Consider the following 50,628-nt stretch of genomic DNA (forward strand, 5'->3'; position numbering starts at 1 on the left):
GTTTCAGTTTGTCTTTATGTTTATTGATCTGGCGTGTCAGCTTGTCAATCAAACCGTCAATCGCCGCGTACATATCTTTTTCTTCCGAGGTCGCGTGGATCTCCCCACCATTTACATGCAACGTCGCATCCGCAATCTGCGTCACCTTTTCCACTTTCAAAACAATATAGACCTGGTTAATGCGATCAAAATACTGCTCTAACTTGGCGAATTTTGTGGTCACAAATTCGCGCAGTGGTTCGGTTATCTCAACGTTCTGTCCAGTGATATTCAGTTGCATGTGGTCTTCCTTCTCAGTTCATTCACACCAGCTGTTTGCGCTGATTTGAGGGTGGGATGGATAAAGACTCTCGGTATTTTGCCACAGTACGGCGCGCGACCATAATTCCCTGATCGGAGAGCAGGGTGGTCAGCTTGCTGTCGCTGAGCGGTTTGGCGGGGTTTTCCGCCGCAATCAACTTCTTAACCAGCGCACGGATGGCGGTGGATGAGGCTTCTCCACCGCCTTCGGTATTCACATGGCTGGAGAAGAAGTACTTCAGCTCAAAGATGCCACGCGGGCTGTGCAGATATTTCTGCGTGGTGACGCGTGAGATCGTTGATTCGTGCATCTCAACGGCGCTGGCGATATCGGCCAGCACCATCGGACGCATAAACTCTTCGCCCTGTTCAAAGAACGCCTGCTGTTGATCGACGATGCAGCGGGTCACCTTCAGCAGGGTGTCATTGCGGCTCTCCAGACTTTTAATCAGCCACTTCGCTTCCTGCAGGTTGCTGCGGATATACTGGGAATCGCTGTCGTTGCGCGAGGCGGTTCCCAGCGCGGCATACTGCTGGTTGATCTTCAGGCGCGGGATGCTGTCTCCATTCAGCTCGACCGTCCAGCGGTTGCTCACCTGGCGCACCAGCACGTCAGGGATTACGTACTCCGGCTCCTGGGTATTGATCGACTGTCCGGGGCGCGGATCGAGCGACTGAATCAGCTGCATCGCCTCTTTCAGCACCTCTTCCTTCAGGCGGGTGACGCGCATCAGCGAGCGGAAATCGTGGTTAGCCAGCAGATCCAGGTGTTCACTGACGATCAGCCGCGCCTCTTTCAGCAGCGGCAGATCGGCGGCAAACTGCGACAGCTGCACCAGCAGACAGTCACGTAAATCCCGCGCGCAGACGCCGATCGGATCGAAGCGCTGCACACGTTTCAGCACCGCTTCCACTTCGTCCAGACTCAGCTCGTCGTTGCCGATGCTCTCCAGAATATCTTCCAGCGCCACGGTCAGATAGCCGGTGTCATCCACCGCATCGACAATCGAGGTGGCGATCGCCCGATCTGTGTCGGTAAACGGGGTCAGCCCCACCTGCCACATCAGATAATCCTGCAGAGACTGGGTGGTTTCGCCCTGATAAACCGGCAGCTCATCGTCGTGATAATCGGTGCCGGTGCCGGACGGGGTGCCGGCGGTGTAAATCTCATCCCAGGTGGCGTCCAGCGGCAGCTCTTCCGGCATATCTTTCTGTTCGAGCGCTTCACGGGTATCCAGCGAATCGGTTTCCTGATATTCGCGGGAGTCCACCTCTTCATGGATATCGGTCTGTTCAAGCAAAGGATTACTTTCCAGCGCCAGCTGAATTTCCTGCTGAAGTTCAAGCGTAGAGAGCTGCAACAGGCGGATAGCCTGCTGCAGTTGTGGCGTCATGGCAAGCTGTTGGCTCAGCCTGAGTTGTAAACCTTGCTTCATAATCAGGACCACAATTCCATTAAAAACTTACCCCGGATGAACACCTTATCAGAGTCTGAACTCTTCGCCTAAGTAGACACGCTTAACTTGTTCATCAGCGAGGATTTCGGCGGGGGTTCCGTGGGCGATCAGATGCCCCTGGCTGACGATATAGGCCCGTTCACACACCGACAGCGTTTCACGCACGTTGTGATCGGTAATCAGCACGCCAAGACCGCTGTCGCGCAGATGTTCGATGATCTTTTTAATGTCGATCACCGAAATCGGATCGACGCCGGCAAAGGGCTCATCCAGCAGAATAAACTTCGGATTGGCGGCCAGCGCGCGGGCAATCTCCACGCGGCGGCGTTCGCCACCGGAGAGCGCCTGGCCAAGGCTGTCGCGCAGGTGTTCAATATGGAATTCCGCCATCAGCTCGTTGGCGCGATCCGAGCGCTGCTCGCTGCTCAGATCGTCACGGATCTGCAGTACCGCCATCAGATTGTCATACACGCTCAGGCGGCGGAAGATCGACGCTTCCTGTGGCAGGTAGCCGATGCCGCGACGGGCGCGGGCGTGCAGCGGCAGAATACTGATGTCTTCATCATCAATGACGATGCGCCCGGCATCGCGCGGTACGATGCCGACAACCATGTAAAAGGTGGTGGTCTTGCCCGCGCCGTTGGGACCCAGCAGGCCAACAATTTCACCGGATTTCACCCGCAGGCTCACATCCTCAACCACGCGACGGCCTTTATAGGCCTTCGCCAGGTTTTCCGCTATTAAGGTTGCCATAGTTATTAGTTACTCTTTTTCTGACCGTTAGACGGCGTGCCTTTGTCCTGCAGCTGCGACGGTACCAGCACGGTGGTGACCCGTTTGCCGGTGTTGCCATAGGCCTGCATTTTCTGCTCTTTCACCAGATAGGTGATGCGATCGCCTTTCACGTTGCTGTCCAGCTGCTCAAGGTAAGCGTTACCCGTCAGCTCAACGAAGTCCTTCGCCAGCTCATAGTGCATCTTCTGCGCGTGGCCTTTGACCGGCTTGCCGTTGTCCTGCATCTGGTAGAAGGTCGCCGGGCTGCCGTAAGCATCCACGATGGTCTTATTGCTGTCGCCGCCGGGACGGGTCACCACCACTTTATCGGCGGTGATTTTGATCGAACCCTGGGTGACGATCACCTTACCGGTAAAGGTGGCGACGTTCCCCTGCATATCAAGGGCCTGGTTTTCAGAATCGACGTTAACCGGCTTGTCGGAGTCGCCCGTCAGCGCCAGGGCCGGCACGCTGGCCGCCAGCAGCAGCGCGGCTGTCAGTAACTTAAGGTTGTTTTGCATTTTGAATTTCATAAGAGGTTTTGACCTTTTCAATCAGCTCGGCGGTTTTCTTCCGTAAGTTTCCACGCATCTTCATACCGGTAGAGTTAAAGTTGCTGCCATAAAGCGTTACCCGATCGTCCGAGGTGATATCCTGGGTGACCAGATTCACCAGCGCATTATCGGTGGTGATGCGCTTAAGCTGCGCCTCCGGCGTCAGGCTGTTCACTTCGACGTTACCATACAGATACAGCAGGCGATCTTTGGTCAGTTTGGCTTTGTCAGCCCGTACCGACCAGGTCGCCACTTTGTTTTCGTCATAGGTAGTCATCACCGGCTTATCGAACCAGCTGACGGATTCTGCCGCAAAATAGGTGACTTTTTCTGAGTCGAGCCGGTAACTCAGGCTGCCCTCGGGGTTATACACCACCGTATGGGAATTATCGCTCAGATAGGTCGGTTCACCGTTATCCGCCGTGGCGTTGCGATCGGCATCGTCAGAATCGGTCAGATTCCAGCCGATCAGCACGATTGCCACCAGGGCCAGAAATAGCGTAATCCAGCGTCTTGTTTTACTCATACCGACTGCCCTTTGGCCTCATCAAACTTACCCTGCGCGATTAAGATCAGATCGCAGATTTCCCTCACGGCACCGCGCCCACCCGCAATCCGGGTGACATAGTCGGCACGCGGCAGCAGCACCGGATGCGCATCGGCGACGGTGACGCTCAGGCCCACCCGGGCCATGACCGGCCAGTCAATCAGGTCATCACCAATGTAAGCCACCTGGTCTGCCGTTAGGGCTAGTGTATCCAGAAGTTCGTGGAAGGCCACCAGCTTATCAGATTGCCCCTGGTAAAGATGAGTAATCCCCAGAGTCGCACAGCGATCTTCCAGCAGTTTTGCCTTGCGGCCGGTGATGATCGCTACCTCGACCTCAGAGGTCAGCAGGCAGCGGATACCGTAACCGTCACGCACGTTAAACGCCTTCAGCTCTTCACCCTGGTTGCCCTGGTAAATGATGCCGTCGGACATTACGCCATCTACGTCGCAAATCAATAACTTAATTTCCGCGGCCCGTGCCATCACTGACTGGCTGACCGGGCCGTAACAGGTCTCAACGGTTGCTGCCGGATTGCTCATGTTCAAAAATTCCTTGTTAGACCACGCCGGCGCGCAGCATGTCATGCATATGGACCACGCCCAGCAGCAGATCGCCATCCGCGACCAGCACCGAGGTAATGTTTCTGTTTTGCATCAGGTTAAGCGCGTCCACCGCCAGGGTGTTCGCCCGCACGCGGATGCCGCCCGGCGTCATCACGCTGGCGATGCTGGCCTGCTGAATATCAATGCCCATATCGAACACCCGGCGCAGGTCACCGTCGGTAAAGATGCCTTCGATTTTCATCAGGTCGTTGCAGATGACCGTCATACCCATGTTTTTACGCGTGATCTCCAGCAACGCATCGCGCAGCGAGGCATCGCGACTGACGTGCGGCATCTCGCTGCCGCTGTGCATAATATCATCAACGCGTAACAGCAGCTTGCGCCCCAGCGCGCCGCCGGGGTGCGACAGCGCGAAATCCTCTGCGGTAAAGCCGCGGGCTTTCAGCAGCGCCACGGCCAGCGCATCGCCCATCACCAGCGTCGCGGTGGTGCTGGTTGTCGGGGCCAGGCCCAGCGGGCAGGCTTCCTGAGGCACTTTAACACACAGATGAATCTCTGCAGCGCGGCCCATTGCGCTCTCGGGGCGGCTGGTCATGCAGATCAGCCGCACCCGCAGGCGTTTCAGTACCGGGATCAGCGCCAGAATTTCAGACGATTCACCGGAATTTGAGATCGCAATCACCACATCATTCGGGCTGACCATGCCGAGATCGCCGTGGCTGGCCTCGCCGGGATGGACGAAAAAGGCCGGCGTACCGGTGCTGGCGAAGGTGGCTGCCATCTTCTTGCCGATGTGGCCGGATTTGCCCATCCCCATCACCACCACTTTACCGAGGCAGGCGGCGATCAGCTCGCAGGCACGGGTAAAGTCTTCATTAATATACTGATCAAGCTGTTCCAGCCCTTCACGTTCGATCCGCAAAACGTCCTTACCGGCCTGCTGAAAATCAAAGTCGGGATTCAGGGTGATATGCGCCATCGTTCTCAGTCCTTTTACCAGAGTGTCACTGAAGGTGAGGTGTAGAGCACCCCGACCCAGAGGATAAAGCCACACAGCAGCAGGCCGCCGGCCAGCCGGCCAATGCGCCGGCCGCGCAGCAGGCACAGCAGTGCAAACAGGGCGCTGACCGCCAGCATAACCCAGTAGTCACGGGCAAAAGCGTTGGCGTCGAACCCACCCGGGTACAGCAGTGCCGGAATGCCCAGCACAATCACCAGATTATAAATGTTAGACCCGATCAGGTTGCCTATGGCAATGTCATCTTCACCTTTCAGCGCGCCGGCTACCAGCGTGGCCAGTTCCGGCAGGCTGGTGCCGACGGAAATCAGGGTCAGACCAATCACCAGCTCGCTAACGCCAAAATAGTCGGCAATCACCGTGGCATTATCAATCACCATGCGGGTGGAGACCGGCAACAGAATCAGCGCCACCGCCAGCCACAGAAAGGCCACGGTGTTGCCAACGTCGTCCCGTGGCAGCTCCGCCACCTGTTCACGCGTCAGGGAGTCACTGTTATCCCGTTCGGCGCGGCGGGCAATTTTAATGGTAAAGGTCAGCCACAGTGCGGCGATGGCCACCAGCGCCAGGCCGTCATTGCGGCTAAGCTGATGGTCAAAAAGCATCACGCCGCACACCAGGGTAACCAGCAGCATCAGCGGCAGCTCGCGGCGGAGCAGGTTGGATTGCAGGGTCAGCGGATGCAGCAGCGCCGCGCCGCCGAGGATCAACAGAATATTGGTGATGTTCGATCCCAGCGCAGTGCCGATGGCGATATCCATCTGACCGTGGCTGGCGGCGGAAAACGCGACGATCAGCTCGGGCAGTGAGGTGCCCATGCCGACCACCGTCATGCCGATGATCAGCGGCGGCATTCCCAGCGCGCGGCACAGGATCGCTGCACTAAACACCAGACGATCGGCTCCATAAACCAGTAAGACTAAACCGATAATCAATAGTGCTGTAGCTACGAGCATGAAGAGTCCTTTAAATCGGGTATAATCGTCGGTTGCCGTCTGCAGTGACGCTGGGTGGTATGAAATTTTTGTGGCAGTGATTTTGACGGTCTCAGGCCGAAAAGTAAAACGTATGCCTGCTTTCGCTAAGTGATTGCGGTAAGTTTCTGTAAAAGTGTCCCGTCCCGGAGGTAATACGTTACTATCGGGAATAAATTTATCGTCTGAATAACAAGGATTGAGGTAACTATGGGCCAGACGGCGACAAATCTGGTGGAGGTGCGGGGCGTCAGTTTTACCCGCGGCAGCCGGCCGATTTTCGATAACATCTCGCTTACGGTGCCGAAAGGCAAAGTCACCGCGATCATGGGCCCCTCCGGGATTGGTAAAACCACGCTGCTGCGCCTGATCGGCGGCCAGATTGCACCGGACAACGGTGAAATCTGGTTCAACGGCGATAATATTCCCACGCTATCCCGTTCCCGTCTGTACGCCGCCCGCAAAAAGATGAGCATGCTGTTTCAGTCCGGTGCGCTGTTCACCGACCTGAACGTGTTCGACAACGTGGCGTGGCCGCTGCGTGAGCACACTTCGCTGCCGCCGGCTCTGCTGCACAGCACGGTGATGATGAAGCTGGAAGCGGTGGGGCTGCGCGGTGCGGCAAAGCTGATGCCATCTGAGCTCTCCGGCGGCATGGCCCGGCGGGCCGCGCTGGCGCGCGCGATTGCGCTGGAGCCGGAGCTGATCATGTTTGATGAGCCTTTCGTCGGCCAGGACCCGATCACCATGGGGGTGCTGGTGAAGCTGATCGATGAACTCAATCACTCGCTGGGCGTCACCTGTATCGTGGTTTCACACGACGTGCCTGAGGTGCTGAGTATTGCGGACTATGCGTATATCATTGCTGACCAGCAGGTGATCGCCCACGGGGCGGCGGCCGAGCTGCAGGCGAATCAGGATGCGCGGGTACGGCAGTTTATCGACGGTAACGCTGACGGCCCGGTGCCGTTCCGCTTCCCCGCCGGGGATTACCTTCACGATTTAGTCGGCTCAGGGAGTTAACTAACTGATGTTGTTACGAGCACTGGCGTCACTGGGGCGACGGGGGATTGCAACCTGTTCCTCCTTCGGGCGCGCCGGATTGATGTTGTTTCATGCCCTGGTGGGTATTCCTCGTTTTCGCCGACATGCTCCGCTGCTGATCAAACAGCTGTACAGCGTCGGTGTTCTGTCGCTGTTGATCATCGTGGTGTCCGGGCTGTTTATCGGCATGGTGCTGGGGCTGCAGGGCTACCTGATCCTGAAAACCTACAGTGCAGAGACCAGCCTTGGCATGATGGTGGCGCTGTCGCTGCTGCGCGAGCTGGGGCCGGTGGTCACCGCACTGCTGTTTGCCGGCCGGGCAGGCTCGGCGCTGACCGCCGAGATCGGCCTGATGAAGGCCACTGAACAGCTTTCCAGTATGGAAATGATGGCGGTTGACCCGCTGCGGCGCATTATCTCACCGCGCTTCTGGGCCGGGTTTATCAGTATGCCGCTGCTGTCGCTGATCTTCGTGGCGGTGGGCATTCTCGGCGGTGCGCTGGTGGGGGTGAGCTGGAAAGGTATCGATGCGGGCTTCTTCTGGTCGGCGATGCAGAGCGCGGTCGATCTGCGGCAGGATATTCTCAACTGCGTAATTAAAAGTGCCGTGTTTGCCATTACCGTCACCTGGATTGCGCTGTTCAACGGTTATGACGCCATTCCGACCTCCGAAGGGATTAGTCGGGCGACCACGCGTACCGTGGTACATGCCTCGCTGGCAGTGCTCGGTCTGGATTTTGTGCTTACGGCACTGATGTTTGGGAACTGATTCAATGCAAACGAAAAAAAGCGAAATTTGGGTAGGCGCCTTCTTACTGCTGGCGCTGGTGGCGGCGATCTTCCTCTGTCTGCGGGTGGCCGATCTGCGATCGCTCGGCAACGAGCCGACCTGGAGGCTGTACGCGACCTTCGATAACATCGGCGGCCTGAAAAACGGATCGCCGGTGCGCATCGGCGGGGTGGCGGTCGGCCGGGTGAGCGATATCACCCTCGATCCAAAAACCTATTCGCCGCGGGTCACGATGGATATTAATGAAAAATATAATAATATTCCGGATACCAGCTCGCTTGCGGTGCGCACCTCCGGCCTGCTGGGCGAGCAGTATCTTGCGCTGAACGTCGGTTTTGACGATCCGGAAATGGGGACGTCTATACTCAAAGACGGCAGTACCCTGCAGGACACCAAGTCTGCGATGGTACTGGAAGACCTGATTGGCCAGTTCCTCTACAAGAGCGGCAACGGCGAAGACAAGAAGACAACGTCGTCAGATGAGCCAGGTGCGGCAGCACCGGCTGCTCCGGCGGCGGCAACTACACCAGAAGAGGGCAAGTGATGTTTAAACGTTTACTGATGGTCGCGATGCTGATCGTTGCACCGGTGGCCGCGAATGCCGCCGTCGACCAGACCAACCCGTACAAGCTGATGAACGAAGCGGCGGAAAAAACCTTCACCCGGCTGAAGAACGAGCAGCCGAAGATCAGGAAGGATCCCAACTACCTGCGCCAGGTGGTCCGCCAGGAGCTGCTGCCTTACGTGCAGGTCAAATATGCCGGTGCTTTAGTGCTGGGCCGCTACTACAAAGAAGCTACCCCGGCGCAGCGTGAAGCCTACTTCGCCGCCTTTAGTGACTACCTGACCCAGGCCTATGGACAGGCGCTGGCGATGTACAACGGCCAGACCTATCAGATTGCTCCGGAGCAGCCGCTGGGTGATTCCACCATTATCGCCATCCGCGTGACCATTATCGATCCGAACGGTCGCCCACCGGTGCGCCTTGATTTCCAGTGGCGTAAGAACAGCCGCACGGGCGACTGGCAGGCGTTTGACATGATTGCTGAAGGGGTGAGCATGATCACCACCAAGCAGAATGAGTGGAGCGATATTCTGCGTACCCAGGGCGTTGACGGCCTGACCCAGCGCCTGAAATCCTACGCCAGCGAGCCGATCACTCTGGAACAGAAAAAGTAATGGCTGCTTCATTACGCTGGCAGGTCGAGGCGGGGGTGTTACGCCTTGCCGGTGAGTTAGATCGCGATACGCTGCTGCCGCTGTGGCAGCAGCGTGCCACGCTGATGCAGCAGGCTGAGTCAATCGACGTCTCCGGGCTGGATCGTGTGGATTCACCCGGCCTTGCGCTGCTGGTGCACCTGCACGAAACCGCGCGCCAGCAGGGGCGTGCGCCGCGCTTTACCGGCATCACCGATAAACTGGCTTCACTGATTACGCTCTACAATCTCCAGAAAATTATTGTGGAGAACGTCTGATCCCCGGCACGGCGGCTGCGTCCGCCGTGCCACATCGGAACCTGCTGAGTTCGTTGCCCTTTTTCCTCCTCTCACTGCCCGCGACTTTACCTCTCCGCCCGCTGACGACGGCGTAATCTACCGGTATTGCTGTTTTTCCGCCGCGCGCGGCATTTATTGCTTGTTTAAGAGTCGGGCGGATTCCACTAATATGTGTGCCTGTTTATTATCTGGTGAGTTTGAAGGCATCATGGAAAATAGTGAAATTCAGTCCGTCCTGATGAGCGCGCTGCCGCTGCAGGAAGTCCACGTTACCGGTGATGGTAGCCATTTTCAGGTGATTGCCGTGGGCGAGCTGTTTGCTGAGTTAAGCCGCGTTAAAAAGCAACAGACGGTCTACGCTCCCCTGATGGCCTATATTGCGGATAACCGCATGCATGCGGTGTCCATCAAGACCTACACCCCTGAAGAGTGGGCACGTGACCGTAAGCTGAACGGTTTCTAAGCTGAACGGCACCGGCCTTGCCCGATGTGGCAAGGCTCTCGTCTTTTTCGTATGACAACAGAGAGCAGTTGCAATGGATAAATTTCGTGTACAGGGTCCGACCCGCCTGAGCGGTGAAGTCACCATTTCCGGGGCTAAAAATGCCGCGCTGCCGATCCTGTTCGCTGCTTTACTGGCCGAAGAGCCGGTAGAGATCCAGAATGTCCCGAAACTGAAGGACATCGATACCACCCTCAAGCTGCTTGGCCAGCTGGGCGTGAAGGCCGAGCGCAATGGCTCGGTGCATCTGGACGCCAGTCAGGTCAGCGTTTACTGCGCGCCTTACGATCTGGTCAAAACCATGCGTGCCTCGATCTGGGCGCTGGGCCCGCTGGTGGCACGTTTCGGCCAGGGGCAGGTTTCCCTGCCCGGCGGCTGTGCCATCGGCGCGCGTCCGGTTGACCTGCACATTACCGGCCTGGAACAGCTGGGTGCCGAGATCAGGCTGGAAGAAGGCTACGTTAAGGCATCGGTTGATGGCCGCCTGAAAGGCGCGCACATCGTGATGGATAAGGTCAGCGTTGGCGCAACCGTGACCATCATGAGCGCGGCGACGCTGGCCACCGGCACCACCATCATCGAGAATGCGGCACGCGAGCCGGAAATCGTCGATACCGCCAACTTCCTCAATACGCTGGGCGCAAAAATCAGCGGCGCGGGCAGCGATCGCATCACCATTGAGGGCGTTGAGCGCCTGGGCGGCGGCGTCTATCGCGTACTGCCTGACCGTATCGAAACCGGCACCTTCCTGGTCGCGGCGGCGATCTCCGGCGGAAAAGTGGTTTGTCGTGCGGCTCAGCCCGACACGCTGGATGCGGTGCTGGCGAAACTGCGTGAAGCCGGTGCTCAGATCGAACAGGGCGAAGACTGGATCAGTCTGGACATGCACGGCAAGCGTCCAAAGGCCGTTAACCTGCGTACCGCGCCGCACCCGGGCTTCCCGACCGATATGCAGGCGCAGTTCAGCCTGCTGAACCTGGTGGCTGAAGGCACCGGTGTGATCACCGAAACCATCTTTGAAAACCGCTTTATGCACGTGCCTGAACTGGTGCGCATGGGCGCACACGGTGAAATCGAGAGCAATACGCTGATTTGTCACGGTGTGGAAACGCTGTCCGGTGCTCAGGTGATGGCGACCGACCTGCGTGCATCCGCGAGCCTGGTGCTGGCCGGCTGTATTGCCGAAGGGACCACCATCGTCGATCGTATCTATCATATCGATCGTGGCTACGAACATATTGAAGACAAGCTGATTGCGTTGGGTGCCAACATCCAGCGTGTGAAAGGCGAAGAGTAAGCGCTCACGCGTAATAAAAATCAGGGTCGGTAAGCATTACCGGCCCTTTTTTTTACCGGCGGATCAGCTTTTTACGGTCAATCAGCTGATGCGTCTCCGGGTCATAGTAGCGGCTGGGCCAGATTTGCGCCGGGTGAACGGCTAACGCATCGGCGATCAGCCACTCGCCTTTCGGCCACGGGCGGCACAGCGCGTTCGCCAGGGTCGACGAACTCAGACCGGCCTGACGTGACTGGGCGGCCAGCGTAGTCCCCTTTTTACGTAATCCGGCAATAATATCGGCAGGATGCCAGTCCTGTTGCGAATGTTTCACGTGCATGTCCTCCTTGCGCACAGCAGAAATTAAGGTGTGAAGCACACGGCTTAGGGCATCAGCTTCGCTGGAAATGCGCGATCCTATGCGCCCCGAACCAGGGGATAACCGTCTGCTTCGGGTGATTTATAGCAAACTAATTCCAGTAAGTTCCAGCGTTATTCGATAAAATAATACGTTTTGAGCATTGCAACGCAAAAGCTCCGGTAACCATTGAGGATGTTGCAGTAATGCGTGGCTGAAGTCAGGGGAAAGGGTAGGGGAATTCTTATTAAAGTCAGTAATGGCGCGGCTTGCCACGCCATCGGTCAATCAGAAATCACGCTGTACTGACATATGCGCCAGCGCTTCCAGCGCGCTGCGCCATGGCGTTGCTGGCAGCACCTGCAGGGCGGTAATCGCCTTATCGGCTTCCTGTTCGGCGGCCTGGCGGGTCCACTCCAGTGAACCGTGCTGACGCATCGCTTCCAGAACGGGTTCCAGTAAGTGACGTCCGTTACCTTCTTCAATAGCAGAGCGGATCATACTGGCCTGTTCAGGCGTGCCGTTGCGCATGGCATGCAGCAGCGGCAGGGTTGGTTTGCCTTCGCTCAGGTCGTCACCGACGTTCTTACCGAGGGTTTTGCCATCGGCGCTGTAATCCAGCAGATCGTCGATCAGCTGGAAGGCGGTACCGATATAGCGGCCGTAATCCTGCAGCGCCTGCTCCTGTTCCGGCGTCGCACCGGCGAGGATGGCAGAAGACTGTGCGGCGGCTTCAAACAGGCGTGCGGTTTTGCTGTAAATCACCCGCATATAGCTCTCTTCGGTAATGTCCGGGTCGTTGCAGTTCATTAACTGCAGCACTTCCCCTTCGGCGATCACGTTCACCGCTTCTGACATCAGCGCCAGCACCCGCAGCGAGCCGAGGCTGGTCATCATCTGGAAGGCGCGCGTATAGATAAAGTCGCCTACCAGCACGCTGGCCGCATTGCCAAAGGCGGCGTTGGCGGTGGCTTTACCCCGGCGCATATCCGACTCGTCGACCACGTCGTCGTGTAACAGAGTGGCGGTATGAATAAATTCGATCAGCGCGGCCACGGTAATGTGCTGTTTACCGTCATAGTCGTTGATGGCGCGCGCGGCCAGAACGGCGATCATTGGGCGGATACGTTTCCCACCGCCGCTGATAATGTAATAGCCCAGCTGATTAATGAGGGATACGTCCGAGTTCAGCTGGTCGAGTATTGTCGCATTGACGTCCGCCATATCCGGCGCGGTGAGTTCGTTTATCTGTTCTAAGTTCATCAGTCTTTCAGCTATCGCTCGCTCAGATCGCTCATGAAAGGCGCTTTAACTCGTGCCCGTGGCGTGAAATGGTGGACAGATTGTACTTGAAAAACGCGGCGGTGAAACGCCCCCATTCGTATTGCCTTTTTTTTCTGCAATACAGCGTAACAGACACTTGTCTTTAGCCGGGAAGTTGCGTAGAATTCGCGCCCTATTGTGAATATTTATAGCGCTACCTGATAATCAAAAAAAGGTCAGTGCGAGAGCGGAGTTTATATGTACGCGGTTTTCCAAAGTGGTGGTAAACAACACCGAGTAAGCGAAGGTCAGACCGTTCGCCTGGAAAAGCTGGACATCGCAACCGGTGAAACTGTTGAGTTCGACCAGGTTCTGATGATTGCCAATGGCGAAGACGTTAAGATCGGCGCACCTTTAGTTTCAGGTGGCGTGATCAAGGCAGAAATCGTAGCTCACGGTCGTGGCGACAAGATCAAGATTGTTAAGTTCCGTCGTCGTAAGCATTACCGTAAGCAGCAGGGTCACCGTCAGTGGTTTACTGACGTGAAGATCACTGGCATCAGCGCTTAAGAGGAGATCTGACAAATGGCACACAAGAAAGCTGGTGGTTCGACCCGTAACGGTCGTGACTCCAATGCAAAACGTCTGGGCGTAAAACGTTTCGGCGGCGAATCAGTACTGGCTGGTAGCATCATCGTTCGTCAGCGTGGAACTAAGTTCCATGCCGGCACCAACGTTGGCTGCGGTCGTGACCACACCCTGTTTGCAACTGCAGACGGCAAGGTCAAATTCGAAGTGAAAGGCCCGAACAACCGTAAGTACATCAGCATCGTTGCTGAGTAAGGTTTTCGTGCCGCAGGGTGGTGCATAACCCCCTTAGCGACGAAAAGAGAAGCCCCGCACTAGACTGCGGGGCTTTTTACATTCTGCGAGGGACCCGGCAGATGTCAGGCATTAAACAGCAGGCCGGCATGGGCATTGCCTTAGCGCTGGTGACGGCCATGTGCTGGGGATCGTTACCCATCGCAATGAAGCAGGTGCTGACGGTGATGGATCCGTTCACCATCGTCTTCTTCCGCTTTTCTCTGGCAGCGGCAGGGCTGGGCATCATCCTGGCGCTGAAACGGCAGCTGCCCCCGGCAGATTTCTTTCGTCACCCGCGCTGGCTGGTTTACGTACTGATCGCCACCGGCGGGCTGCTGGGCAACTTTGTGTTGTTTGGCTCGTCGCTGCAGTATCTCAGCCCGACGGCGTCGCAGGTGATTGCCCAGCTGGCACCGCCGTGCATGATGGCCGCCAGCGTGCTGATCCTCAAAGAGAAAATGCGCGGCAGTCAGCTGATCGGTGCTGCCCTGTTGTTGTGCGGCATGCTGATGTTTTTTAACACCAGCCTGGTTGAGATTTTCACCCGCCTGACGACTTACACCTGGGGCGTGATCCTCGGGGTAAGCGCCGCGCTGGTGTGGGTCGTTTACGGCGTCACGCAAAAAATACTTTTGCGTCGGCTGGCCTCGCAGCAGATCCTGTTTTTGCTGTACACTTTATGTGCGGTGGCGCTGTTGCCTATGGCACGCGTCACGCTGCTCTGGCAGCTGAACGGCTGGCAGCTCTGTTGCCTGCTATTTTGTGCGCTGAATACCCTGGTAGGTTACGGTGCGCTGGCGGAAGCTTTTTCCCGCACGCAGGCGTCGCAGGTCAGCGCGATCGTTACGCTGACGCCGCTGTTTACCCTGCTGTTTTCAGAATTGTTATCGCTTGGCTGGCCCGACTTTTTTGCTGTACCGGTGCTGAATACCCTCGGGTTTATCGGGGCAATCGTCGTGGTGTCAGGCGCCATGTTTTCCGCAATTGGTCATCGCTTATGGCCACGGCGGAGCAATCCCGTTCCGGTGCCACCTGCATCGCGGCCGGGCGAATGAGTGACGGAGAAGTAAAATGAAGTTTGTAGATGAAGCGACGATCCTGGCAGTGGCGGGCGACGGCGGCAATGGCTGCGTCAGCTTCCGTCGTGAGAAATATATCCCGCGCGGCGGCCCTGACGGCGGCGACGGCGGCGACGGCGGCGACGTGTATATGCTGGCCGATGAGAACCTTAACACCCTGATCGACTACCGTTTTGAGAAGTCTTTCCGCGCAGAACGCGGCCAGAACGGCCAGAGCCGTGACTGTACCGGCAAGCGTGGCCAGGACATCATCATTAAGGTGCCGGTCGGTACGCGTATTATCGATCAGGGCACCGGTGAAACGCTGGGCGATATGACCCACCACACCCAGAAGCTGATGGTCGCTAAAGGCGGCTGGCACGGCCTCGGTAACAGCCGCTTCAAGTCCTCCGTAAACCGTGCGCCGCGTCAGAAGACCATGGGCACGCCGGGTGAAGCGCGTGATCTGCAGCTGGAGCTGATGCTGCTGGCCGACGTCGGCATGCTCGGCCTGCCGAACGCCGGTAAGTCGACCTTTATCCGCGCGGTCTCCGCCGCCAAGCCAAAAGTGGCCGATTACCCGTTCACCACTCTGGTGCCAAGCCTTGGCGTGGTGCGTATGGACCACGAGCAGAGCTTTGTGGTGGCGGATATTCCTGGCCTGATCGAGGGCGCTTCCGAAGGTGCTGGCCTGGGGATCCGTTTCCTTAAGCACCTGGAACGCTGCCGCGTGCTGCTGCACACCATCGACCTCGCGCCGATCGACGAGAGCGATCCGGTGGAGAATGCGAAAATCATCCTCGGCGAACTGGAAAAATACAGCGGCAAGCTGTTCCAGAAGCCACGCTGGCTGGTGTTCAACAAGGTTGACCTGCTTGATAAGGAAGAGGCGGAATCCCGTGCCAAAGCGATTGCCGACGCGCTGGGCTGGACCGAGAAATACTATCTGATTTCGGCGGCGAACCGCGAAGGCGTCACCGCGCTGTGCTGGGACGTGATGTCGTTTATCAACGCCAACCCGAAAGAAGAAGAGCTGAAAACCGCGCAGCCGGAGAAAGTCGAATTCATGTGGGACGACTATCACCGTGAGCAGCTGGAAGCCGCGCAGCCGGTGGTGGAAGAAGATGATGACTGGGATGACGACTGGGATGAAGAAGACGACGAAGGCGTCGAGATCATCTATCAGCGTTAATTCAGGCTGAAATCAAAAACGGGACGCGATAAGCGTCCCGTTTTTTTTGCCGCAGGCTCAGATTCAGCATCCTGCACTCCGCTTCAGGGCAGGAGCCTTCCGGCCTGTTGCGCATTACAGATCCAGCGCACCGGCCCGGTGCTGAACGGATGGCGCGATGGTGATGCAGCCTGTATCAGGCCCCCAGCGTCGCGCCGCCGTCCACCACGATATCCTGCATCACGATATGGCTGGCGTTATCCGAGGCGAGGAACAGGATCGCGCTGGCGATCTCCTCAGGCTGCGCGATTTTACCCAGCGGGATCCCCAGCTTGTACTGGTCCGGGTAGCCGGCGATCATCTGCTGTTCATCTTCCGGGCGGTGCCACAGGCTGCGCTGCATGGCGGTATCCGTCGAGCCCGGCGAAACGATATTGCAGCGCACGCCGAACGGTGCCATCTCCAGCGCCACCGTCATGCACAGGCTGCGCAGCGCGGCTTTGGAGGCACCATAGGCCGACATGCCGATACGTGGCGCATGCGCAGCGTTGGAGGCCACGGTGACAATCGCTCCGCCGCGCTGCTGGCGAAACAGCGGCAGCGTCTGCTGGAACAGGTTAAACGCGCCGCCGGCGTTAACCGCCATACAGGCCTGCCAGTCTTCCACCGCCAGCGTCTCGGTGCTGCCGGTGCGCAGGATGCCTGCCGCGTTGACCAGCACGTCAAGACGGGGGATATCGGCCAGCAGCCTCTCACAGACGTTTTTCACCTGCCCGGCATCGGCTATGTCGACGATGACCCGCTGGAACGGATAGTCGCTCTGTGAAAACTGACGGTCAAAACCGACCACCGAGGCGCCCGCCGCCACAAACGCCAGCGCCGTATGGTAGCCAATCCCCTGGCCTGCTCCGGTGACCCACACCTGTTTATCGCTAAAATCAAACTGGCAGGACATTATGCCGGCTCCCTCGACAGCAGCTGCCACCAGCCGTCAATGCTCGGGTCTTTCGCCAGCGCAACGAAATCGATATCGCTGTGCACCTGACGCCAGCGGGCGGCCAGCGACATAATGCGTACCGAATCGAGGCCGTAATCCACCAGGTTCTCATCATCTTCCAGATCCCCTGCATCGTCATCCAGCAGCGGCAGCACCACGGCGCGCAGCTGCGCTTTCGAGCGCGGTACCGGCAGCAGCTCATCGGTCATCACTACTTTGCCGCTGCGGCCGGCGGTGTAGGTCAGCGCCATCAGATGCTCGTCGCGGCTGAAGTCGGCCAGCGCATCGGCGACCATAAACGGCTTGATGTTACGCATAAAGGCGTCGGTGGCGGTGGTCAGACAGCCGATATGGGCGTAGACGCCACAGATAATCAGCTGATCGCGGCCGGTTTCGTTAAGGATCGACTCCAGCGGCGAACGGTGGAAAGCGCTGTAACGCCACTTCACCAGCACCTGGTCCTGCTCGTCCGGCGCCAGCGCGCTGACCACCCGCTGCTGATCGGGGTGCTTATTGAGGCCCGGCCCCCACATGTCGTTGAGCAGGGCGCGATCTTCTGCGCTCTGCTGGTTCGGCTGGGCGGTATAAAACACCGGAATGCCCTGCGCCTTGCAGTACTGGCGCAGCGCGGCGATATTCGCCACCACCTGCTCAACCAGCGGGCTGTTGTCACCCCAGAAGTTGAGGAAGTACTCCTGCATGTCGTGGATCAACAGCGCGGCGCGCGCGGGTTCAAACGGCCAGCTGACCTTGTTGGTCGGCAGTTCAGCTGCGGTTGGCAGCGCATAGGACTCGAGTTTTGGAATAGCCATGCTTTCTCCTGAAAAATTAATTGCCCTGCTGAGCAGCCAGCTGCTGGCGCAGCAGTTTCTTATCCACTTTGCCGACGGGGGTCAGCGGCAGCGAGTCGGTAAACTCGAAGCGGTCCGGCAGCTTGAATTCGGCGATGCCCAACTCACGCAGATAGCGGCGCAGTACCACCGGCTTCAGCGCGCTTTTCGCCACAATAATCGCGCAGCTCTTCTCGCCCATCAGCGCGTCCTCTACCGACACCAGCGCGGCATGGATCACCTCCGGATGGCGCAGCAGCAGGTTTTCGATCTCCTCGGCGGCGATCTTCTCACCGCCGCGGTTGATCTGATCCTTTTCACGCCCCTGCACGGTGATATAGCCATCTTCGGCAATCGAAATCAGGTCGCCGGAGCAGTAAAAGCCATCGGCATCAAAGCTGGCGGCATTGTGCTCCGGGCTGTTGTAGTAGCCGCGGAAGGTGTAGGGGCCGCGGGTCATCAGGCGGCCGGTGGTGCCGGCCGGCAGCGGGTTACCCTGCTCATCGGCCACCCACACCTCATCGTCCGGTGAAATCGGCCGGCCCTGGGTGGTCAGAATATGCTGCTCACTGTCATCCAGCCGGGTGTAGTTAACCAGCCCTTCCGCCATGCCAAACACCTGCTGCAGCTGACAGCCGATCTCGCTCTGAATACGCGAGGCCAGCGACTCACTGAGTCTGGCACCGCCGACCTGCAACAGCGTCAGTGAGGCCAGCGCGCGGTTGCTGCCAGACTCGGCAATCGCCTGCAGCCACAGGCTGACCGCGGGCGGCACCAGCGCGGCGACGTTGACCTGATGTTTCTCGATCAGGCCAAAACAGGCGCCCGGGCTGGGATCGCTGGCCAGCACCACGCAGCCACCGGCGTGGAATACGCCGAGCGAGCCGGGTGAGCTCATCGCGTAGTTGTGGGCGGAGGGCAGGGCACACAGGTAGCGGGTATTATCGGTAAAGCGGCAAATCTGCACGCTGCCGCGCACGCTGTAGTCATAATCATTGTGGGTACGCGGGATCAGCTTTGGCGTGCCGGTACTGCCGCCGGAGAGCTGGAAGAACGCAACTTCATCCCCCGCCGACGGCGTGGCCACAAAGTCAGCGGCATCTTCATCCAGCATGCCGGCCAGCGACAGCGCGGCGTGGTTCTCATTATGCAGCGCCACCACCCGCAGCGACGGCAGCGACTGCCGCAGCTGCTGCATAAAAACATCATCACGGAACAGCGCGTGCTGACGATCGGCAATCAGCAGGGCAGGCTGCAGCAGCGTGGCGTAGGAGGTCAGCTCGGTACGCTGATGGCTGAACAGCGCGTTAACCGGGGCGACGCCCAGCTTATACAGCGCGAACAGCACCACGTAGAATTCGGCAATATTGCCCAGCTGCACCAGCGCGGTATCGCCGGTTTTCAGGCCTCGCCGCTGCAGCGCCGCCGCCAGCCGGTCCGATCGCTGCGCCAGATCGCGGTAGCTGAGCTGGCGTTCGCCGTCGATCACCGCAACGGCCGTGCTGTCGGCGCGGCGGTTCAGGATCTCGCTCAACGGCAGATCCAGCCAGTAGCCCTTCGCGCGGTAGCGCGCCGCCAGCGCGTCCGGCCAGCGTGAGTATGCAATGGTCATCGTTATCCTTAATTGAGGCCAAACGCCTGCAGCATGGTATTAAGTTTGACGCCGGTTTCGCGCCATTCGGATTCCGGGCTGGAGGCCGGCACGATGCCTGCGCCGGCGAACAACCGCACGCGGTTGCCGTTGACCTTGCCGCAGCGGATGGTCACCACCCACTCGCCGTTGCCCTGGTCATCACACCAGCCGACGATGCCGCCGAACAGGCCGCGGTTGAACGGCTCCAGCTCGGCGATCAGATCCCGCGCTTTATCGTGCGGGAAGCCGCTCAGCGCCGGGGTCGGGTGCAGCAGGCAGGCCAGCGACAGCGCGGTATCGGCCGCATCGCTCGGTTCCCCCTCAATCGGCGTGCCGAGGTGCCACAGCGTGGGCGTGGTCAGCAGCTGCGGCGTCGCCGGTAGCCCAAGGTAGGCGCTGCGCGGGTGCAGCACGTTACGCATGGCGTCTGTGACCAGCTGATGCTCATAGCGATCTTTACGGGAGTTCATCAGCGACTGCCCGGCCTGGCGATCCTTCTCGGGGCAGCTCTCACGCCGCGCCGAACCGGCCAGCGGATGGGTAAAGTAGCGGTTGCCCTCTTTTCGCAGCAGCAGCTCCGGGCTGGCCCCCAGCAGCGAGCCGCCTTCTGCCAGCGGCGCGTGGAAGTTGTAGCTGGCCGGGTTCTGGCGCAGCACCCTGGACATCAGCTGGCCAACGTTAATCGGCTCACGGGTGGCGATCTCCATCAACCGTGACAGCACCACTTTGTCCAGCCGCGGCGAGCTGGTCGCCGCAACGGCCTCGCTGACCATCTGCATAAACACGGCCTGCTCAGGTAGCGCGGTACGACGGGTGACTTCCGGCAACGCCGCCTGCGCCGCTGGCAGCCGTTGCTGGAACGCCTGGCGGTCGAAGAACTGTACGGATTCAGGAATAAACAGCGCAGAGGGCTGGCGGGTATCGAAGGGAATGGCGCCGACCAGCACCGGCCTGGCGATTCCCTGGCGTTTTGCCTGCAGGAACTGGTGTGACACGGTCTGCTGGAACTCACCGTCGAGCGCGTCTCCCCCGGCAGCCGGGGCGTCGAGGGTGGTGAAACAGCCCTGGGTTGCCAGACTCTTCCAGGGGGAGGTAAAGAAGAAGCCGCTGGCGGCCGCTTCTGTGGCGAAACGAAGCGTACTTTCTGAGGTTAACGATTCCATTCTGCATCCTTAATAAATGATAAACGAAGTAAGAACTATTATCATTTGCTTTCAGGTCGAGTAAATTACGTTGAACATCAGAGCATGTCAATGAAGCTAAATTAATTTAATCTGCTCCAAATCATTTTGGTTGAAAGGGGTTTAAGCAACTTTATTATGATTTATAGGGGCTTATTGCAGGGAAGGTAAAATAATCCGAAAGTTGATGCGTAAGGGGAGTTGATGTATTGGCTTAAGCTTGTTGGGGGAATCGGACCGCCGGTTACCGCCTCATGAGAGGGCAGTAACCGGCGTGGATGCAGGATTAGTTGTTACGGTAAACGTCCTTGTACAGACGGCTTTCGAAACGCACCAGCGGGATACGACGCTGGCGCTGATCCTCCGGTGGCACCGCATAGCCGGACAGGAACTGCACAAAGGCTACCCGCTGGCCGCTGGCGGTGGTCATAAAGCCGGCCAGGTTGTAGACGCCCTGCAGCGAGCCGGTTTTGGCCGACACCTTGCCATCGACGCCCGCCTCATGCAGGCCACCGCGGTAGCGCAGGGTGCCGTCATAGCCGGCCAGCGGCAGCATGGCGATGATATTCAGCTGCTGATCGTTCTGCGCGATGTACTGCAGCACCTGCATCATGGTCGCCGGTGAGATCAGATCGTGGCGCGACAGCCCCGAGCCATCCACCTGGATACTGTTGCCCATATCGATCCCGGCCTTCTGCCGCAGGATCTGGCGCACCGCGTCCGATCCCGCCCGCCAGGTGCCCGGCACGCCGAAACGTTCATGGCCGATGGTGCGGAATACGGTATCGGCGATCATGTTGTCTGACTTTTTCAGCATGATCTTCAGCAGCGCGCTGAGCGGCGCGGACTGAGTCTCCGCCAGCACCGTGGCCGGTGGTGTCACCTGCGTCTGGCGCAGCAGGCTGCCGCTGTAGTCTATTCCCGCGCTTTTCAGCTCGGCTTTCAGGATTGCCCCGGCGTAGCTGGCCCCGTCCTGGATGGCAAAGGCCAGCGGTAGCGGTTCCGCACGCTGGGTCAGGCAGCCGGTCAGCGTAAAGCGGCTCAGCTCGCCCGGCACCACGTCCAGCTCGCAGTACTGGGCGTCCGGTGACCCCTTCGCCAGCGTGCGCACTTCGCTGAACATGGTCACCGGGTACCAGGACGCTACGCGGATAAAGGCTTTGTCACCGGCTTTAGGCGCGCTGTAGAGCGAGACGGAGAAACAGTTACGGTCAACGATCGCCGCACCCGGCGGGGCGCTGAAGCACTGGGTCATGTCATTCCATGGCCAGCCGGGGGCCTTATCATGGCTGGCAAACACCGAGGTATCGATGACCAGGTTGCCGGCAATATGTTCCACGCCCTGTTTTCTCAGGCTGGCCACCATATTGCGCAGATCCTGGCGCGTTAGCGTCGGATCGCCGCCAAATCGCGCCACCAGGTCGCCGTTCAGCGTGTTGCCGCTGACGCTGCCTTTGCTCTCCAGCTGGGTATGGAAACGGTAATCCGGCCCCAGCTGTAGCATCGCGGCCAGGGCGGTAATCACCTTCATGGTACTGGCCGGCAGCGCCATCTGCTGGCTGTGATACTCAACGGAGGGGGCAGAGGCACCGATCTTCTGTACCATCAGCGCCAGATTCGCGCCGTCAGGTAAATACTGGGTGTAATCTTCGACGGGGGCCGCCTGCGCCTGCAGCGCCATTGCGCAGGCCAGGCTGGTAACAATTCGTGGAAATCGCATAATCTCGCGGTAACAGACGGATGATGGTGTCATACTACGGTGCATCGTGGTGGAAAGTAAACGATGACCCCCAGGGAACTCTGGGGTAAAATACGTATCAAATTGCAAAATCAATCCTGCCCTGGGGCGACCCCGGGCCGGGTTTCTTTTCGTTTTTAAAACAGTAGCAAGCGCCGCAGAACGCCATTTCTGCATACCATCCGTCAGGACGACGACATTTGCACAGGACAGATTTTACGAGGTATTGAGATGAATCAGATTCCGATGACGTTAAAGGGCGCGGAAAAACTGCGCGAAGAGCTGGACGAGCTGAAAACGGTTAAGCGACCGCGCATTATTGCCTCGATTGCGGAAGCACGCGAGCACGGCGACCTGAAAGAGAACGCGGAATACCACGCTGCCCGCGAAGAGCAGGGCTTTTGTGAAGGCCGTATCCAGGAGATTGAAGCCAAGCTCTCCAACTCACAGGTGATCGACGTCACCAAAATGGCCAGCAACGCCAACGGTCGGGTAATCTTCGGTGCTACCGTTACCGTCTTCAACGTGGATACGGATGAAGAGTCTACCTACCGCATCGTGGGTGATGATGAAGCGGACTTTAAGCAGAATCTGATCTCGGTAAACTCGCCAATGGCGCGCGGACTGATCGGCAAGGTGGTTGATGACGTGGCGGTGATCAAAACCCCCGGCGGCGACAAAGAATTCGAGATCCTCAAGGTCGAGTACCTCTGATTTTCTGCTACCTTCATTGAAGGTGTGGGTTTTGTAAAGATAAGAAAAAGGCCGCACCGCGGCCTTTAATCAGACTCAGGAGCGTGGCACTTTCTCCAGACCTGAACGCTGAGTTGCGTGAGGCAGCGATGAGCTGCCTCTGGTCCTCAGCGAGGAATGGTGATTTTGCGTTCCTTCGTTGGACGGTACAGCACCAGCGTCTTGCCGATCACCTGCACGTTAACTGCACGGGTTTCACGCACGATCGCATCAACGACCAGGGCTTTGGTCTCACGGTCTTCCGTGGCGATCTTCACCTTGATCAGTTCATGGTGTTCAAGTGCATGTTCGATTTCGGCCAACACGCCTTCGGTCAAACCATTGTTGCCCAGCATGACAACGGGCTTCAGGGGATGGGCCAGACCTTTCAGGTGCTGTTTTTGTTTGGTACTCAGATTCATCGTATTTTTTACTTACATTGGGATTGAAAACGGGTCATTCTACCGCCATATCCGGTGTATCACCAAATCGGTAGCGTCGATTTGCGCGGTTTATTTATCGCGAACAATGAATCATAGTTGGAAATTGTATGACTGGTAAAAAGCGTTCGGCCAGTTCCAGCCGCTGGCTGCAGGAACACTTTAGCGATAAATACGTGCTTCAGGCACAGAAAAAAGGGCTGCGTTCGCGCGCCTGGTTTAAACTCGATGAAATACAGCAGGGCGATAAGCTGTTCAGACCTGGGATGACCGTGGTTGACCTTGGTGCTGCCCCTGGCGGCTGGTCACAGTACGTGGTGACCCAGATCGGCGCCAAAGGTCGGGTCATCGCCTGCGATATTCTGCCGATGGACCCTATCGTTGGTGTTGACTTCCTGCAGGGCGATTTTCGCGATGAGCAGGTGCTGAAAACGCTGTTGGATCGGGTGGGTGAAACCCAGGTTCAGGTAGTCATGTCCGACATGGCCCCGAACATGACCGGTACGCCGGCTGTGGATATCCCTCGATCGATGTATTTATGTGAGCTGGCTCTGGAGATGTGCCGTGATGTTCTGGCACCCGGCGGTAGTTTTTTAGTGAAGGTGTTTCAGGGAGATGGTTTTGAAGAATACCTTAAGCAAATTCGCTCCCTGTTTACGAAAGTAAAAATTCGTAAACCGGACGCTTCGCGTTCTCGTTCGCGTGAAGTGTACATTGTAGCGACAGGGCGCAAACTGTAACTACCATAACTGGGGTCATATCGATGCCAGCTGTGCAGGAACTTTAGTCCCCTACGCTGTCTGTTAACACAGTTGTAATAAGAGGTTAATCCCTTGAGTGACATGGCGAAAAACCTGATTCTCTGGTTAGTCATCGCAGTCGTGCTGATGTCTGTATTCCAGAGCTTTGGGCCCAGCGAGTCGAGTGGCCGAAAGGTTGATTACTCAACCTTCCTGTCGGAAGTGAACCAGGATCAGGTCCGCGAGGCACGTATTAACGGGCGTGAGATTAACGTAACCAAAAAAGACAGTAACCGATACACCACTTACATTCCGGTCAACGATCCCAAGTTACTCGATAACCTGTTGACCAAAAATGTGAAAGTTGTGGGTGAACCACCGGAAGAGCCGAGCCTGCTGGCCACTATCTTCATCTCCTGGTTCCCGATGCTGTTGTTAATCGGCGTATGGATCTTCTTTATGCGTCAGATGCAGGGCGGTGGCGGTAAGGGCGCGATGTCCTTCGGCAAGAGCAAGGCCCGTATGCTGACGGAAGACCAGATTAAAACCACTTTTGCTGACGTGGCCGGTTGTGACGAAGCAAAAGAGGAAGTGGGCGAGCTGGTGGAATACCTGCGTGAGCCAAGCCGCTTCCAGAAGCTGGGCGGTAAGATTCCAAAAGGCGTGCTGATGGTCGGTCCTCCGGGTACCGGTAAAACCTTGCTGGCAAAAGCGATTGCCGGTGAAGCCAAAGTGCCGTTCTTTACCATCTCCGGTTCTGACTTTGTTGAAATGTTTGTCGGTGTGGGTGCTTCCCGCGTCCGCGACATGTTTGAACAGGCGAAGAAAGCCGCGCCGTGCATCATCTTCATCGATGAAATCGATGCGGTGGGCCGTCAGCGTGGTGCCGGTTTAGGCGGTGGTCACGACGAACGTGAGCAGACCCTGAACCAGATGCTGGTTGAGATGGATGGCTTCGAAGGCAATGAAGGCATCATCGTGATTGCGGCAACTAACCGTCCTGACGTACTCGATCCTGCGCTGCTGCGTCCGGGCCGTTTTGACCGTCAGGTGGTGGTTGGCCTGCCAGACGTGCGTGGCCGTGAGCAGATCCTGAAAGTGCATATGCGCCGCGTACCGCTGGCGACCGATATGAACCCGTCAGTGATTGCCCGTGGTACCCCTGGTTTCTCCGGTGCCGATCTGGCTAACCTGGTCAACGAAGCGGCGCTGTTCGCTGCCCGCGGCAACAAGCGCGTGGTGTCGATGGTCGAGTTTGAAAAAGCCAAAGACAAAATCATGATGGGTGCTGAACGTCGCTCCATGGTGATGACCGAAGCGCAGAAAGAGTCCACGGCTTATCACGAAGCGGGTCACGCTATCGTCGGTACGCTGGTGCCGGGCTACGATCCGGTGCACAAAGTGACGATTATCCCGCGCGGCCGTGCGCTGGGTGTGGCGTTCTTCTTACCGGTTGGTGATGAGATCAGCGCTAACCGTCAGAAGCTGGAAAGCCGCATCTCCGTGGCCTACGGTGGGCGTCTGGCCGAAGAGATTATCTACGGCGTTGACTATGTCTCTACCGGTGCGTCTTCTGATATCAAGATGGCCACCAGCGTAGCGCGTAACATGGTGACGCAGTGGGGCTTCTCTGAGAAGCTGGGTCCGTTGCTGTATGCAGAAGAAGAGGGTGAAGTGTTCCTCGGCCGTTCCGTGGCGAAAGCCAAGCATATGTCCGATGAAACGGCGCGCATCATCGATCAGGAAGTGAAAAAACTGATTGATACCAACTATGAGCGTGCCCGCCGCATTCTGCATGAGAACATGGATATCCTGCACTCGATGAAAGATGCGCTGATGAAGTATGAAACCATCGACGCACCGCAAATCAGCGACCTGATGGCGCGCCGCGAAGTGCGCCCGCCGGCCGGCTGGGATGAAGCGACCAAAGCGGCTGCAGACAGCAACCAGGCCCCGCGCCCGGCTGACGATCCGCAGACCCCAGGTTCAGACAAAATCATGTAACAGCAGCCTGGCGGAAATGACATATTCCGTCAGGATTGCCGTCTGTGACCTGCTATAATCCACAACCCCGGCCACGTCCGGGGTTTTTTTATGCCCTTTTCGGAGACCCTTTGTTATGAAGCTGTACGCCAGAGATGCTGTGCTCGACCTTTCACATCCGCATGTGATGGGGATCCTGAACGTCACCCCTGATTCCTTCTCCGACGGCGGCAAACATAACGAACTGATTCAGGCCCTGACCCACGCTAATGAGATGATCAACGCCGGCGCGACGCTGATTGATGTCGGCGGCGAATCCACCCGGCCGGGGGCGGCGGAGGTCAGCGTGCAGGAAGAGCTGGATCGGGTGATCCCGGTGGTCGAGGCGATTGCCCAGCGCTTTGAGGTGTGGGTCTCGGTGGATACCTCCAAAGCCGAGGTGATCCGCGAAGCGGCGCGCGCCGGCGCGCACCTGATAAACGACATCCGCTCGTTGCAGGAGCCTGGCGCGCTGCAGGCGGCGGCGGAAAGCGGCCTGCCGGTATGCCTGATGCATATGCAGGGCGAGCCGACCACCATGCAGCAGTCTCCGCACTATCAGGACGTATTGCGCGACGTCGACGACTTTTTTGTCCGGCACATTGCCCGCTGTGAAGCAGCCGGGATCAAAAAAACGCAGTTGCTGCTCGACCCGGGTTTCGGTTTCGGTAAAAATCTCCAGCACAATTATCAGCTGCTGGCCCATCTGGCCGACTATCACCACTTTGGCCTGCCGCTGCTGGTCGGGATGTCGCGCAAAAGCATGATTGGCCAGCTGCTTAACGTTGGCCCGTCGCAACGCCTGACCGGCAGCCTGGCCTGTGCGGTAATCGCCGCCATGCAGGGGGCACAGATCCTGCGCGTTCACGATGTTAAAGAAACCGTCGAGGCGATGCGCGTCGTCGAGGCCACCCAGTCAGCACGCTAACGAAAAGATGAAGGGACTATGAGCAACCGTAAATATTTTGGTACCGATGGCATTCGCGGCAAAGTGGGCGAAACCCCGATTACGCCTGATTTCGTGCTGAAGCTGGGCTGGGCGGCCGGTAAGGTGCTGGCCAGCCACGGCTCGAAGAAAGTGATCATCGGTAAAGACACGCGCATCTCCGGCTATATGCTGGAGTCGGCGCTGGAAGCGGGGCTGGCCGCAGCCGGCCTGTCAGCAGCCTTCACCGGCCCGATGCCGACCCCGGCGGTCGCCTACCTGACCCGCACCTTCCGCGCCGAGGCGGGCATCGTCATCTCCGCGTCGCACAACCCGTTTGACGACAACGGCATTAAGTTTTTCTCCACCGAAGGCACCAAGCTGCCGGACGACGTCGAAGCGGCGATTGAGGCGGAGATGGAAAAACCGATCACCTGCGTGGAGTCGGCTCAGCTGGGCCGCGCCAGCCGTATCGTTGACGCTGCCGGGCGCTACATTGAGTTTTGCAAAGGCACCTTCCCAAGTGAGCTGAGCCTGAACGGCATGAAAATCGTCGTCGACTGCGCCAACGGCGCCACCTATCACATCGCGCCGAACGTGCTGCGCGAGTTGGGTGCCACGGTGATCGCCATCGGCGTCCAGCCGGACGGTATGAACATCAACAAAGAGTGTGGAGCCACCGACCTGCGCCTGTTGCAGGAGCGCGTCCTGGCTGAGAAAGCCGACGTCGGGCTGGCCTATGACGGCGACGGTGACCGCATCATGATGGTCGACCATCTCGGCCACAAGGTTGACGGCGACCAGATCCTCTACCTGATCGCCCGTGAGGCGCTGCGCCAGGGCCAGCTGCGCGGCGGCGTGGTCGGCACGCTGATGAGTAATATGGGCCTTGAGCTGGCGCTGAAGCAGCTGGGTATTCCGTTTGCCCGCGCTAAGGTTGGCGACCGCTACGTGCTGGAGAAGCTGCAGGAAAAAGGCTGGCGGCTGGGTGCCGAGAACTCCGGCCACGTGATCCTGCTGGATAAAACCACCACCGGTGACGGCATTGTGGCCGGCCTGCAGGTGCTGACGGCGATGGTGCGTAACCATATGAGCCTGCACGACCTGTGCAGCGGCATGAAGCTGCTGCCACAGATCCTGGTCAACGTGCGCTTCAGCGGCGAGCATGACCCGCTGGAAGATGCGCAGGTGAAAGCGGTGACCGCTGAGGTGGAAGCCGAGCTGAAAGGGCGGGGCCGCGTGCTGCTGCGCAAGTCTGGTACCGAGCCGCTGATTCGGGTGATGGTGGAAGGCGAAGACGAAGCGCAGGTTAACGCGCTGGCGCATCGCATTGCGGATGCGGTGAAGGCGGTATAACCGCGCGTTTTTTCGGCGGAAATGCCTGTTTTGCCGTTTTTTTCTGCAATCAGTTCACGTGTGTAAAATTGCCCTTGCGCGCAAGGGCACCTTTGGTTAGTATTCACACCCGCTTCTGATGGGTAGCGAACAGGCTATCACTCTGACTGGTTTGAAGCTTTTGATGTGCGTTTAACGCGCAAGGAACAAGGTTGATTATGTACGAAGCTCTTTTAGTAGTTTTCCTTATTGTGGCAATCGGCCTGGTGGGTCTGATCATGTTGCAGCAAGGTAAAGGCGCTGATATGGGAGCATCATTCGGTGCAGGCGCTTCCGGCACACTGTTTGGTTCTAACGGTTCAGGCAACTTTATGACCCGTATGACCGCAGTTCTGGCGACCCTGTTCTTCATTATCAGCCTCATCCTGGGTAACCTGAACAGCAACAAAACGCAGAAAGGAAGCGAGTGGGAAAATCTGACAGCACCAGCTCAGTCTCAACAGACTCAGCCTGCTAAACCGGCAACGGGCAGTGACATCCCGCAGTAAGCAGTACGCAGTTCTCAGTAAAATTTCGACGCGATAGAAACAAAAAAATCGCAACTTTAGTGCCGTGGTGGTGGAATTGGTAGACACGCTACCTTGAGGTGGTAGTGCCCGCATGGGCTTACGGGTTCAAGTCCCGTCCTCGGTACCAAATCTCAGTTTTGCTTGCTATATATGCAAGTTTTGCGTAGTATTCGGACGCGGGGTGGAGCAGCCTGGTAGCTCGTCGGGCTCATAACCCGAAGGTCGTCGGTTCAAATCCGGCCCCCGCAACCACTTTCCCTTAGAGTTCTTTTTCAAATATTCTGTATGCAGGCAAACAACGTTGTTTACAGCGATTTTGAAAAAAATTCTTTTGGATCGTGCCGTATCACCGCTGGTGATACACAGGGTCCAGTCACTTAAAGCCCCGAATTTTCGGGGTTTTTTGTTATTACGAATCAGCATCACTGGGCTATTAAGCCCTTTTTTTATGTCTTGGGGGTGGCCTTGTCCACATTAGAGCAAAAATTAACAGAGCTAATTTCAGCACCGGTAGAAGCGCTTGGCTACGAACTGGTCGGTATTGAGTTTGTCCGCGCCCGCACATCCACCCTGCGCATCTATATTGATAGTGAAGACGGCATCAATGTTGATGATTGCGCTGATGTGAGCCATCAGGTGAGTGCGGTATTCGACGTCGAAGACCCGATTACCGTGCCATATAACCTTGAAGTCTCTTCACCTGGCCTTGACCGCCCGATGTTTACCGCTGAACATTATGACCGTTTTACGGGCGAAGAAGTGAGCCTGGTGCTGCGTATGGCGGTACAGAACCGTCGCAAATGGCAGGGAATCATTAAATCTGTCGATGGGGAGATGATCACGGTGACCGTTGAGGGTCGTGACGAAGTGTTCGCGCTGAGTAATATCCAGAAGGCGAACCTGGTTCCCCACTTTTAAAAGTCCGGATTGAGGCATACCAGGATGAACAAAGAAATCTTAGCTGTTGTAGAAGCGGTCTCCAATGAGAAGTCCCTCCCACGCGAGAAGATTTTCGAAGCGCTGGAGAGCGCGCTGTCTACAGCCACCAAGAAAAAATACGAGCAGGAAATTGACGTTCGCGTCACCATCGATCGCAAAAGTGGCGACTTCGATACCTTCCGCCGTTGGTTAGTCGTAGAAGAAGTTACTCAGCCGACCCGTGAGATCACGCTGGAAGCGGCACGTTACGAAGACGAAGCGTTCAACCCGGGCGACTTCGTTGAAGACCAGATTGAATCTGTCACCTTCGACCGTATCACCACCCAGACTGCAAAACAGGTTATCGTGCAGAAAGTCCGCGAAGCGGAACGTGCGATGGTGATCGATCAGTTCCACGATCAGCAGGGTGAGATCATCACCGGCGTGGTGAAGAAAGTTAACCGCGACAACATTTCACTGGAAGTGCGCCCGTTAGACGGCTCTAACACCAGTGCGGAAGCGGTGATCATTCGTGAAGACATGCTGCCGCGCGAAAACTTCCGTCCGGGTGACCGTATCCGCGGCGTGCTGTATGACGTGCGTCCTGAAGCACGCGGTGCGCAGCTGTTCGTCAGCCGTTCCAAGCCGGAAATGCTGATTGAGCTGTTCCGCATTGAAGTGCCGGAAATCGGCGAAGAAGTGATTGAAATTAAAGCCGCCGCGCGCGACCCTGGCTCCCGTGCCAAGATCGCCGTAAAAACCAACGACAAGCGTATCGATCCGGTCGGCGCCTGCGTGGGTATGCGTGGTGCGCGTGTTCAGGCGGTATCCAGCGAGCTGGGTGGCGAGCGCATTGACATCGTACTGTGGGATGATAATCCGGCGCAGTTCGTGATCAACGCCATGGCCCCGGCGGATGTCGCCTCTATCGTGGTGGATGAAGATAATCACACCATGGATATCGCCGTTGAAGCCGGAAACCTGGCTCAGGCGATTGGCCGTAATGGCCAAAACGTGCGTCTGGCTTCACAGCTGAGTGGCTGGGAGCTGAACGTGATGACGGTCGACGACCTGCAGGCCAAACACCAGGCCGAGGCTCATGCTGCCATCGACGTCTTTACCAAACACCTCGATATCGATGAAGACTTTGCTACCGTACTGGTAGAAGAAGGCTTCTCCTCGCTGGAAGAGCTGGCCTACGTGCCAATCAACGAGCTGCTGGAGATCGACGGTCTGGATGAAGACACCGTTGAAGCGCTGCGCGACCGGGCTAAAAACGCGTTGACCACTTTGGCTCTGGCTAAAGAAGAGAGCCTCGGCGATAACCAGCCGGCAGAAGATTTACTGGCGCTGGAAGGTTTGGATCGTGAGCTGGCCTTCAGACTGGCCGCTAAAGGCGTTTGCACGCTGGAAGATCTTGCCGAGCAGGGTGTTGACGACCTGACAGATATTGATGGCCTGAACGATGAACGGGCGGGTGCGCTGATTATGGCTGCACGTAATATCTGCTGGTTCGGCGACAACGCGTAATAAACGAGCAGGAAGGAACAGCATGACGACAGATGTAACCGTAAAATCACTGGCCGCAGAGATTCAGACCTCCGTTGATCGCCTGGTACAGCAGTTTGCTGATGCAGGGATTAACAAGTCTGAAACTGACTCTGTTACCCAGCAGGAAAAAGAGACATTACTTAATCATCTGCATCGCGAACACGGTGGCGGATCTGATAAACTGACTCTGCAGCGTAAAACACGCAGCACCCTGAACATCCCCGTCACCGGTGGCAAAAGCAAGTCGGTGCAAATCGAAGTCCGCAAAAAGCGCACCTATGTAACAGGCTCGCAGGCTGAAGCTGAACAGGCAGAAGCTGAGGCTCAGGCGCAGCGTGAAGCGGAAGAACTGGCTCGTCGCGAGGCTGAAGAAAAAGCCCAGCGCGAAGCTCAAGAGAAAGCGAAGCGTGAAGCCGAGGAGCAGGCCAAGCGTGAGGCAGCTGATAAAGCCAAACGTGAAGCAGCGGAAAGAGATAAAGTGAGCAATCAACATACCGACGATATGACCCGGGCTTCGCAGTCCGACAAAGCCCGCCGTGAAGCGGAAGCCGCAGAACTGAAGCGTAAAGCTGAAGAAGAAGCGCGCCGCAAGATTGAAGAAGACGCGAAGCGCGTCGCAGAAGAAGCACGTAAAATGGCAGAAGAGAAAGGCGAAGAGTGGACCCAGGCGAAAGAGGTTGAAGACACCTCTGACTACCACGTAACCACTTCAACTCACGCCCGTGCCGCCGAAGATGAAAACGATGCGCAGGTTGAAGGCGATCGCCGCAGCCGCACCGTTGCACGTCCGGCAAAAGCTCCGGTGCGTAAGAAAGGCAACAAGCATTCTGAAGCGAAAACTGACCGTGAAGAAGCGCGTGCGCAGGTTCGCGGCGGTAAAGGTGGCAAGCGTAAGCCAAGCACCCTGCAGCAGGGCTTCAACAAGCCAGCGCAGGCTGTTAACCGTGACGTCATCATCGGCGAAACCGTAACCGTAGCTGAACTGGCCAATAAAATGGCGGTAAAAGGCTCCCAGGTTATCAAAGCGATGATGAAGATGGGCGCCATGGCGACCATCAACCAGGTTATCGATCAGGAAACTGCTCAGCTGGTCGCGGAAGAGATGGGTCACAAAGTGACGCTGCGCCGCGAGAACGAGCTGGAAGAAGCGGTAATGAGCGATCGTGATGTCGATGCTGACCACGAATCCCGTGCGCCAGTCGTGACCATCATGGGCCACGTTGACCACGGTAAAACCTCACTGCTGGACTACATCCGTTCCACTAAAGTCGCCTCTGGCGAAGCGGGCGGCATTACCCAGCACATCGGTGCATACCACGTCGAAACCGACAACGGTATGATCACCTTCCTCGACACCCCAGGCCACGCCGCGTTCACCTCTATGCGTGCTCGTGGTGCTCAGGCGACGGATATCGTTATCCTGGTGGTGGCGGCCGACGATGGCGTGATGCCACAGACTATCGAAGCGATCCAGCACGCCAAAGCGGCCAAAGTGCCGGTTGTGGTTGCGGTGAACAAAGTCGATAAGCCTGATTCCGATCCCGATCGTGTTAAAAACGAACTGACTCAGTACGGTATCATCCCGGAAGAGTGGGGCGGCGAGAACATGTTCGTCAACGTCTCGGCGAAAGTCGGTACCGGTATTGACGACCTGTTGAACGTAATCCTGCTGCAGGCGGAAGTTCTGGAGCTGAGCGCGGTACGTCAGGGTATGGCAAGCGGCGTGGTGATCGAGTCCTTCCTGGATAAAGGTCGTGGCCCGGTGGCTACCGTGCTGGTACGTGAAGGTACGCTGAATAAAGGCGATATCGTGCTGTGTGGCTTCGAATACGGCCGCGTGCGTGCGATGCGTGATGAACTGGGTCGTGAAGTTATGACCGCTGGTCCATCCATCCCGGTTGAGATCCTTGGCCTGTCCGGCGTGCCGGCAGCGGGTGATGAAGCAACCGTGGTGCGTGACGAGAAGAAAGCGCGTGAAGTGGCGCTGTATCGTCAGGGCAAATTCCGTGAAGTTAAGCTGGCGCGTCAGCAGAAATCCAAGCTGGAAAACATGTTTGCGAACATGACCGAAGGCGAAGTATCTGAACTGAACATCGTGCTGAAAGCGGACGTTCAGGGTTCTGTCGAAGCGATCTCCGACTCACTGCTGAAGCTGTCTACTGATGAAGTGAAAGTGAAAATCATCGGTTCCGGCGTCGGTGGGATCACCGAAACGGATGCCACGCTGGCTGCCGCGTCTAACGCGATCCTGGTGGGCTTCAACGTCCGTGCTGATGCCTCTGCGCGTCGCGTCATCGATTCAGAAAGCCTGGATCTGCGTTACTACTCCGTTATCTATAATCTGATCGACGAAGTGAAAGCGGCGATGAGCGGTATGCTGGCACCAGAGTACAAACAGCAGATTATCGGTCTGGCTGCGGTACGTGACGTGTTCAAATCACCGAAGTTTGGTGCCATCGCCGGTTGTATGGTGACCGAAGGTAACATCAAACGTCACAACCCAATCCGCGTACTGCGTGACAACGTGGTGATCTACGAAGGCGAGCTGGAATCCCTGCGCCGCTTCAAAGATGACGTTAACGAAGTCCGTAACGGTATGGAATGTGGTATCGGCGTGAAGAACTACAACGACGTCCGCGTTGGCGATATGATCGAAGTATTCGAAATTATCGAAATCCAGCGTACCATCGACTAAGCGTCCCGGAACCCCTCATCGGGCCGCCCTTCAGGGCGGCCAGAAAGATGAGAAAGGTCAGCGTGACTGTATTTGGGAGGCTTCTGGCCTCCCGAATTATTTGGAGAGAAAAATTATGGCGAAAGAATTTGGCCGCCCGCAGCGCGTTTCACAAGAGCTGCAAAAAGAGATTGCCATCATTCTGCAACGCGAGATTAAAGATCCGCGTCTGGGTCTGATGGTTACCGTATCCGCGGTGGAAGTGTCACGCGACCTGGCCTACGCCAAGGTGTTTGTTACTTTCCTGAATGACAAAGACGAAGATGCGATCAAAGCCGGCCTGCGCGCTCTTGGCGACGCCTCCGGTTATATCCGCTCCCTGCTGGGTAAAGCGATGCGTCTGCGCATCGTGCCGGAGCTGACCTGGTTCTACGACAACTCGCTGGTCGAGGGGATGCGTATGTCAAACCTGGTCTCCAACGTGATCAAGAACGACGCCGATCGCCGTGGCCCGGTGGATGATGAACCGGAAGAAGGCAAAGCAGAGTAATGAGCCGTCCTCGCCGTCGCGGTCGCGATATTCACGGCGTGCTGTTGCTGGATAAGCCCACCGGGCTCTCCTCCAACGATGCGCTGCAAAAAGTAAAACGCCTGTATAACGCCAACCGTGCCGGTCATACCGGCGCGCTGGATCCGCTGGCGACCGGCATGCTGCCGATCTGCCTGGGTGAGGCGACCAAGTTCTCGCAGTATCTGCTGGAGTCCGACAAGCGTTATCGGGTGATCGCCCGGCTGGGCCAGCGTACCGACACCTCGGACGCTGATGGTTCGGTGGTCAGCGAGCGGCCGGTCACCTTCAGCGCGGAGCAGCTGCAGCTGGCGCTGGAAAGCTTCCGTGGTAAAACGCAGCAGATCCCGTCGATGTATTCGGCGCTCAAGTATCAGGGGCGTAAGCTGTATGAATATGCCCGTGAAGGCATTGAAGTGCCGCGCGAATCGCGGGCGATTGAGGTGTTTGAGCTGCTGTTTATCCGCCATGAGGGCGATGAACTGGAGCTGGAAATCCACGTTTCCAAAGGCACCTACATCCGCACCATCATCGACGATCTCGGTGAGCAGCTCGGCTGTGGCGCGCACGTGACCTACCTGCGTCGTCTGCAGGTGGCGACCTATCCCATTGAGAAAATGGTGACGCTGGAGCAGCTGCAGGCGCTGACTGAAGAAGCGCACCGCAGCGAGCGTGCGCCGGCAGAGCTGCTCGACGCGCTGCTGATGCCGATGGACAGCCCGGCGTCGGAGTACCCGATCGTGCATCTGGCCGCCAGCGTTGCCGCTTACTTTAAGCAGGGGATGCCGGTACAGGCCGCCGGGGCGCCGGCCAGCGGGCTGGTACGGGTCACCGCCGGTGATGAGCATGCGTTTATCGGCATGGCGGAAATCGCCGACGACGGCCGCGTGGCTCCGCGCCGGCTGGTCGTGGAATACGCCGACTAACCTGAGCTGACTGCGCCGGGCAATCCGCCAGGCGCAGGTCTTTGTGATAACGGGGTGAGCGCGGGTCTGTGCGGCACCAGCGCTTCTGCTGCGTGAAAGTTGACGGCGGTATTTGCGCTTAAGCAATGCGCAGAGTAGAATGGCGCGGCTTTACACTGGGTAGCTGAATTAGAGATCGGCACCTGTACATTTATCTTATAATTTGGAGTTGTAACATGTCTCTAAGTGTTGAAACTAAAGCGCAGATCGTTGCTGATTTCGGTCGCGGCGCAAACGACAGTGGTTCTACCGAAGTTCAGGTTGCTCTGCTGACCGCACAGATTAACCATCTGCAGGGTCACTTCTCTGAGCACAAAAAAGACCACCACAGCCGTCGTGGCCTGCTGCGTATGGTATCCCAGCGTCGTAAGCTGCTGGACTACCTGAAGCGCAAAGACGTTGCACGTTACACCAGCCTGATCGAGCGTCTGGGTCTGCGTCGCTAAGTCTGCCTTGCTGCCCTCTCCCGTTTTCAGAGCAATCTGAACGTCACGTGATGAAACGGGCAGCCTGGTACGCGTATCGCTGGAAAGGGGCCTTTATGGCCCCTTTTTTCACGCGAGCGGCAGCAATTAAACACAAACTATTGTATTGTTGCTGAGTGTGATCTTCAGTTGCAGAGTTTCGCGCGGCTAATGAGAGGCTTCATCCTGCCGGGGATGAGGGTTGTCATTAGTCGCGAGATGCAAGCGAAGATTAAAAATCCATGGCAGGTAAAACGTCCTGCCCTGATGTTAAGGAACGCATTTTGCTGAACCCGATCGTTAAAAAATTCCAGTATGGCCAGCACACCGTCACGCTTGAAACCGGCATGATGGCTCGCCAGGCAACGGCTGCCGTTATGGTCAGCATGGACGACACCGCCGTGTTCGTGACCGTCGTCGGTCAGAAAAAATCTAAGCCAGGCCAGGATTTCTTCCCGTTAACCGTTAACTACCAGGAGCGTACCTACGCTGCCGGTCGTATTCCGGGCAGCTTCTTCCGTCGCGAAGGCCGTCCAAGCGAAGGTGAGACCCTGACCTCACGCCTGATTGACCGCCCAATCCGCCCACTGTTCCCGGAAGGCTTCGTCAATGAAGTGCAGGTGATTGCCACCGTGGTTTCCGTTAACCCACAGGTTAACCCGGATATCGTGGCGATGATCGGTGCTTCAGCGGCGCTGGCGCTGTCTGGCCTGCCGTTCAACGGTCCAATCGGTGCGGCCCGCGTTGGCTACATCAACGACCAGTACGTGCTGAACCCAACCAGCGACGAGCTGAAAGTGAGCAAGCTGGATCTGGTGGTTGCCGGTACCCAGGGTGCGGTACTGATGGTTGAATCTGAAGCGGAAATCCTCAGCGAAGAGCAGATGCTGGGCGCCGTGGTGTTCGGCCACGACCAGCAGCAGATCGTCATCGACAACATCAACGCGCTGGTCGCCGAAGCCGGCAAGCCGCGTTGGGACTGGACGCCAGAAGCCGTCAACGAAGCGTTAACTGCACGTATCGCCGCGCTGGCTGAAACCCGCCTGAGCGACGCTTACCGCATCACTGAAAAACAGGAGCGTTACGCTCAGGTTGGCGTGATCAAGTCTGAAACCACTGCAGCACTGCAGGCGGAAGACGAATCACTGGACGCCGGTGAAATCAGCGACATCCTGCACACGCTGGAGAAGAACGTGGTGCGTAGCCGCATTCTGCGTGGCGAACCGCGTATCGATGGCCGTGAAAAAGACATGATCCGTGGTCTGGACGTGCGTACCGGCGTACTGCCACGTACCCACGGCTCTGCGCTGTTCACCCGTGGTGAAACGCAGGCGCTGGTCACCGCCACTCTGGGTACCGCACGTGATGCGCAGAACCTGGACGAGTTGATGGGCGAGCGTACCGACAACTTCCTGTTCCACTATAACTTCCCTCCGTACTCTGTCGGTGAAACCGGCATGGTCGGCTCGCCGAAGCGTCGTGAAATTGGTCACGGTCGTCTGGCGAAACGTGGCGTGCTGGCCGTTATGCCGAAAGGCGACGCGTTCCCGTACACCGTGCGCGTGGTGTCTGAAATCACCGAATCTAACGGTTCCTCGTCAATGGCGTCCGTATGCGGTGCTTCCCTGGCGCTGATGGATGCGGGCGTGCCAATCAAGGCCGCCGTAGCCGGTATTGCGATGGGCCTGGTGAAAGACGAAGACAACTTCGTAGTCCTGTCTGATATCCTCGGTGACGAAGACCACCTGGGCGATATGGACTTTAAAGTGGCCGGTAGCCGTGAAGGTATCACCGCGCTGCAGATGGACATCAAAATCGAAGGTATCACCCGCGAAATCATGCAGGTGGCTCTTAACCAGGCTAAGGGTGCGCGTCTGCATATCCTCGGCGTGATGGAACAGGCGATCAGCGGACCGCGTGGCGATATCTCTCAGTTTGCACCACGTATCCACACCATCAAGATCAGCGTTGATAAGATCAAAGACGTGATCGGTAAAGGTGGCTCGGTGATCCGTGCGCTGACCGAAGAGACCGGCACCACCATCGAAATCGAAGATGACGGTACGGTGAAAATTGCCGCAACCGACGGTGAGAAGGCGAAATTCGCTATCCGCCGTATCGAAGAGATCACCGCAGAAATCGAAGTGGGCCGTATCTACAGCGGTAAGGTTACCCGCATCGTTGACTTCGGTGCCTTCGTGGCGATCGGTGGCGGTAAAGAAGGTCTGGTCCACATCTCTCAGATCGCTGACAAGCGCGTTGAGAAAGTGACCGACTACCTGCAGATGGGTCAGGAAGTACCGGTTAAGGTACTGGAAGTTGACCGTCAGGGCCGCGTGCGCCTGAGCATCAAAGAAGCCAGCGAGCAGGCACAGCCTGAAGCCGCAGCTTCTGAAGCACCTGCAGCAGAATAAGTACCACGACCTTTACGCGTGACCCGGATGACGGCGGGCAAAGCCCGCCGTCTTTCAGGTCACGTCGTTTCATCGCGAGGGCTGGATACCTTGTGGACGGCAGGCGGGTGACAGGATTATCCCTTATGTTTGTTTTCGGGAGTAGGTAATGAAGCCATTTTTGCGCTGGTGTTTTGTTGCGACAGCTTTAACGCTGGCAGGATGCAGCAACACCGCATGGCGTGAGAACGAAGTACTGGCCGTTCCTCTGCAGCCTACGCTGCAACAGGAAGTCATTCTTGCTCGCATGGAACAAATACTTGCCAGTCGGTCATTGACCGATGATGAACGCGCACAGCTGTTATATGAGCGCGGAGTGTTGTATGATAGTCTTGGTCTGAGGGCACTGGCGCGGAATGACTTTTCGCAAGCGCTATCCATCCGACCAGATATGCCGGAAGTATTCAATTACTTAGGCATATATTTAACGCAGGCAGGCAACTATGATGCTGCCTATGAAGCGTTCGATTCTGTACTTGAGCTTGATCCAACTTACAATTATGCGCATTTAAATCGAGGCATCGCCCTGTATTACGGCGGTAGATTTAAGCTGGCGCAAGATGATCTGCTGGCGTTTTATCAAGACGATCCCAACGATCCCTTCCGCAGCCTGTGGCTGTATCTCGCAGAACGCGAGATCGACGCAGACCAGGCCAAAGTCGCGCTAAAGCAGCGCTACGACAAAGCGGTTAAGGAGCAATGGGGATGGAATATTGTCGAGTTCTACCTGGGCGACATCAGCAATAAAACGCTGACAGAACGACTCCAGGCGGACGCAACGGATAACACCTCGCTCGCTGAACATCTCAGTGAAACCAACTTCTATTTAGGTAAGTACTACCTAAGTCTGGGGGAGAAGGACAACGCAGAAGCGTTGTTCAAGCTGACGGTCGCTAACAACGTACACAACTTCGTTGAGCACCGATATGCATTGTTGGAGCTGGCGCTACTTGGCCAGACACAAGACGATCTATCAGAATCTGACCAGCAATAGCTGACGAACTTTTTTTGCCCAATTTTCGAAAAGTCATCATCTTAACGGATGAGGGCCTTTTTGTTCGTCGAAACCACTAATTTGAGCCGGTTCACACTTTTTGATGAAAATGACTGAAAATTTTCACGACGAGTTATGTAGACTGGCCGCCGCAATCTAAGAGGCACGTGTACTACATGACTGATATCCAAACCACTTTTTCCGACCTTGGCCTGAACGCCGACATCCTTGAATCACTGAACGGCATGGGCTACGTGAAGCCATCCCCAATCCAGGCTGAGTGTATTCCTCACCTGCTGGCGGGCCGTGACGTGTTAGGCATGGCGCAGACCGGGAGCGGTAAAACCGCGGCCTTCTCTCTGCCGCTGTTACACAACATTGATCCAACCGTTAAAGCACCACAGATTCTGGTGCTGGCACCGACCCGCGAACTGGCGGTGCAGGTTGCTGAGGCAATGACCGAATTCGCTAAACACATGAAAGGCCTGAACGTGGTGGCCCTGTACGGCGGCCAGCGTTATGACGTTCAGCTGCGCGCTCTGCGCCAGGGTCCACAGGTTGTTGTGGGCACCCCGGGTCGTCTGCTGGATCACCTGAAGCGCGGTACCCTTGACCTGTCTAACCTGCGTGGCCTGGTGCTGGACGAAGCCGATGAAATGCTGCGTATGGGCTTCATCGAAGACGTTGAAACCATCATGGCGCAGATCCCGGACGGTCACCAGACCGCGCTGTTCTCTGCCACCATGCCGGAAGCGATCCGTCGCATCACCAAGCGTTTCATGAAAGATCCGCAGGAAGTGCGCATCCAGTCAAGCATGACCACCCGTCCGGACATCAGCCAGAGCTACTGGACTGCATTCGGCCGTAAAACTGACGCGCTGACCCGCTTCCTGGAAGCTGAAGACTTTGACGCTGCGATCATCTTCGTGCGTACCAAAAACGCCACGCTGGAAGTGGCCGAAGCGCTGGAGCGCAGCGGTTACAACAGCGCCGCGCTGAACGGTGACATGAACCAGGCACTGCGTGAGCAGACGCTGGAGCGTCTGAAAGACGGTCGTCTGGACATCCTGATCGCCACCGACGTTGCGGCCCGTGGCCTGGACGTAGAGCGTATCAGCCTGGTAGTAAACTACGACATCCCTATGGATGCCGAGTCTTACGTTCACCGTATCGGCCGTACCGGTCGTGCGGGCCGTGCTGGCCGTGCGCTGCTGTTCGTTGAGAACCGCGAGCGTCGTCTGCTGCGCAACATTGAACGCACCATGAAGCTGACCATTCCTGAAGTGGATCTGCCAAACGCAGAACTGCTGGGCCAGCGTCGCCTCGAGAAGTTCGCGGCTAAAGTTCAGCAGCAGCTGGAAAGCAGCGATCTGGACCAGTACCGTGCGCTGCTGGCTAAAATGCAGCCGGAAGACGAGCTGGACATCGAAACGCTGGCCGCAGCACTGCTGAAAATGGCCCAGGGCGAACGTCCACTGATCGTGGCTGCTGATGCACCACAGCGTCCGCGCCGTGAATTCCGTGAGCGTGACGATCGTCGTGATGACCGTCGTGGCGATCGTCCGGACCGTGGCCCGCGTGAAGCCCGTGCAGAAGGCGACCGTCCACGTCGCGAGCGTCGCGAAGTTGGCGATATGGAAGTTTACCGCATTGAAGTGGGCCGTGATGACGGCGTTGAAGTGCGTCACATCGTTGGCGCTATCGCTAACGAAGGCGACATCAGCAGCCGTTACATCGGTAACATCAAGCTGTTCGGTACCCACTCCACCATCGAGCTGCCGAAAGGCATGCCGGGCGAAGTTCTGCAGCACTTCACCCGCACGCGCATCCTGAACAAGCCGATGAACATGCAGCTGATCGGTGACGCGCAGCCGCGTCCTGAACGCAGCACTGACCGTGGCGGCGAACGTCGTCCAGGCGGCCCGGGCCGTGGTTTCGGCGGCGGTGAGCGTCGTGGTCCTGCTGATGGCGCACGTGGTCCTTCTGAAGGCGGTCGTCGCTTCAGCAACGAGCGCAGCGGTGAGCGTCGCAGCGGCGGTTTCAGCCGTGACGGTGGCGCTTCCCGTGGCCCGCGTCGCGAAGAAGCCGGTGCAGCACCTGCCCGTCGTCGTGATGCATAATCACCTGTCGCAGGCGGCATAGCCGCTGATGCACAGAAAAAACCAGCCTGCGGGCTGGTTTTTTTTTGCGGCTGATACCGTGCCGGGCACCGGTTGTCTGCGAACACTGCGCCCGTTTCAGGTCGCCTCGCCTGCTGGCATCGTGCCCGGCTTACGAAGCATCTACACTCCGTAAAGACGCCAGAAGCGTCATCCGTAACAGCTCAGCACGGGCCATCAGTGATGCCGTGTACCGGCTCCCATCGCTTAATGTTCTGTATTGTATTAAGGGCCGTCTCACAGCGACCGGTACGCCTCCATCGCCAGCGCGAACGAGTGCAGCCGCGCCTGGGGATCGAAGATCTGGCCGTTAATCATAATCTCATCTGCCTGGGTTTCGCGCAGCAGCGCGGCCAGTCCGTGGCGCACCTTCTCTTTACCGCCGACCACCGACATGCTCAGCGCCTGCTGCACGCCGTACTGCTCACCGGCGCTCCACAGCTGATGCAGGTTGGTTACCGGTGCCGGCAGCGGCCCCGGCTGCCCGCGGCGCAGGTTGATAAACTGCTGCTGCATCGAAGTGAACAGGAAGTTCGCGTCGTTATCGCTGTCGGCGGCCACCACGTTGATGCACACCATGGCGTAAGGCTTCTGCAGCCGCGCGGACGGCGTAAAGTTCTCGCGGTACTGGTGCAGCGCCTGCAGCAGCAGCTCCGGCGCAAAGTGCGAGGCAAAGGCAAACGGCAGGCCGAGTTTTGCGGCCAGTTGGGCGCTGTACAGGCTGGAGCCGAGCAGCCACATCGGGATCTTCAGTCCAAGGCCCGGCACCGGCTGCACCGCCGGGGCCTCGCCCTGTGGGGCGTCAAACCAGCTCACCATCCGCGAGACGTCCTCCGCAAAGGTATCGCCCTGGCCGTTAATATGGCGGCGTAATGCCATCATGGTGCGCTGGTCGGAGCCCGGCGCGCGGCCAAGGCCCAGATCGATCCGCCCCGGATAGAGCGACTCCAGCGTGCCAAACTGTTCGGCAATTACCAGCGGCGCGTGGTTCGGCAGCATGATGCCGCCAGACCCGAGGCGCAGCGTGCGGGTATTGGCCGCCAGATAGCCGATCAGTACCGAAGTGGCGGCGCTGGCGATGCCGGTCATATTGTGGTGCTCCGCCAGCCAGTAGCGGTGGAAGCCGAGCTTCTCCGCCTGCTGAGCCAGCGCCAGCGAGGTATGAAAGGCGTCACGCGCGGTGGCGCCCTGCGGGATCGGGGCCAGGTCGAGCAGGGACAGCGGAACGGGGTTGATCTCAGACATAGTGGCTCACTCAGTTAATGTCCTGTAGGCAAAACACGAAAACCTCAAGGCTACGCGATCCTGTTGCGCGGCGATTGTCCGTTTCGAGCACTGTTAAAAGACAAACACCGGCGCGGCAAAGTGGTTTAACGTCAATAAACGCATCACTGCTGCATTTATAGTAAGCGCCTCCGGATTTGTCGATTGCGAAGGATACTGCAATGTTCTGCCTCTCCCGTTCCCGCCTGCCCGTTGTCTCAGGGGCCCGTTAGTGAAAAAAAACGTCTTTATTACCCTGCTGGTTATGGTGCTGGCGGTGGCGCTGACCGTGCTGTTCCGCGCCCACAGCCGCGACCTGCTGCTGCAGGGGGAGGTCGATGCCCGCGAGGTGATTGTCTCCTCTAAGGCGCGGGGGCGGGTGGTGGCGAAACTGGTGCGCAGAGGCGATGACGTGCGCGCCGGGCAGCCGCTGCTCCGGCTGGACGCGCCGGAGCTGATTGCCCAGCTAAAATCCAGTGAGGCCGCCCGCGATCGGGCGCAGGCGGTTCTCGACCAGTCGCTGAACGGCACCCGTGAAGAGACCATCCGCAACCTGCAGGCGCTGCTGGACCAGGCGCGGACCGGGCTGGTCAATGCGCAGGCCGCCTGGCGGCGTGACGTGGCGGTGGCGGCGAAGGGCTTTATCTCAGCGCAGGAGCTGGATAACGCCCGCCAGGCGCGCGACAGCGCGCAGCAGCAGGTGCAGGCGGCTCTGGCGAACCTCGACCAGGGGCTGCATGGCGATCGTACTGAGCAGCGGCAGGCCTTTTCCGCCCAGCTGCGCCAGGCGGAGCAGGACCTGCTGCAGATCAAGGCACAGACTGACGAGCTGCTGGTGCGGGCACCGGTGGCGGGGGAGGTCGGCCCAATCCCGGCGGAGCAGGGTGAACTGATGAACGCCGGCAGCCCGCTGGTGACGCTGGTGGAACTGCCGTCGGCGTGGTTTGTCTTCGACCTGCGTGAGGATATCCTGGCGAACGTGCACAAAGGCGATAAGGTGCAGCTGCGGGTGCCAGCCCTGAATAACCGCATGATTGCCGCCGAAGTGCGTTATATCGCCCCGCTGGGCGACTACGCCACCAAACGCGCCACCCGCGCCACCGGCGACTTCGATCTGAAAACCTTCGAGGTGCGCCTCTATCCCGACCGGCCGGTCGCCGACCTGCGTCAGGGGATGAGTGCCTTATGGCTGTGGCAAAAGTAGTTCCGGCGTTGCTGAGTTTTCTGCACGCCTTCCGCCATGAGGTGTTCAACGGCTGGCGCAAGCCGGTGGTGCACTGGCTCGGCTGGTGCTTTCCGCTGCTGCTGTTTGCGCTGATCGCCAGCGACTTCTCTGAAGGCACCCTGCTGAACCTGCCGGTGGTGGCGGTCGACCAGGATCACAGCACGCTGTCGCGCACGCTGATCCGCGATCTGAATGCCGGTTCGCACGCGCAGGTGACGCTGGCCGGCAACAGCAGCCAGGCGCTGGAGGCGTTGCAGAGCGCCCGCGCCTACGCGGTGCTGCTGATCCCACCGTTTTTTGAAGCCGACACGCTGGCCGGCCGCCAGCCGCAGCTGACCCTCTACTACAACGCGCTGTTCTACGGTGCCGGGTTCTACTCCACCCAGGACTTCAGCGGCCTGGTCAGCACGCTCAGTGCCCCGTACCAGACGGTGCTGGCGGCCGCCAGCGGCCGGGCGATGGCCCCGCTGCCCAGGGCCACGCTGGAGTATGACAGCCTGTTTAACGCCAGCGGCAGCTACATCTACTTTCAGCAGTTTGCCGCCTGCATCCACCTGCTGCAGCTGTTCACCGTCACCTGCACTATCTATATGCTGGCGCGCGCCCGGCCGCTGATCCATCAGCGCCACTTTGCCATGGCCCTGCTGGGCAAGCTGGCCCCGTATACGCTCTGTTACACCGTGCTGCTGATGGTCGAGCTGGCGCTGCTGATCGGCGTGTTCAGCGCGCGGGTGGTCGGCAATCCGCTGTATATGGTCTGCGTGGCGTTTTTCTACGTGATGGCGGCGCAGAGCCTCGGCGTGCTGCTGTTTACCTTCACCGCCAGCGCCATCACCGCCTACACCCTGATGGGGATCCTGGTCAGCATCGCGCTGACCTTCTCCGGCACCGCCATTCCGGTGCTGTCGATGCCGTGGCCGGCGCAGCTGGTGGCCAACCTGGAGCCGCTGACCCACGCGCTGAACGCGATGTTTGACCTGTTCCTGCGTGAAGTACCGGGCACGCCGGTGGCCAGCGTCTGCGGCGTGCTGCTGCTCTATCCGCTGGCGGTGGCGCTGCTGGTGCGCCGCCGCCTGTTCCGGCGGCTGTGCCAGCCGGAGGAGGCGCATTGAAGCTGTGGTGGCAGACCCTGACTAATACGCTGAGCGGCATGCTGCAGAAGCCGATGTGGATGATGCTGATCGGCTCGCTGTGCCTGATGAGCGTGGTCTATATGCACGATACGGTCTGGGACCTGCCGGTGGCGGTGGTTGACCAGGATCACAGCCCGGCCAGCCGCATGCTGATCCGTCAGCTGAACGCCACGCCGAAAATGACCGCGGTGATCTACCCTGGCCTTCCCGAGGCGCAGCGCGACCTCGGGCTGCGTAAGGTGTTTGCGGTGCTGGTACTGCCGCAGGACCTGGAGAAAAAGATGCTGGCGGGCAATGCGGTATCGCTGCCGGTGTTCGGCGATGCCACCAACCGCATGGCCAACGGGCAGATTCAGGTCGACGTGCTGGCGGCCTGGCAGCAGGTGCTCGGCCACTACAACCGCGCGCTGATGCAGCAGCAGGGGTTCAGCGCCCGCCAGGCGGCGGTGGTGCTGACGCCGTTTATCGGCCAGACGCAGGATCTGTTCAATCCGGGGATCAGCTTTGCCGCCATCGTATTCCCCGGCCTGCTAGTGATGATGATGCAGCATACGCTGCTGATTGCCAGCGTGCGGGTGAATATCACCCTGCGCAGCCAGGGGCAGCCCCCGCTGGCGGTGACGCTCGGGGCGCTGTCGGCGCTGATCCCGGTATGGCTGTTTCTGTCGCTGGTGCTGTTCGGCCTGTGGCCGTGGCTGCTTGGCTACCGCCAGACCGCCACCCTGCCGGAACTGCTGCTGCTGACGCTGCCGTTTCAGCTGGCGGTGCTCGGTCTCGGCAAGCTGGTCACCGAATGCCTGCACCGCATTGAGCACATCTATCTGTCGCTGTCGTTTATTACCACGCCGGTCTACTACCTCTCCGGCACGCTGTGGCCGGTGCAGTCGATGCCGGACTGGGTACGTGGTTTCGCGATGATGCTGCCGTCGACCTGGGGCACGCGGATGATTGCCGGGGTCAACCAGATGGGGCTGCCGCTCCGGGAAGTGAGCGGCGATGTCATGATGCTGCTGCTGCTCGGTGCGGGGTATGCACTGCTCGGGCTGCTTATCGCCCGCCTGCGCGATCCGCGCAGGCGGCGTAAAACCGCCGTTAGCTGACCAGCTCCAGCCCGGCCACCCGCCGCCAGTAGCCGTTGCAGTCCGCCTGCCGCGCCAGCATCAGCGGCTGTTTGCCGGTTTCGTTAGCGCGGAAGCGGGCAAGCATGTCCAGCGTCTCTTTCCCCTGCGGCGACAGGCGCACCACGTCCACCAGCCCCTGCATGGAGATCAGATCGTTACCGAGGTTATAGCAGTAGCCGCTCAGCGTCTGGATGCCGTTGAGCACAAACACCTGACGATCCTCCTGGCTGCGCAGCGGCCGCCCGAGCGGGTAGTTAATACAGCAGGTCTGGCAGGCGTCTTTGCTGCGGTTCTCCGAGCGGGCGGTAAAGCAGCGCGCCGAATACGCCAGCGGCAGGTGGCCGTAGCTCAGCACCTCCACCTCAAACTGGTGACGGATGCCCAGCGTCTCGCACTGCTGCAGCAGCGCCACCAGCCAGTCACGCGACAGCTCCACCGGCATACACCAGCGGGTCATGCCGAGGTTGAGCAACTGCTGCAGGGTCTGCGCGTTATAGACGTTCAGCGCCGGGCCGGCGACAAACGGCAGTCGTGCCTCGCTGGCCAGCATCACCGTGCCGAGATCGCTGGCCTCGATCATAAACTCGCCGTTATCGACGTAGCGTTTCAGCTCGCTGAGTTCGGACGGCGACTGCAGCAGCGCCAGCGTGCCGATCGCCACCTGTTTCCCCGCCGCGGCGAGCTGACGGGCCATCTCCAGCCAGTCGGCGACTTTAATCGCCCGCCGCCTGCTGCACACCGTCTCGCCGAGGTAAACGATCTGCGCCTCGCTCTCTGCGGCCGCCTGATAAAAGTCGGCCAGCGTCTCTTTGGGCCAGTACCACAGCACCGGTCCGAGTGAATAGTTCATGATAATGTCCTACTGCCAGTCGCGATGATACGCGCCAAGGGTGGTTTGCGTGCCTTCACTCAGCGCGCCCAGCGCCGCCATCCACTCGGCTCGCGGAATAAACTGCTGCGGGTCCTGCTGGCAGCGATCGATCGCCTGGCGCCAGATGCGCGCCACCTCGGCAACGTAAGCCGGGCTGCGCTGGCGGCCTTCGATTTTGACCGAAACGATCTTCGCCGCCATCAGCTCCGGCAGCAGCGCCAGGGTATTCAGGCTGGTGGGCTCCTCCAGCGCGTGGTAGCGCGGCCCGTCGACCTGATAACGGCCTTTGCACAGCGTCGGGTAACCGGCGTTCTCACCGTCGTCGTAACGGTCAATCAGCACCTCGTTAAGCCGTGACTCGAGCCCGGCGGCGGTCTGCTGCCAGCGCACAAAACGGGCCGGGGAGCAGGCCCCGGCGGTATTTGGTGATTCGCCGGTCAGGTAAGAGGAGAGGTAGCAGCGCCCCTCGGCCATAATGCACAGGCTGCCGAAGGCAAACACCTCCAGCGGCACCGTGGTATCACGGGCCAGTTGCCGCACCTGATGGATCGAGAGCACGCGCGGCAATACCACCCGGGCCACATCAAAGTTACGCTGATAAAAACGGATCGCGGCGGCGTTGGTGGCCGAGGCCTGTACCGAGACGTGGCGTTCAATCTGCGGATAGCGCCGGGCGGCGTAGTCGAGGATCGCCGGATCGGCGAGGATCAGCGCATCGGCACCGGCACCGGCGGCCATATCCACCGCCCGCTGCCAGCGGCTGAAGCCGTCCGGGTGGGCAAAGGTGTTAATCGCCACGTGCAGCTTGCGCCCGCGCTGGTGCACGTAGTTTGCCGCCTCCTGCAGGCGTTTATCGTTGAAGTTCAGCCCGGCAAAATGGCGGGCGTTGGTGTCATCCTTCAGGCCGATATAGACGGCGTCCGCGCCGCTGGCGATGGCGGCTTTTAGCGCCGGCAGATTGCCGGCCGGGCAGAGCAGTTCCATAACTGAGTCTCACGGGTTAGCAAAGTCGATGAGTGTAGTGAGGATGGCGGCGACAAATTTTGATTTAAGGCAGCTAATGGCGTATTGATGAGGCACGGATTCCCTGATAAAACCGACGAGGTTCTGCCCGTTTGTTGATCCAGCCGCCTGCCGCCGTTGGCGATTGTGGCAAAATAGCCGAAATTTATCGGTAAGGAGTCATAATGAGACTGGATCGGCTACGTCATTACGTTGTGCAACAGGCCCCGCAGCTGCTGCGTCTTCCGCTCGGCGTTACGCCTTTCGCGCTGAAAAAGCCGCTGATCGAAGCGCTGCTGCGCGGGCATCTGCAGCAGGCGCTGGTGGAAGGGGAGGTGGACTTCCTGGCTGAACGCTGGTTAGGCATTGAGATTAGCGATCTGGATCTGCGCTGGTCGGTCACCCTGGCCGACGGACAGCTGCGGGTGGCCGATCGCGACGCGTGTGACGTCTGGTTTCGTGCCACGGCTGGCGATCTGCTGTTGATTGCGGCACGCCGGCGGGATCCGGACACGCTGTTTTTCCAGCGTCGTCTGACCATTGAAGGGGATACCGAGCTGGGCCTGCAGGTGAAAAACCTGATGGACGCGCTCGACCCCGAATCTATGCCGACGCCATTGCGCATCGGTCTTATGCAACTGGCTGATTTTGTTGAGGCCGGAATGAAACAGGACGCGGCTCCCCCGGAGGCACGCGCAGGTATAGCATGTTAATTCGTACTGAAATTGGCGTTGATGCCGCCAGCATAGACGGCCTGCTGCGCCGCAGCTTCGCCACCGTGGCGGAAGCCGAACTGGTGCAGCAGCTGCGGGAAGATGGCCTGCTGACGCTGGGCGTGGTGGCCACCGACGATGAGGGCCAGGTGCTGGGCTATGCGGCCTTCAGCCCGGTCACTCTGAGCGGTGAAGACCTGCACTGGGTGGCGCTGGCCCCGGTGGCGGTGGATGCCAGCGTACGCGGCCAGGGGCTGGGTCAGCAGCTGGTCCGTGAAGGGCTGGATACGCTGAACGAGTTTGGTTACGCGGCGGTGGTGGTGCTGGGCGATCCCGCCTGGTACGGGCGCGTCGGCTTTACCGTCGCGGCCAGCCAGCAGCTGACCTGCCGCTGGCCGGATAGCGCCAGCAGCTTCCAGATCCATCCGCTGAGCGACGGCGTGTTTGACGGCGTGGCCGGTGAAGTCGAGTTTGCCGCGCCGTTCAGCCGCTTTTAAGCGCCCCCAGCCAGTCGGCCAGTGAGGTCGGCGGGTGGCTGACCAGTCCGAGCTTTTGCTGGCGGGTCAGCTGCTTTACCTGATACTCCAGCTTCGATGCCTGCGATCGGTCGCCCGCCGCGCAGTGAAAAACCAGCGTCAGCGGACCTTTGCCGCGCAGCGCTTTCGCCCCCCTGCCGCTCTGATGCTGTGCCAGACGCCGCGGCACATCGTTAGTGATGCCGGTATACAGCACGCCGCTGGCGGTGCGCAGAATGTACAGACGCCAGTCGGCGGACGGGGCAGCCGGCAGCGGTTCTTTCGCTTCAGTTAACATGGCGCTACTGTAACGCAAAGTGCGCCACCGCGCGACGGCGGCACACTCGATGCATGCAGAGTGCGTTGAACCCTTGCGAAGCCGGTGAATCCCCGGGTCTGTTAAGCCTTCACGCAGCCGCTGGATCCTCAGATCTGTTAACTCTTAGCGCAGCCGGTGGATCCCCAGGTCTGTTAAGTCTCAGCGCAGCCTGTGGATCACCTGGTTGCTGCTGCCCCGCCACAGCAGCGTCGGGTCCTTCAGCGCCTGCTCAAAGCGGCCGTCGATCAGCACGTTCACCCCGGCGACCACCCGCCGCTGCGCGGCGCTCAGCTCCGCCAGGCGGTAACCGGTCCACAGCCAGATATCCTTGCCCGCACACTCGCGCTTAACCCGGCGCACCAGCCGCCCGACCTCCGCCACGTTGGCCGGGTGCAGCGGATCGCCGCCGGTGAGCGACAGCCCCTGGCGCGGAATACGCGTATCGTTCAGATCGGCAATCAGCCGCTCCTCCAGCGCGATGGTCAGCGGCACGCCGGAGTTCAGCCGCCAGGTGCTGCGGTTATAGCAGCCCGGGCACTGATGCTCGCAGCCCGCCACAAACAGCG

General features: G+C 58.6%; 53 protein-coding genes and 2 tRNA genes (1 of these 55 only partly in view). 34 read left to right on the top strand and 21 right to left on the bottom strand.

The window, feature by feature from the left end; genetic code table 11:
- The 8 genes in view from hpf to NV64_RS09065 are tightly spaced (at most 48 nt apart) and all read right to left on the bottom strand, a layout consistent with a single transcriptional unit that may run on beyond the window.
- Positions 1–280 carry the 5' portion of a ribosome hibernation promoting factor gene (hpf, locus tag NV64_RS09030; protein ID WP_056231129.1) on the bottom strand. Its footprint begins 8 nt before the window's first position, so only the first 280 of its 288 coding nucleotides appear in the window; it begins with the start codon at positions 278–280; its stop codon lies off the left edge, out of view.
- 22 nt (positions 281–302) lie between these two features.
- Entirely contained in the window at positions 303–1,736 is a 1,434-nt protein-coding gene (rpoN, locus tag NV64_RS09035; protein ID WP_056232285.1) for an RNA polymerase factor sigma-54, read from the bottom strand.
- Between the two features lie 48 nt (positions 1,737–1,784).
- Positions 1,785–2,510 carry an LPS export ABC transporter ATP-binding protein gene (lptB, locus tag NV64_RS09040; RefSeq protein WP_056231132.1) on the bottom strand — a complete coding sequence of 242 codons (726 nt, stop codon included), beginning with the start codon at positions 2,508–2,510 and terminating at the stop codon, positions 1,785–1,787.
- Positions 2,511–2,515: 5 nt separating this feature from the next.
- On the bottom strand, positions 2,516–3,064 hold the full coding sequence (gene lptA / locus NV64_RS09045) for a lipopolysaccharide ABC transporter substrate-binding protein LptA (protein ID WP_056231134.1): 549 nt from the start codon (positions 3,062–3,064) through the stop codon (positions 2,516–2,518).
- Positions 3,036–3,611, bottom strand: coding sequence for an LPS export ABC transporter periplasmic protein LptC (gene lptC, locus NV64_RS09050; RefSeq protein WP_056231137.1), 576 nt, complete (start codon positions 3,609–3,611; stop codon positions 3,036–3,038). The genes lptA and lptC overlap by 29 nt, the downstream gene beginning before the upstream one ends.
- Complete coding sequence (gene kdsC, locus NV64_RS09055) at positions 3,608–4,174, bottom strand: 3-deoxy-manno-octulosonate-8-phosphatase KdsC (RefSeq protein WP_056231140.1); 567 nt, start codon at positions 4,172–4,174, stop codon at positions 3,608–3,610. Before kdsC ends, lptC begins: the two co-directional genes overlap by 4 nt.
- 16 nt (positions 4,175–4,190) lie before the next feature.
- The gene (gene kdsD, locus NV64_RS09060) at positions 4,191–5,177 is read right to left on the bottom strand and encodes an arabinose-5-phosphate isomerase KdsD (RefSeq protein ID WP_056231143.1); all 987 of its coding nucleotides are present in this window, start codon (positions 5,175–5,177) and stop codon (positions 4,191–4,193) included.
- Between the two features lie 14 nt (positions 5,178–5,191).
- Positions 5,192–6,172: a calcium/sodium antiporter gene (locus NV64_RS09065; RefSeq protein WP_056231146.1), complete on the bottom strand. Its 981-nt coding sequence runs from the start codon at positions 6,170–6,172 to the stop codon at positions 5,192–5,194.
- Between the two features lie 228 nt (positions 6,173–6,400).
- On the opposite strand from NV64_RS09065, the gene mlaF reads away from it, so the two are divergent.
- From mlaF to murA, 7 genes are all read left to right on the top strand, one after another.
- Positions 6,401–7,213 carry a phospholipid ABC transporter ATP-binding protein MlaF gene (mlaF, locus tag NV64_RS09070; protein WP_056231148.1) on the top strand — a complete coding sequence of 271 codons (813 nt, stop codon included), beginning with the start codon at positions 6,401–6,403 and terminating at the stop codon, positions 7,211–7,213.
- 7 nt (positions 7,214–7,220) lie between these two features.
- Positions 7,221–8,003 carry a lipid asymmetry maintenance ABC transporter permease subunit MlaE gene (mlaE, locus tag NV64_RS09075; protein WP_056231152.1) on the top strand — a complete coding sequence of 261 codons (783 nt, stop codon included), beginning with the start codon at positions 7,221–7,223 and terminating at the stop codon, positions 8,001–8,003.
- A gap of 4 nt (positions 8,004–8,007) precedes the next feature.
- Positions 8,008–8,568 carry an outer membrane lipid asymmetry maintenance protein MlaD gene (gene mlaD, locus NV64_RS09080; protein ID WP_056231154.1) on the top strand — a complete coding sequence of 187 codons (561 nt, stop codon included), beginning with the start codon at positions 8,008–8,010 and terminating at the stop codon, positions 8,566–8,568.
- Positions 8,568–9,203 (top strand): phospholipid-binding protein MlaC, encoded by a 636-nt coding sequence (mlaC, locus tag NV64_RS09085; RefSeq protein ID WP_056231156.1) that lies wholly within the window; start codon positions 8,568–8,570, stop codon positions 9,201–9,203. The genes mlaD and mlaC overlap by 1 nt, the downstream gene beginning before the upstream one ends.
- On the top strand, positions 9,203–9,499 hold the full coding sequence (mlaB, locus tag NV64_RS09090) for a lipid asymmetry maintenance protein MlaB (RefSeq protein WP_056231159.1): 297 nt from the start codon (positions 9,203–9,205) through the stop codon (positions 9,497–9,499). Before mlaC ends, mlaB begins: the two co-directional genes overlap by 1 nt.
- A 229-nt stretch (positions 9,500–9,728) precedes the next feature.
- On the top strand, positions 9,729–9,983 hold the full coding sequence (gene ibaG / locus NV64_RS09095) for a BolA family iron metabolism protein IbaG (RefSeq protein ID WP_056231162.1): 255 nt from the start codon (positions 9,729–9,731) through the stop codon (positions 9,981–9,983).
- A 73-nt stretch (positions 9,984–10,056) separates the two neighbouring features.
- Positions 10,057–11,319: a UDP-N-acetylglucosamine 1-carboxyvinyltransferase gene (murA, locus tag NV64_RS09100; protein ID WP_056231164.1), complete on the top strand. Its 1,263-nt coding sequence runs from the start codon at positions 10,057–10,059 to the stop codon at positions 11,317–11,319.
- 52 nt (positions 11,320–11,371) lie between these two features.
- Here the strand turns inward: murA and NV64_RS09105 are convergent, their stop codons facing one another.
- Both NV64_RS09105 and ispB read right to left on the bottom strand, forming a co-directional pair.
- Positions 11,372–11,638, bottom strand: coding sequence for a helix-turn-helix domain-containing protein (locus NV64_RS09105; RefSeq protein WP_082502251.1), 267 nt, complete (start codon positions 11,636–11,638; stop codon positions 11,372–11,374).
- A 306-nt stretch (positions 11,639–11,944) separates the two neighbouring features.
- A complete protein-coding gene (ispB, locus tag NV64_RS09110) occupies positions 11,945–12,919 on the bottom strand; it encodes an octaprenyl diphosphate synthase (RefSeq protein ID WP_056231167.1) in 975 nt (324 codons plus the stop codon).
- Between the two features lie 258 nt (positions 12,920–13,177).
- Between ispB and rplU the strand changes: the two genes are divergently transcribed.
- The 4 genes from rplU (at position 13,178) to cgtA (ending at position 16,033) form a co-directional block, all read left to right on the top strand.
- Entirely contained in the window at positions 13,178–13,489 is a 312-nt protein-coding gene (gene rplU / locus NV64_RS09115) for a 50S ribosomal protein L21 (RefSeq protein ID WP_056231170.1), read from the top strand.
- Positions 13,490–13,504: 15 nt separating this feature from the next.
- A complete protein-coding gene (gene rpmA / locus NV64_RS09120) occupies positions 13,505–13,762 on the top strand; it encodes a 50S ribosomal protein L27 (protein ID WP_017349604.1) in 258 nt (85 codons plus the stop codon).
- A 110-nt stretch (positions 13,763–13,872) separates the two neighbouring features.
- On the top strand, positions 13,873–14,838 hold the full coding sequence (locus NV64_RS09125; RefSeq protein WP_056232291.1) for a DMT family transporter: 966 nt from the start codon (positions 13,873–13,875) through the stop codon (positions 14,836–14,838).
- Positions 14,839–14,854: 16 nt separating this feature from the next.
- Complete coding sequence (cgtA, locus tag NV64_RS09130; protein WP_056231173.1) at positions 14,855–16,033, top strand: Obg family GTPase CgtA; 1,179 nt, start codon at positions 14,855–14,857, stop codon at positions 16,031–16,033.
- 175 nt (positions 16,034–16,208) lie between these two features.
- Here the strand turns inward: cgtA and dhbA are convergent, their stop codons facing one another.
- The 5 genes from dhbA to dacB form a co-directional block, all read right to left on the bottom strand.
- Positions 16,209–16,967: a 2,3-dihydro-2,3-dihydroxybenzoate dehydrogenase gene (gene dhbA / locus NV64_RS09135; protein ID WP_056231176.1), complete on the bottom strand. Its 759-nt coding sequence runs from the start codon at positions 16,965–16,967 to the stop codon at positions 16,209–16,211.
- Positions 16,967–17,821, bottom strand: coding sequence for an isochorismatase family protein (locus NV64_RS09140; protein WP_056231180.1), 855 nt, complete (start codon positions 17,819–17,821; stop codon positions 16,967–16,969). The genes dhbA and NV64_RS09140 overlap by 1 nt, the downstream gene beginning before the upstream one ends.
- Before the next feature lie 16 nt (positions 17,822–17,837).
- Positions 17,838–19,451, bottom strand: coding sequence for a (2,3-dihydroxybenzoyl)adenylate synthase (locus tag NV64_RS09145; protein ID WP_056231183.1), 1,614 nt, complete (start codon positions 19,449–19,451; stop codon positions 17,838–17,840).
- Positions 19,452–19,459: 8 nt separating this feature from the next.
- Positions 19,460–20,635, bottom strand: coding sequence for an isochorismate synthase (locus tag NV64_RS09150; protein WP_101505774.1), 1,176 nt, complete (start codon positions 20,633–20,635; stop codon positions 19,460–19,462).
- Between the two features lie 304 nt (positions 20,636–20,939).
- Entirely contained in the window at positions 20,940–22,373 is a 1,434-nt protein-coding gene (dacB, locus tag NV64_RS09155; RefSeq protein WP_101505775.1) for a serine-type D-Ala-D-Ala carboxypeptidase, read from the bottom strand.
- A 249-nt stretch (positions 22,374–22,622) separates the two neighbouring features.
- Here dacB and greA point away from each other — a divergent pair, with 249 nt between their 5' ends.
- Positions 22,623–23,105, top strand: coding sequence for a transcription elongation factor GreA (gene greA, locus NV64_RS09160; protein WP_056231193.1), 483 nt, complete (start codon positions 22,623–22,625; stop codon positions 23,103–23,105).
- Positions 23,106–23,251: 146 nt separating this feature from the next.
- Here greA and yhbY read toward each other — a convergent pair whose 3' ends face one another.
- Positions 23,252–23,545: a ribosome assembly RNA-binding protein YhbY gene (gene yhbY / locus NV64_RS09165; RefSeq protein ID WP_056231195.1), complete on the bottom strand. Its 294-nt coding sequence runs from the start codon at positions 23,543–23,545 to the stop codon at positions 23,252–23,254.
- 128 nt (positions 23,546–23,673) lie between these two features.
- Between yhbY and rlmE the strand changes: the two genes are divergently transcribed.
- From rlmE to NV64_RS09255, 17 genes are all read left to right on the top strand, one after another.
- Positions 23,674–24,303 (top strand): 23S rRNA (uridine(2552)-2'-O)-methyltransferase RlmE, encoded by a 630-nt coding sequence (gene rlmE / locus NV64_RS09170; protein ID WP_056231198.1) that lies wholly within the window; start codon positions 23,674–23,676, stop codon positions 24,301–24,303.
- A gap of 102 nt (positions 24,304–24,405) precedes the next feature.
- On the top strand, positions 24,406–26,307 hold the full coding sequence (gene ftsH, locus NV64_RS09175) for an ATP-dependent zinc metalloprotease FtsH (RefSeq protein ID WP_056231201.1): 1,902 nt from the start codon (positions 24,406–24,408) through the stop codon (positions 26,305–26,307).
- Between the two features lie 115 nt (positions 26,308–26,422).
- A complete protein-coding gene (folP, locus tag NV64_RS09180; protein WP_056231203.1) occupies positions 26,423–27,253 on the top strand; it encodes a dihydropteroate synthase in 831 nt (276 codons plus the stop codon).
- Between the two features lie 18 nt (positions 27,254–27,271).
- Positions 27,272–28,606 (top strand): phosphoglucosamine mutase, encoded by a 1,335-nt coding sequence (gene glmM, locus NV64_RS09185; RefSeq protein WP_056231206.1) that lies wholly within the window; start codon positions 27,272–27,274, stop codon positions 28,604–28,606.
- Positions 28,607–28,803: 197 nt separating this feature from the next.
- Positions 28,804–29,133, top strand: a complete 330-nt coding sequence (gene secG / locus NV64_RS09190; protein WP_056231208.1) for a preprotein translocase subunit SecG — start codon at positions 28,804–28,806, stop codon at positions 29,131–29,133.
- A 61-nt stretch (positions 29,134–29,194) separates the two neighbouring features.
- Positions 29,195–29,281 (top strand) — tRNA-Leu (locus tag NV64_RS09195).
- 48 nt (positions 29,282–29,329) lie between these two features.
- Positions 29,330–29,406 (top strand) — tRNA-Met (locus NV64_RS09200).
- 213 nt (positions 29,407–29,619) lie between these two features.
- Positions 29,620–30,072 (top strand): ribosome maturation factor RimP, encoded by a 453-nt coding sequence (rimP, locus tag NV64_RS09205; RefSeq protein ID WP_056232293.1) that lies wholly within the window; start codon positions 29,620–29,622, stop codon positions 30,070–30,072.
- Positions 30,073–30,096: 24 nt separating this feature from the next.
- Complete coding sequence (gene nusA / locus NV64_RS09210; RefSeq protein ID WP_056231211.1) at positions 30,097–31,602, top strand: transcription termination factor NusA; 1,506 nt, start codon at positions 30,097–30,099, stop codon at positions 31,600–31,602.
- A gap of 22 nt (positions 31,603–31,624) precedes the next feature.
- Positions 31,625–34,318: a translation initiation factor IF-2 gene (gene infB, locus NV64_RS09215; RefSeq protein WP_056231214.1), complete on the top strand. Its 2,694-nt coding sequence runs from the start codon at positions 31,625–31,627 to the stop codon at positions 34,316–34,318.
- A gap of 115 nt (positions 34,319–34,433) precedes the next feature.
- On the top strand, positions 34,434–34,847 hold the full coding sequence (gene rbfA, locus NV64_RS09220; protein ID WP_056231217.1) for a 30S ribosome-binding factor RbfA: 414 nt from the start codon (positions 34,434–34,436) through the stop codon (positions 34,845–34,847).
- Entirely contained in the window at positions 34,847–35,791 is a 945-nt protein-coding gene (gene truB, locus NV64_RS09225) for a tRNA pseudouridine(55) synthase TruB (protein WP_056231220.1), read from the top strand. The genes rbfA and truB overlap by 1 nt, the downstream gene beginning before the upstream one ends.
- A gap of 215 nt (positions 35,792–36,006) precedes the next feature.
- A complete protein-coding gene (gene rpsO / locus NV64_RS09230; protein ID WP_052898306.1) occupies positions 36,007–36,276 on the top strand; it encodes a 30S ribosomal protein S15 in 270 nt (89 codons plus the stop codon).
- A 302-nt stretch (positions 36,277–36,578) separates the two neighbouring features.
- Positions 36,579–38,708: a polyribonucleotide nucleotidyltransferase gene (gene pnp, locus NV64_RS09240; protein WP_056231223.1), complete on the top strand. Its 2,130-nt coding sequence runs from the start codon at positions 36,579–36,581 to the stop codon at positions 38,706–38,708.
- A gap of 148 nt (positions 38,709–38,856) precedes the next feature.
- A complete protein-coding gene (gene nlpI, locus NV64_RS09245) occupies positions 38,857–39,741 on the top strand; it encodes a lipoprotein NlpI (protein ID WP_056231226.1) in 885 nt (294 codons plus the stop codon).
- Positions 39,742–39,844: 103 nt separating this feature from the next.
- Positions 39,845–39,901: a protein YrbN gene (yrbN, locus tag NV64_RS24490; RefSeq protein ID WP_100229640.1), complete on the top strand. Its 57-nt coding sequence runs from the start codon at positions 39,845–39,847 to the stop codon at positions 39,899–39,901.
- Between the two features lie 16 nt (positions 39,902–39,917).
- On the top strand, positions 39,918–41,861 hold the full coding sequence (locus NV64_RS09255; protein ID WP_101505776.1) for a DEAD/DEAH family ATP-dependent RNA helicase: 1,944 nt from the start codon (positions 39,918–39,920) through the stop codon (positions 41,859–41,861).
- 276 nt (positions 41,862–42,137) lie between these two features.
- On the opposite strand, the gene NV64_RS09260 is transcribed toward NV64_RS09255, so the two are convergent.
- A complete protein-coding gene (locus tag NV64_RS09260) occupies positions 42,138–43,145 on the bottom strand; it encodes a luciferase-like monooxygenase (RefSeq protein WP_056231231.1) in 1,008 nt (335 codons plus the stop codon).
- A 250-nt stretch (positions 43,146–43,395) separates the two neighbouring features.
- Between NV64_RS09260 and NV64_RS09265 the strand changes: the two genes are divergently transcribed.
- From NV64_RS09265 to NV64_RS09275, 3 genes are read left to right on the top strand one after another with little or no spacing between them, the layout of a single operon-like run.
- Positions 43,396–44,367 carry an HlyD family secretion protein gene (locus NV64_RS09265; RefSeq protein ID WP_056231233.1) on the top strand — a complete coding sequence of 324 codons (972 nt, stop codon included), beginning with the start codon at positions 43,396–43,398 and terminating at the stop codon, positions 44,365–44,367.
- On the top strand, positions 44,349–45,500 hold the full coding sequence (locus tag NV64_RS09270) for an ABC transporter permease (RefSeq protein ID WP_101505777.1): 1,152 nt from the start codon (positions 44,349–44,351) through the stop codon (positions 45,498–45,500). The genes NV64_RS09265 and NV64_RS09270 overlap by 19 nt, the downstream gene beginning before the upstream one ends.
- Positions 45,497–46,621 carry an ABC transporter permease gene (locus NV64_RS09275; protein WP_101505778.1) on the top strand — a complete coding sequence of 375 codons (1,125 nt, stop codon included), beginning with the start codon at positions 45,497–45,499 and terminating at the stop codon, positions 46,619–46,621. The genes NV64_RS09270 and NV64_RS09275 overlap by 4 nt, the downstream gene beginning before the upstream one ends.
- Here the strand turns inward: NV64_RS09275 and NV64_RS09280 are convergent.
- Positions 46,614–47,492 carry a U32 family peptidase gene (locus NV64_RS09280; protein WP_056231241.1) on the bottom strand — a complete coding sequence of 293 codons (879 nt, stop codon included), beginning with the start codon at positions 47,490–47,492 and terminating at the stop codon, positions 46,614–46,616. The genes NV64_RS09275 and NV64_RS09280 overlap by 8 nt on opposite strands.
- Before the next feature lie 9 nt (positions 47,493–47,501).
- Entirely contained in the window at positions 47,502–48,497 is a 996-nt protein-coding gene (locus tag NV64_RS09285) for a peptidase U32 family protein (protein ID WP_056231243.1), read from the bottom strand.
- 203 nt (positions 48,498–48,700) lie between these two features.
- On the opposite strand from NV64_RS09285, the gene NV64_RS09290 reads away from it, so the two are divergent.
- Together NV64_RS09290 and NV64_RS09295 are read left to right on the top strand one after the other, a co-directional pair.
- A complete protein-coding gene (locus NV64_RS09290) occupies positions 48,701–49,228 on the top strand; it encodes an SCP2 domain-containing protein (protein WP_056231245.1) in 528 nt (175 codons plus the stop codon).
- The gene (locus NV64_RS09295; RefSeq protein WP_056231248.1) at positions 49,222–49,725 is read left to right on the top strand and encodes a GNAT family N-acetyltransferase; all 504 of its coding nucleotides are present in this window, start codon (positions 49,222–49,224) and stop codon (positions 49,723–49,725) included. The genes NV64_RS09290 and NV64_RS09295 overlap by 7 nt, the downstream gene beginning before the upstream one ends.
- Here the strand turns inward: NV64_RS09295 and NV64_RS09300 are convergent.
- A complete protein-coding gene (locus NV64_RS09300; RefSeq protein ID WP_101505779.1) occupies positions 49,712–50,041 on the bottom strand; it encodes a GIY-YIG nuclease family protein in 330 nt (109 codons plus the stop codon). The genes NV64_RS09295 and NV64_RS09300 overlap by 14 nt on opposite strands.
- Before the next feature lie 180 nt (positions 50,042–50,221).
- The coding region (nrdG, locus tag NV64_RS23685; RefSeq protein ID WP_199177640.1) for an anaerobic ribonucleoside-triphosphate reductase-activating protein at positions 50,222–50,628 on the bottom strand (407 nt) is incomplete at its 5' end.

Origin of the sequence: Erwinia sp. B116 (genome assembly GCF_002865965.1) — a bacterium.
Classification (GTDB): Bacteria; Pseudomonadota; Gammaproteobacteria; order Enterobacterales; family Enterobacteriaceae; genus Erwinia.

What these genes read in the sequence shown, in the direction of transcription:
- NV64_RS09150 (WP_101505774.1), bottom strand. Translation starts at nt 20,635, where the DNA reads ATGGAATCGTTAACCTCAGAAAGTACGCTTCGTTTCGCCACAGAAGCG.
- NV64_RS09105 (WP_082502251.1), bottom strand. Translation starts at nt 11,638, where the DNA reads ATGCACGTGAAACATTCGCAACAGGACTGGCATCCTGCCGATATTATT.
- lptC (WP_056231137.1), bottom strand. Translation starts at nt 3,611, where the DNA reads ATGAGTAAAACAAGACGCTGGATTACGCTATTTCTGGCCCTGGTGGCA.
- rpsO (WP_052898306.1), top strand. Translation starts at nt 36,007, where the DNA reads ATGTCTCTAAGTGTTGAAACTAAAGCGCAGATCGTTGCTGATTTCGGT.
- secG (WP_056231208.1), top strand. Translation starts at nt 28,804, where the DNA reads ATGTACGAAGCTCTTTTAGTAGTTTTCCTTATTGTGGCAATCGGCCTG.
- NV64_RS09290 (WP_056231245.1), top strand. Translation starts at nt 48,701, where the DNA reads ATGAGACTGGATCGGCTACGTCATTACGTTGTGCAACAGGCCCCGCAG.
- glmM (WP_056231206.1), top strand. Translation starts at nt 27,272, where the DNA reads ATGAGCAACCGTAAATATTTTGGTACCGATGGCATTCGCGGCAAAGTG.
- greA (WP_056231193.1), top strand. Translation starts at nt 22,623, where the DNA reads ATGAATCAGATTCCGATGACGTTAAAGGGCGCGGAAAAACTGCGCGAA.
- rlmE (WP_056231198.1), top strand. Translation starts at nt 23,674, where the DNA reads ATGACTGGTAAAAAGCGTTCGGCCAGTTCCAGCCGCTGGCTGCAGGAA.
- NV64_RS09295 (WP_056231248.1), top strand. Translation starts at nt 49,222, where the DNA reads ATGTTAATTCGTACTGAAATTGGCGTTGATGCCGCCAGCATAGACGGC.
- NV64_RS09270 (WP_101505777.1), top strand. Translation starts at nt 44,349, where the DNA reads ATGGCTGTGGCAAAAGTAGTTCCGGCGTTGCTGAGTTTTCTGCACGCC.
- yhbY (WP_056231195.1), bottom strand. Translation starts at nt 23,545, where the DNA reads ATGAATCTGAGTACCAAACAAAAACAGCACCTGAAAGGTCTGGCCCAT.
- ibaG (WP_056231162.1), top strand. Translation starts at nt 9,729, where the DNA reads ATGGAAAATAGTGAAATTCAGTCCGTCCTGATGAGCGCGCTGCCGCTG.
- infB (WP_056231214.1), top strand. Translation starts at nt 31,625, where the DNA reads ATGACGACAGATGTAACCGTAAAATCACTGGCCGCAGAGATTCAGACC.
- ftsH (WP_056231201.1), top strand. Translation starts at nt 24,406, where the DNA reads ATGGCGAAAAACCTGATTCTCTGGTTAGTCATCGCAGTCGTGCTGATG.
- mlaD (WP_056231154.1), top strand. Translation starts at nt 8,008, where the DNA reads ATGCAAACGAAAAAAAGCGAAATTTGGGTAGGCGCCTTCTTACTGCTG.
- nusA (WP_056231211.1), top strand. Translation starts at nt 30,097, where the DNA reads ATGAACAAAGAAATCTTAGCTGTTGTAGAAGCGGTCTCCAATGAGAAG.
- rplU (WP_056231170.1), top strand. Translation starts at nt 13,178, where the DNA reads ATGTACGCGGTTTTCCAAAGTGGTGGTAAACAACACCGAGTAAGCGAA.
- nlpI (WP_056231226.1), top strand. Translation starts at nt 38,857, where the DNA reads ATGAAGCCATTTTTGCGCTGGTGTTTTGTTGCGACAGCTTTAACGCTG.
- lptA (WP_056231134.1), bottom strand. Translation starts at nt 3,064, where the DNA reads ATGAAATTCAAAATGCAAAACAACCTTAAGTTACTGACAGCCGCGCTG.
- mlaB (WP_056231159.1), top strand. Translation starts at nt 9,203, where the DNA reads ATGGCTGCTTCATTACGCTGGCAGGTCGAGGCGGGGGTGTTACGCCTT.
- NV64_RS09065 (WP_056231146.1), bottom strand. Translation starts at nt 6,172, where the DNA reads ATGCTCGTAGCTACAGCACTATTGATTATCGGTTTAGTCTTACTGGTT.
- murA (WP_056231164.1), top strand. Translation starts at nt 10,057, where the DNA reads ATGGATAAATTTCGTGTACAGGGTCCGACCCGCCTGAGCGGTGAAGTC.
- folP (WP_056231203.1), top strand. Translation starts at nt 26,423, where the DNA reads ATGAAGCTGTACGCCAGAGATGCTGTGCTCGACCTTTCACATCCGCAT.
- mlaF (WP_056231148.1), top strand. Translation starts at nt 6,401, where the DNA reads ATGGGCCAGACGGCGACAAATCTGGTGGAGGTGCGGGGCGTCAGTTTT.
- ispB (WP_056231167.1), bottom strand. Translation starts at nt 12,919, where the DNA reads ATGAACTTAGAACAGATAAACGAACTCACCGCGCCGGATATGGCGGAC.
- NV64_RS09280 (WP_056231241.1), bottom strand. Translation starts at nt 47,492, where the DNA reads ATGAACTATTCACTCGGACCGGTGCTGTGGTACTGGCCCAAAGAGACG.
- cgtA (WP_056231173.1), top strand. Translation starts at nt 14,855, where the DNA reads ATGAAGTTTGTAGATGAAGCGACGATCCTGGCAGTGGCGGGCGACGGC.
- NV64_RS09285 (WP_056231243.1), bottom strand. Translation starts at nt 48,497, where the DNA reads ATGGAACTGCTCTGCCCGGCCGGCAATCTGCCGGCGCTAAAAGCCGCC.
- NV64_RS09255 (WP_101505776.1), top strand. Translation starts at nt 39,918, where the DNA reads ATGACTGATATCCAAACCACTTTTTCCGACCTTGGCCTGAACGCCGAC.
- NV64_RS09260 (WP_056231231.1), bottom strand. Translation starts at nt 43,145, where the DNA reads ATGTCTGAGATCAACCCCGTTCCGCTGTCCCTGCTCGACCTGGCCCCG.
- lptB (WP_056231132.1), bottom strand. Translation starts at nt 2,510, where the DNA reads ATGGCAACCTTAATAGCGGAAAACCTGGCGAAGGCCTATAAAGGCCGT.
- kdsC (WP_056231140.1), bottom strand. Translation starts at nt 4,174, where the DNA reads ATGAGCAATCCGGCAGCAACCGTTGAGACCTGTTACGGCCCGGTCAGC.
- rpmA (WP_017349604.1), top strand. Translation starts at nt 13,505, where the DNA reads ATGGCACACAAGAAAGCTGGTGGTTCGACCCGTAACGGTCGTGACTCC.
- rpoN (WP_056232285.1), bottom strand. Translation starts at nt 1,736, where the DNA reads ATGAAGCAAGGTTTACAACTCAGGCTGAGCCAACAGCTTGCCATGACG.
- mlaE (WP_056231152.1), top strand. Translation starts at nt 7,221, where the DNA reads ATGTTGTTACGAGCACTGGCGTCACTGGGGCGACGGGGGATTGCAACC.
- kdsD (WP_056231143.1), bottom strand. Translation starts at nt 5,177, where the DNA reads ATGGCGCATATCACCCTGAATCCCGACTTTGATTTTCAGCAGGCCGGT.
- dhbA (WP_056231176.1), bottom strand. Translation starts at nt 16,967, where the DNA reads ATGTCCTGCCAGTTTGATTTTAGCGATAAACAGGTGTGGGTCACCGGA.
- mlaC (WP_056231156.1), top strand. Translation starts at nt 8,568, where the DNA reads ATGTTTAAACGTTTACTGATGGTCGCGATGCTGATCGTTGCACCGGTG.
- NV64_RS09145 (WP_056231183.1), bottom strand. Translation starts at nt 19,451, where the DNA reads ATGACCATTGCATACTCACGCTGGCCGGACGCGCTGGCGGCGCGCTAC.
- dacB (WP_101505775.1), bottom strand. Translation starts at nt 22,373, where the DNA reads ATGCGATTTCCACGAATTGTTACCAGCCTGGCCTGCGCAATGGCGCTG.
- truB (WP_056231220.1), top strand. Translation starts at nt 34,847, where the DNA reads ATGAGCCGTCCTCGCCGTCGCGGTCGCGATATTCACGGCGTGCTGTTG.
- NV64_RS09140 (WP_056231180.1), bottom strand. Translation starts at nt 17,821, where the DNA reads ATGGCTATTCCAAAACTCGAGTCCTATGCGCTGCCAACCGCAGCTGAA.
- NV64_RS09300 (WP_101505779.1), bottom strand. Translation starts at nt 50,041, where the DNA reads ATGTTAACTGAAGCGAAAGAACCGCTGCCGGCTGCCCCGTCCGCCGAC.
- rbfA (WP_056231217.1), top strand. Translation starts at nt 34,434, where the DNA reads ATGGCGAAAGAATTTGGCCGCCCGCAGCGCGTTTCACAAGAGCTGCAA.